General features: G+C 69.1%; 43 protein-coding genes, 1 tRNA gene and 1 pseudogene. 12 read left to right on the plus strand and 33 right to left on the minus strand.

The genetic code is table 11. The features are described 5' to 3' along the window. Positions 1–135 precede the first annotated feature (135 nt). Positions 136–777, minus strand: coding sequence for a nucleotidyltransferase family protein (locus ACIN94_RS19620; protein WP_400707897.1), 642 nt, complete (start codon positions 775–777; stop codon positions 136–138). A gap of 190 nt (positions 778–967) precedes the next feature. Between ACIN94_RS19620 and ACIN94_RS19625 the strand changes: the two genes are divergently transcribed. Beyond that, complete coding sequence (locus tag ACIN94_RS19625) at positions 968–1,117, plus strand: GPGG-motif small membrane protein (protein ID WP_400707898.1); 150 nt, start codon at positions 968–970, stop codon at positions 1,115–1,117. Between the two features lie 56 nt (positions 1,118–1,173). On the opposite strand, the gene ACIN94_RS19630 is transcribed toward ACIN94_RS19625, so the two are convergent. From ACIN94_RS19630 to ACIN94_RS19680, 11 genes are all read right to left on the minus strand, one after another. Continuing rightward, complete coding sequence (locus ACIN94_RS19630) at positions 1,174–1,887, minus strand: metallophosphoesterase (RefSeq protein ID WP_400707899.1); 714 nt, start codon at positions 1,885–1,887, stop codon at positions 1,174–1,176. Continuing rightward, positions 1,884–2,129: a BON domain-containing protein gene (locus ACIN94_RS19635; protein WP_400707901.1), complete on the minus strand. Its 246-nt coding sequence runs from the start codon at positions 2,127–2,129 to the stop codon at positions 1,884–1,886. Before ACIN94_RS19635 ends, ACIN94_RS19630 begins: the two co-directional genes overlap by 4 nt. Positions 2,130–2,239: 110 nt before the next feature. Further along, on the minus strand, positions 2,240–2,845 hold the full coding sequence (locus ACIN94_RS19640; RefSeq protein ID WP_400707903.1) for a DUF305 domain-containing protein: 606 nt from the start codon (positions 2,843–2,845) through the stop codon (positions 2,240–2,242). 59 nt (positions 2,846–2,904) lie between these two features. Further along, a complete protein-coding gene (locus tag ACIN94_RS19645) occupies positions 2,905–3,759 on the minus strand; it encodes a lytic polysaccharide monooxygenase (RefSeq protein ID WP_400707905.1) in 855 nt (284 codons plus the stop codon). Between the two features lie 299 nt (positions 3,760–4,058). After that, positions 4,059–4,424 carry a hypothetical protein gene (locus ACIN94_RS19650; RefSeq protein WP_400707907.1) on the minus strand — a complete coding sequence of 122 codons (366 nt, stop codon included), beginning with the start codon at positions 4,422–4,424 and terminating at the stop codon, positions 4,059–4,061. 168 nt (positions 4,425–4,592) lie between these two features. Next, complete coding sequence (locus tag ACIN94_RS19655) at positions 4,593–5,606, minus strand: cytochrome d ubiquinol oxidase subunit II (protein WP_400707909.1); 1,014 nt, start codon at positions 5,604–5,606, stop codon at positions 4,593–4,595. Positions 5,607–5,610: 4 nt separating this feature from the next. Continuing rightward, a complete protein-coding gene (locus ACIN94_RS19660) occupies positions 5,611–7,017 on the minus strand; it encodes a cytochrome ubiquinol oxidase subunit I (protein WP_400707911.1) in 1,407 nt (468 codons plus the stop codon). Positions 7,018–7,192: 175 nt separating this feature from the next. After that, positions 7,193–7,269: transfer RNA gene (locus ACIN94_RS19665), tRNA-Lys, on the minus strand. Positions 7,270–7,777: 508 nt separating this feature from the next. After that, positions 7,778–8,176, minus strand: a complete 399-nt coding sequence (locus ACIN94_RS19670; RefSeq protein WP_400707913.1) for an OsmC family protein — start codon at positions 8,174–8,176, stop codon at positions 7,778–7,780. Between the two features lie 57 nt (positions 8,177–8,233). Then, positions 8,234–8,518, minus strand: coding sequence for a hypothetical protein (locus tag ACIN94_RS19675; RefSeq protein ID WP_400707915.1), 285 nt, complete (start codon positions 8,516–8,518; stop codon positions 8,234–8,236). 44 nt (positions 8,519–8,562) lie between these two features. Further along, entirely contained in the window at positions 8,563–9,612 is a 1,050-nt protein-coding gene (locus ACIN94_RS19680; protein ID WP_400707917.1) for an NADP-dependent oxidoreductase, read from the minus strand. A gap of 256 nt (positions 9,613–9,868) precedes the next feature. Between ACIN94_RS19680 and ACIN94_RS19685 the strand changes: the two genes are divergently transcribed. Then, complete coding sequence (locus tag ACIN94_RS19685; protein WP_400707919.1) at positions 9,869–10,237, plus strand: phage holin family protein; 369 nt, start codon at positions 9,869–9,871, stop codon at positions 10,235–10,237. A gap of 49 nt (positions 10,238–10,286) precedes the next feature. Here ACIN94_RS19685 and ACIN94_RS19690 read toward each other — a convergent pair whose 3' ends face one another. Then, positions 10,287–11,240, minus strand: coding sequence for a LacI family DNA-binding transcriptional regulator (locus ACIN94_RS19690; protein ID WP_400707921.1), 954 nt, complete (start codon positions 11,238–11,240; stop codon positions 10,287–10,289). Between the two features lie 227 nt (positions 11,241–11,467). Between ACIN94_RS19690 and ACIN94_RS19695 the strand changes: the two genes are divergently transcribed. Continuing rightward, entirely contained in the window at positions 11,468–12,358 is an 891-nt protein-coding gene (locus ACIN94_RS19695) for an amidohydrolase family protein (RefSeq protein WP_400707923.1), read from the plus strand. A gap of 52 nt (positions 12,359–12,410) precedes the next feature. After that, complete coding sequence (locus ACIN94_RS19700) at positions 12,411–12,920, plus strand: cysteine dioxygenase (RefSeq protein WP_400707925.1); 510 nt, start codon at positions 12,411–12,413, stop codon at positions 12,918–12,920. A 160-nt stretch (positions 12,921–13,080) separates the two neighbouring features. On the opposite strand, the gene ACIN94_RS19705 is transcribed toward ACIN94_RS19700, so the two are convergent. Next, a complete protein-coding gene (locus tag ACIN94_RS19705; protein ID WP_400707927.1) occupies positions 13,081–14,292 on the minus strand; it encodes a CynX/NimT family MFS transporter in 1,212 nt (403 codons plus the stop codon). A gap of 140 nt (positions 14,293–14,432) precedes the next feature. On the opposite strand from ACIN94_RS19705, the gene ACIN94_RS19710 reads away from it, so the two are divergent. Together ACIN94_RS19710 and ACIN94_RS19715 are read left to right on the plus strand one after the other, a co-directional pair. After that, the gene (locus ACIN94_RS19710) at positions 14,433–15,434 is read left to right on the plus strand and encodes a LacI family DNA-binding transcriptional regulator (RefSeq protein WP_400707929.1); all 1,002 of its coding nucleotides are present in this window, start codon (positions 14,433–14,435) and stop codon (positions 15,432–15,434) included. Positions 15,435–15,604: 170 nt separating this feature from the next. After that, positions 15,605–16,066 carry a hypothetical protein gene (locus ACIN94_RS19715; protein WP_400707931.1) on the plus strand — a complete coding sequence of 154 codons (462 nt, stop codon included), beginning with the start codon at positions 15,605–15,607 and terminating at the stop codon, positions 16,064–16,066. A 16-nt stretch (positions 16,067–16,082) separates the two neighbouring features. On the opposite strand, the gene ACIN94_RS19720 is transcribed toward ACIN94_RS19715, so the two are convergent. Further along, positions 16,083–16,997, minus strand: a complete 915-nt coding sequence (locus ACIN94_RS19720) for an aminoglycoside phosphotransferase family protein (RefSeq protein WP_400707933.1) — start codon at positions 16,995–16,997, stop codon at positions 16,083–16,085. Between the two features lie 292 nt (positions 16,998–17,289). After that, complete coding sequence (locus tag ACIN94_RS19725; RefSeq protein ID WP_400707935.1) at positions 17,290–17,427, minus strand: hypothetical protein; 138 nt, start codon at positions 17,425–17,427, stop codon at positions 17,290–17,292. On the opposite strand from ACIN94_RS19725, the gene ACIN94_RS19730 reads away from it, so the two are divergent. Next, entirely contained in the window at positions 17,426–17,683 is a 258-nt protein-coding gene (locus tag ACIN94_RS19730) for a GNAT family N-acetyltransferase (protein WP_400707937.1), read from the plus strand. The genes ACIN94_RS19725 and ACIN94_RS19730 overlap by 2 nt on opposite strands. 82 nt (positions 17,684–17,765) lie before the next feature. On the opposite strand, the gene ACIN94_RS19735 is transcribed toward ACIN94_RS19730, so the two are convergent. From ACIN94_RS19735 to ACIN94_RS19770, 8 genes are all read right to left on the minus strand, one after another. Continuing rightward, positions 17,766–18,761 (minus strand): NAD-dependent epimerase/dehydratase family protein, encoded by a 996-nt coding sequence (locus ACIN94_RS19735; RefSeq protein ID WP_400707939.1) that lies wholly within the window; start codon positions 18,759–18,761, stop codon positions 17,766–17,768. 167 nt (positions 18,762–18,928) lie between these two features. Further along, positions 18,929–19,198, minus strand: a complete 270-nt coding sequence (locus ACIN94_RS19740) for a hypothetical protein (RefSeq protein ID WP_400707941.1) — start codon at positions 19,196–19,198, stop codon at positions 18,929–18,931. A 126-nt stretch (positions 19,199–19,324) separates the two neighbouring features. Continuing rightward, positions 19,325–19,471, minus strand: coding sequence for a hypothetical protein (locus ACIN94_RS19745; RefSeq protein WP_400707943.1), 147 nt, complete (start codon positions 19,469–19,471; stop codon positions 19,325–19,327). Between the two features lie 53 nt (positions 19,472–19,524). Next, positions 19,525–20,442: a carbohydrate ABC transporter permease gene (locus tag ACIN94_RS19750; RefSeq protein ID WP_400707945.1), complete on the minus strand. Its 918-nt coding sequence runs from the start codon at positions 20,440–20,442 to the stop codon at positions 19,525–19,527. Next, on the minus strand, positions 20,439–21,326 hold the full coding sequence (locus ACIN94_RS19755) for a carbohydrate ABC transporter permease (protein WP_400708144.1): 888 nt from the start codon (positions 21,324–21,326) through the stop codon (positions 20,439–20,441). Before ACIN94_RS19755 ends, ACIN94_RS19750 begins: the two co-directional genes overlap by 4 nt. A 61-nt stretch (positions 21,327–21,387) precedes the next feature. Beyond that, positions 21,388–22,674: an ABC transporter substrate-binding protein gene (locus tag ACIN94_RS19760; RefSeq protein WP_400707947.1), complete on the minus strand. Its 1,287-nt coding sequence runs from the start codon at positions 22,672–22,674 to the stop codon at positions 21,388–21,390. A 171-nt stretch (positions 22,675–22,845) separates the two neighbouring features. Then, entirely contained in the window at positions 22,846–23,622 is a 777-nt protein-coding gene (locus tag ACIN94_RS19765) for an AMP-binding protein (RefSeq protein WP_400707949.1), read from the minus strand. Positions 23,623–24,032: 410 nt separating this feature from the next. Then, entirely contained in the window at positions 24,033–26,525 is a 2,493-nt protein-coding gene (locus ACIN94_RS19770) for an ATP-binding protein (protein WP_400707951.1), read from the minus strand. A gap of 169 nt (positions 26,526–26,694) precedes the next feature. On the opposite strand from ACIN94_RS19770, the gene ACIN94_RS19775 reads away from it, so the two are divergent. Further along, a complete protein-coding gene (locus tag ACIN94_RS19775) occupies positions 26,695–28,614 on the plus strand; it encodes an ABC transporter ATP-binding protein (RefSeq protein WP_400707953.1) in 1,920 nt (639 codons plus the stop codon). A gap of 50 nt (positions 28,615–28,664) precedes the next feature. Here ACIN94_RS19775 and ACIN94_RS19780 read toward each other — a convergent pair whose 3' ends face one another. From ACIN94_RS19780 to ACIN94_RS19800, 5 genes are all read right to left on the minus strand, one after another. Continuing rightward, a complete protein-coding gene (locus ACIN94_RS19780; RefSeq protein ID WP_400707955.1) occupies positions 28,665–30,131 on the minus strand; it encodes a peptidoglycan D,D-transpeptidase FtsI family protein in 1,467 nt (488 codons plus the stop codon). Between the two features lie 99 nt (positions 30,132–30,230). Next, the gene (locus tag ACIN94_RS19785; RefSeq protein WP_400707957.1) at positions 30,231–30,605 is read right to left on the minus strand and encodes a MerR family transcriptional regulator; all 375 of its coding nucleotides are present in this window, start codon (positions 30,603–30,605) and stop codon (positions 30,231–30,233) included. Between the two features lie 70 nt (positions 30,606–30,675). Next, positions 30,676–31,332, minus strand: coding sequence for a TetR/AcrR family transcriptional regulator (locus tag ACIN94_RS19790; RefSeq protein WP_400707959.1), 657 nt, complete (start codon positions 31,330–31,332; stop codon positions 30,676–30,678). A 127-nt stretch (positions 31,333–31,459) separates the two neighbouring features. Further along, complete coding sequence (locus ACIN94_RS19795; protein ID WP_400707961.1) at positions 31,460–32,272, minus strand: aldo/keto reductase; 813 nt, start codon at positions 32,270–32,272, stop codon at positions 31,460–31,462. Between the two features lie 456 nt (positions 32,273–32,728). Further along, the gene (locus ACIN94_RS19800; RefSeq protein ID WP_037915390.1) at positions 32,729–32,932 is read right to left on the minus strand and encodes a cold-shock protein; all 204 of its coding nucleotides are present in this window, start codon (positions 32,930–32,932) and stop codon (positions 32,729–32,731) included. A gap of 1,030 nt (positions 32,933–33,962) precedes the next feature. On the opposite strand from ACIN94_RS19800, the gene ACIN94_RS19805 reads away from it, so the two are divergent. Then, positions 33,963–34,088 carry a hypothetical protein gene (locus ACIN94_RS19805; protein WP_400707964.1) on the plus strand — a complete coding sequence of 42 codons (126 nt, stop codon included), beginning with the start codon at positions 33,963–33,965 and terminating at the stop codon, positions 34,086–34,088. 48 nt (positions 34,089–34,136) lie between these two features. Here ACIN94_RS19805 and ACIN94_RS19810 read toward each other — a convergent pair whose 3' ends face one another. Both ACIN94_RS19810 and ACIN94_RS19815 read right to left on the minus strand, forming a co-directional pair. Further along, positions 34,137–34,778, minus strand: coding sequence for a response regulator (locus ACIN94_RS19810; RefSeq protein WP_400707966.1), 642 nt, complete (start codon positions 34,776–34,778; stop codon positions 34,137–34,139). Beyond that, positions 34,775–35,953 carry a sensor histidine kinase gene (locus ACIN94_RS19815; RefSeq protein WP_400707968.1) on the minus strand — a complete coding sequence of 393 codons (1,179 nt, stop codon included), beginning with the start codon at positions 35,951–35,953 and terminating at the stop codon, positions 34,775–34,777. The genes ACIN94_RS19810 and ACIN94_RS19815 overlap by 4 nt, the downstream gene beginning before the upstream one ends. A gap of 516 nt (positions 35,954–36,469) precedes the next feature. Here ACIN94_RS19815 and ACIN94_RS19820 point away from each other — a divergent pair. Beyond that, positions 36,470–36,994: pseudogene (locus ACIN94_RS19820) on the plus strand (class I SAM-dependent methyltransferase); the annotation flags it as partial. 128 nt (positions 36,995–37,122) lie between these two features. Here the strand turns inward: ACIN94_RS19820 and ACIN94_RS19825 are convergent. Continuing rightward, positions 37,123–37,326, minus strand: a complete 204-nt coding sequence (locus ACIN94_RS19825; RefSeq protein WP_400707970.1) for a hypothetical protein — start codon at positions 37,324–37,326, stop codon at positions 37,123–37,125. Positions 37,327–37,608: 282 nt separating this feature from the next. Between ACIN94_RS19825 and ACIN94_RS19830 the strand changes: the two genes are divergently transcribed. Then, entirely contained in the window at positions 37,609–38,214 is a 606-nt protein-coding gene (locus ACIN94_RS19830) for a DUF1707 domain-containing protein (RefSeq protein WP_400707972.1), read from the plus strand. 1 nt (position 38,215) lies between these two features. On the opposite strand, the gene ACIN94_RS19835 is transcribed toward ACIN94_RS19830, so the two are convergent. Continuing rightward, the gene (locus tag ACIN94_RS19835) at positions 38,216–39,127 is read right to left on the minus strand and encodes a coiled-coil domain-containing protein (protein WP_400707974.1); all 912 of its coding nucleotides are present in this window, start codon (positions 39,125–39,127) and stop codon (positions 38,216–38,218) included. A 304-nt stretch (positions 39,128–39,431) separates the two neighbouring features. On the opposite strand from ACIN94_RS19835, the gene ACIN94_RS19840 reads away from it, so the two are divergent. Further along, a complete protein-coding gene (locus ACIN94_RS19840) occupies positions 39,432–40,865 on the plus strand; it encodes an aldehyde dehydrogenase (protein WP_400707976.1) in 1,434 nt (477 codons plus the stop codon). Positions 40,866–40,970 lie beyond the last annotated feature (105 nt).

Genomic DNA, 40,970 nt, shown 5'->3' on the forward strand with positions numbered 1-40,970 from the left:
AAGACTACCGGACGCGGGACGGTGGTCCGTCCATGAGGCGACATGTGCAGACAACTCTCCGGTAGGAGGGCCGTGTCCGAGATGTCACCGGCGCACAGCCCGCCCCCTCCGCTGTGCCGGACAGGTCTCGGACGTTCAGGGCCAGGACGGATCACCCCCCGGATCGACGGGGCCGGAGATCACCCCCAGGCGCTCCAGCAGGGTCAGGAAGGTCGACGCGTACGGTGAGTCCCGCACGACCGCGGCGACCCGGTCCCAGTCGACCTGCTCGCGCAGCGCCCGCACCTGGGGCAGCAGCGAACCGTAGTCGCAGCTGTGCTCGGAGAACGGCAGCAGCCACGAGATGACCAGGTCGGTGGCCTCCAGGACAGGCAGGATCACGGCGGACACATTCATGGGCTCGGCCCGGTCCAGCAACGTCGGCGTGACGGGATGGTCACAGATGGAGAAGATCAGGTCCACCAGCCTTCCCTCGTCGTAGGCCTTGACCAGCCAGTCCTCCGGAGGTTTGACCGTCTGGAAGCCCAGTTCGCGCAGCGCCGCGAGAGCGGTCGGCACATCCTCCTGCGGGAGGACGAAGTCCACGTCGTGCAGGGAGGGCGCGGCCCCGCGCGCGTACGCGGCGCAGCCCCCGGCGAGCGCGAACCTGACTCCCGCCTCCTTCAACCCGCTGCTCGCCCGCTTCAGGGTTTCCAGAATCGCGTCGGTTACCTCATGGCTGTGGCTTCCCATGCCCACCGCGTACCCTCCAGATCCCCAGGTAGGCATCAGATCCATGACCTGAGCAAGTGCTCCTGATGATTCACCTTAAACAGGTGCGAGACCCTCCGTATTCGATGGCGCTCGTCGCGGAGATGGCGATCGTCCGGCCGTCTGCCCTGGTCGGAGGCACGGTCACGCCGACCGGCCGTCGATCCGTATTTCAGCAAAGATGTTAAGTCGTGAATTGTGGGGGCAGTTCCTACTCATGGCTACTTTGCTCTGGATTCTCGCAGTCATTCTCGTTATCTCTGGGATCTACGTGATCCTGGCCCGTCGCGATCTCCTCTGGGGGATCGTGCTCATCATCGTCGGCCTTCTCATCGGTCCGGGAGGCATCAGTATCTTCCACGTCTAATGCAGGCCAGACCTTCCCTGCCCTGACGGCCTCGCACCGGCAATGGCCGGCCGGGACTACAGGCAGTACACCCCATATGCCCGCCCCAGCACCGGCAGCGCCACGTTGCGCACCCTGATGCCCCCGGGGGTCACGCCCTTCTCCGTCCCCGCGTGCGCATGACCGTGGATGATCAGGTCGGCCCCCTCCGCGTCCACCGCCTCGGCCAGCAGATAGCTGCCCAGGAAGGGATAGATCTCCAGCGGTTCCCCGTGCAGGGTGTCCTTGACCGGGGAGTAGTGCGACAGCACGACCCTCCGGTCTGCCTGGAGCTCCTTGAGAGCCAACCGCCAGCGATCCGCGATCCGCCTGGTGTGGCTGACGAACGCCTTGATCTCGGGCTCACCGAAGTCGCTGACGCACTTGCCCGCATATCCTCCGCCGAATCCCTTGCCGCCGACCACGCCGAGCCGTACCCCGTCGACGTCGAGCACGGCCGCGTCATCGTGCAGGACCGTGATCCCGACGCCGGACAGCAGGGACGCGATCTCCGCGGGCAGGTTGGAGTGGTAGTCATGGTTGCCGAGCACGGCGACCACGGGGATCGGCAGGCCGCGGAACTCGTCCGCCACCACCCGCGCCTCCTCCCGTGTGCCGTGCCGGGTCAGGTCTCCGGCGAGCAGCAGCACGTCGGCATGCTCCTCGACGCCGTCCAGCCGTTCGCGGTAGCGCCCCCTGAGGCTCTCGTCCAGGTGCACGTCTCCGACCGCCGCGATCCGCAACTCCCTCACAGCTTCTCCTCCTCCCCCGGACCCCTGACATCCATGACGGTGATCTCGTTGCGGACCGTCAGGCCGGGAGCGGCCTCCTCCGCCACGGCGGCGATCAGCGTACGGCGCTCGGCGCCGCTCACCTGGCCGCGCAGGAAGAGCTGTCCTCCCCGGATGTCCACCCGGATGCCGAGTTCGCTGGTCCTCTCGTCCTCGGCCAGCGCGCGCTGCACGCGCGCGGCGACGTACTGCGGAGCCTCCATCGTTGAACTCCTCTCGTTCAAAACGACCGCTTTCCCGAGAGACCCGAGGTCAAACGCGTTTAAAGCATTCCTGGAGAGAAGCGGATCCAAGCGGGTGCCGCCTGAGCCGGTCACTGGCCCAGCAGTGCCAGCATCTGCTTGATCTGTGCCGCGCGTGAGACCTCGATCCGCGCTGCCAGCGCCCTGACCTCGGGGTTCCAGCCGCTGACCGCCTCCATCCTGGCCATCTGGATGGCGTCGTCCTGCTGGGCGATCAGCATGTTGAGAAGCTTGTGCTCGAAGTCGGCGGGGGCCGCGTCGGCGATCGCGGCGATCGCCACCTTGGTCATCTCCGGCGACATGCCTCCGTGTGCGGCGTGCTGGCCGGCCCTCGGGGTGACGGGCTGACCCCAGCCGATCAGCCGGTCGGTCATCGACGCGGCCTCCGCCTCCTGGGTCGTGGCGATCGCCGCGGCCAGGGTCTTGACCTCCTGACGGGCGGCCCGTTCCGGCGCCAGCCCTACCAGCTCCACACCCTGGCGGTTGTGGACCGCCATCATCTGCAGGAACATCACGTCGGGATAGTTGAAGTCCTCGTCCGCACCGGACGCCGGACGCGGAGTGCGCGCGGCACCATAGGCCTCCTGAGCGTCGCCACGGAGTTCCTGGGCGCCGGGGGCGCCACAGCCGGCGAGGAGGAGGACCCCCAGGACGATCGGGACGACGCGCTTCACCATGGGCTCCTCCTGAGGATGACGTGACCGGGATGGCCGTGGCCGCCCCGGTCACGGCCAGGTCAGACCCGCTTCCAGAGCGCGGGGACGTTCGGCGGCTCCCAGCCCGGCAGCGCGGTGTGCGCCTGCAGGCACTGGTAGGTCAGGCCACCGTAGGTCACCCGCGCGCCCACCGCGTAGGCGGTGCCCGCGCTCCAGGTGCCGCCCGGCTGGGTCGAGGTCGGCGTCGGTGTCGGTGTCGGTGTCGAGGTCGGCGTGGGGGTGGGGGTGGGGGTGGGGTTGGAGCCACCGCCGAAGTCCACGTCGGAGCAGGTGTAGAAGGCCTCGGTGCTGCCGACCACGCGCTGCCAGATCGAGTAGATGAGCTGGCGGCCGCTCCGCTGCGGGAGGTTGATCGTCCAGTTGGTGAACGTGGTGGGGTTCTGGTTGTTGAACGTCTTGATGTGCTCCAGGTCCGACCAGCGCAGCGGCTGGGTCGGGTTCCAGCTCTGCTTGGTGATGTAGAACTCGAAGTTGCTGTTCGCATGGGGTGCGGTCGCGTGATAAGTGACCGTCAGCGGCCCCGGGGAGACGCGGGTGGCGGGCCAGTCGGCCCTGGTGAGGTCGAGCCCCCGATACTTGTCACGCCCGGCGCTGCACAGCTGGCCGTCCGGGATGATCGCACGGTGGTTGCCGCCCGCCTCAAGCCGGGAGACCTCGTTCCAGTCGTAGAAGGCCTGGGTGCCGCCGGCCGCGACGGCCGCCTTGCACGCCGCCGAGGTGGGGTTCTCCGGACCTTCCGTCTTGCACACGTAGGCGCGGCTGGGCGGGTTCGACATGGTTCCGTGAGCGGCCGCCGGAGCGGATGGCAGCAGGCCGAGCAGGGAACCGGCGGTGAGCACGGCGGCTCCGGTGGCCACCTTGTGTCGCAGGTGCACGTGGACTCCTCCTACAGGGGGGATGGAGGGGGGACATGTCCAACGGCCGACGGATAGCACGTTATTAACAAGAAACCTTACTAAGAATTAGGCTCCCAATGCCATACGTCGCGACGCATCCGCGGAAGGAATCTCGCATTTCATCCCGTCGCCCGCCCCGGCACCTCGGAACGGCCGGGAGCCGGACATCGAGCGGCTCCCGGCGTACGCGGACAGGAGGCGCGCCACGGCGGCACCGGCCCGGCCCCGCGGTGAGGCCCCGGGTCACCCCCGGGCGGGGTCGGGCCCCCGCGGCGAGATCAGTGGAATGCGTAACACTCGACCTCGGATCGGCGCGGCGACAGCCCCTCCCCCACCGAGTGCTGGACGCACGCGGCCTGTCGCTTGCTGAGCATGAGCTCCCCGCACACCGTAACCCCGGAGTATGTCCGGCAGTCCAGGTTGGGATTCTCCCTCCCGATCCGGTAGGTGTTCCTGACCGCTGCTCGGCACTCGCTGCGCAACCGTGCGGAATCGGCATACCGGCACTGGTTGAGCAGAATCCGGTACTGGTCCCGCCCCACCGGTGTCTTCTCCCCGTTCCACGCCTGCGCCGATGTCCCCGTGGCGACGATTCCCAGAACAGCGACCATGGACAGCGCCGCCGCACACATGAGTCTTCTCACGATGGCTCCCCCCGCCATATGGTCCCTCAGAACGGACTTTACAGGGGAAATGTCACTTTTTGTGGTCGTTCCACCCACTTATCGTGGTCAAACATCGGGGGCCGGAACTCCTTGTCCATGATAGGGGCCTTCCAGGTCACAAAAGATCATCGGAAGAGGCGCGGGCCGTCAGCCGTGCGCGCTCGGGTCGTACGGCGAGCGGTGCTGGAGCAGGAACAGCCAGGCCATGGACGGCAGCACCAGCAGCGCCCCCACGGCGAGCACGAGGAGCGTGGCGCCGAGGACCGCCGGATCCGCGGCGGCCCCGTTGACGGTGAGAGCGGGAGGGAGCATGACCGGATACTGGGCGAGCGGCCATCCCCACACCACCGCGGTGACAGCCAGCGCGGCGGTGCCCCGGACGGGCAGGTAGCGCCGCCACCAGAGCAGGACTAGGGAGAGCAGCCCCAGCACGGCTCCGGCGATGACGAGGGCCAGCCCCCGATGGATGAGGCCGTCGAACAGCCGGGGAGCGTCCCCGTGGATCACGACGATGCCGCAGAGCGCGACGGCGCCCACCACGAGACCCGTGATCAGTGCCCGGCGCCGGAATCCCTCTGCCAGACCGGGCGACCCCGCCCGCACCGCGTCGTCGCACAGGTAGACCGCGGCGAGGTAGGCGCACACGGCGACCGCGAGGACCCCGCCGAGCAGCGAGGTCGGGTTGAGCCAGCTCGTCAGGAGGTCTCCGGTCGCCAGCCCCGGAGGGACGCGTCCCGAGGCGACCGCCCCCGCCACCGCGCCCAGGAAGAAAGGCGTCAGGACGGAGGATGTCGCGAAGGCGGCGCCGAACAGGCGCTGCTGCCACAGCTCCGTGCTGGCCTTGCGGAAGGCGAAGGCAGCACCCCGGGCGATGATGCCGAGCGCCGCCAGCGTCAGCGGGATGTAAAGCGTGGACATCACCGCGGCGAACACCGGCGGGAAACCGGTCCACAGCACGACGATAACGAAGATCAGCCAGACGTGGTTGGCCTCCCACACCGGCCCGATGGAGTGCTCGATGAGACGCCGCTGGGGCATACCGGCGCGGCTGCGCCCCGCCAGCAGGTCCCAGATGCCGCCGCCGAAGTCGGCTCCGGCCAGCAGCGCGTACAGCGTCACGCCCACCCACATCACGACCAGCAGGGCCTGCGCCGTGTCCATGGGATCACTCCGGTTCCTGGGGAGCGTACGCCGCCGCCCGGGGAGCGGGCTCCTGCTCCCGGGGAGCGCCCGTCATGCGCCGCAGGACGTAGACGGTGGCGACGGTCAGGAACACGTAGACCAGCGCGACAATGACGGCCCCGGCCCACAGGCCGGGCGCCGGATTGACCGCGTCCAGCGTGCGCAGCCTGCCGTACACCACCCATGGCTGCCGGCCGACCTCCGTCACGACCCAGCCGGTCTCCAGCGCGACGACCGCGGCCACCCCGGAGAGGGCCGCGAACCTCAGAAACCACCGGGAGCGGGGCAGGTCGCGTCGGCGCCACCACGCGAACGCGTACCAGGCCGCCAGCAGGAACAGGAGGGAGCCCATCCCCGCCATCGTGTCGAAGGCCAGATGGACGGGGGTGACCGGTGGACGGCCGGCCACCGGCACCCGGTCGAGTCCCTGGACCACGGTGCTCGGGCTATGGCCCACCAGCAGGGACAGGCCGCTCGGGATCTCAACCGCGTAGTGCAGCCGGCCGTCGGCCACGAATCCGCCCAGGCTGAGCGGCGCGTTCGGGCCGGTACGGAAGAGCCCCTCCGCCGCGGCGAGTTTGGTCGGCTGGCGCTCCGCCAGGAACTTGGCCGCGTAGTCGCCCAGGAATATCTGGATCGGGGCGAAGACGGCCGCCATCGTGAAAGGGATCATGAACCCCAGACGGTGGTAGCGGTCCCGCCGCCCGCGCAGCATCGCCACGGCGTACACCGAGGCGGTGCCGAACCCGGCGACCATGAACGCCGCCACGATCATGTGCAGCGTCTGCGGCGGCGTGGCCGGGTTGAACATCGCCCGCCACGGGGCCACGTCCCTCACCCGGCCGTTCTCCACCACGAAACCGACCGGCTGGTTCATCCACGCGTTGGCGGTCACCACGAAGAACGCCGAGGCCACCCCCGCGACCAGCACGGGCACCCCGCTCAGCAGGTGGGCCCGGGGTGACAGCCGGCCCCAGGCGTAGAGGTAGACGCCGATGAAGATGGCCTCGACGAAGAAGGCGATCCCCTCCAGCGCGAAGGGCAGGCCGATCACCTCGCCGTAGGTCCCCATGAGCCCCGGCCAGAGCAGGCCCATCTCGAAGCTGAGAATCGTCCCCGAGACCGCCCCCACCGCGAACAGCACACCCGCCACCTTGGCCCACTGCCGGGCCAGTCGCAGGAGGGCGTCGTCGCCGGTACGGATCGCCCGCCACTCGGCGGACAGCAGAAGGGCCGGCATCCCCACGCCGAAACAGGCCAGCACGATGTGCCAGCCCAGCGAGAGGGCCATCTGCATACGCGCCGCGTCCAGATCCGCCGGGCTCGCCGGACCGGCCAGTGAGACAAGCACCCTCGCCAGGCCGGTGTCGAGACCGCCCGCGATACCCATGAATGGCCCCTGCCCCGGTGCGATAAACGACAAACAAGGCATATAGCCCATAAATCTATTTATCGGACAGGCAGCCGCCGGATACGGCGGACAGGAAGAAGACCGGCCCACAGTGGGAGGCCGACCAGGAACAGACAAGGCCGGATCGGTGGTCACCGATCCGGCCTTGTCTATGTGGTGCGCCGCCAGGGACTCGAACCCCGGACCCGCTGATTAAGAGTCAGCTGCTCTAACCAACTGAGCTAGCGGCGCCTGCAACGGAGGTAACTCTAGCAGCAGCCCCGGCGGTGACGCACATCAGATGTCCGCGCGGTGATCTCGCGGAGCGGATCGGGGCCACCTCCCGGACAGCTCTTCACGGAAGCGGCCTCCCGGCCCTCCCGGGACAGGGAAACGGGGCCGGCGGTTCTTCAACCGTCCGGCCCCGTCCCCTGGACAGGACACGGGGCCGGGCAGTCCCCCAACTACCCGGCCCCGGCCTCCTCGCGGGCCGTTCCTTCGTCTCCCCCAAGACTCCGGCGGCTCCGCTCAGGGACGCGATCCCCCTCGCGTCCTGTATCCGGTGAAAGTCTCTGCAATGCTCCCCCCGGGCCTCGCAGAACCCCTTGACCTGCTTCAACATTACAGAACCCCACGTAACGAGCACGCCATCCACGGGTTGATTTTGGCCCTACACACGGAGTTGACCCGCTATTGCCTGACCAAAGGTATGGAACGGTCAGGCAAGGCGGGCCGGCCGATGACCGCCGCGGCCGAGCCGTCACCCGGGCAGTTCGAGCCGGACCTCGCTCTCCTCCCGCAGCGCCCGGCTCACCGTGCAGTATTTGTCCTCCACCCGGTGGGCCACCGCGCGGAAGACCTCGTCCGCCTCCTCGTCGCCCTCCGGCAGCTCCACGTCATAGGTGATGGTGATGGGTCCGAGCCGCGAGGGTTCGGCCTTCTCGGCCTGGACGGTCATCGCCAGGCGGACCAGCCGGTGACCACGCTGGGCGGTGAGCGGCTCCACGGTGACGATGTTGCAGCCGCCGAGCGCCGCGAGCAGCAGCTCGACAGGGGTGAACACCCCCTGCTCGTCGACGCCGCCCATCGCGACCTCGGCCCCGCGGTCGTTGCGGGCCACGAACCCGTCCTCGATCCGCTCGACTCTCACCTGTGCCATGACACTCCTTCGTTGACCTGCCGATCAGACTACCGAGACAGTCTGAGCGGCAGACACCTAGGCTTCGGGGTGCCTGGAGAGATAGTCGATGTAGAACGGGCGCAGCGCCTCGCCGAGCCGGCCCTCCCCGGACGCCATGGCGTCACTGAGCAGAGCGGAGACCCGGCTGAGGTCGTTCGCCGTCTCGTCCTCGTTCCCCGCGGACGCCTCGGCCGCCGGGATCATTTTGAGCAGTTCCCACAGGAAGGCCAAGTCCCCGTGGTGCACGGCGTAGCGGACCGCGCGATCATGTAGTTCATGGGCCGACAGTGCCTCAAGATCATCTATTGCCAACCAACCCACCCCCCTTCGCCCCTTCTGCCCCATATCATGACGATCATGCATCGTCAGTGAGTCAACCGGACGATCATCTTGCCGGTGTTGGCCCCGCGGAGCATGTCGATGAAGGCCCTCGGGGCGTTCTCCAGGCCGTCGACGACGGTCTCCTCGAAGGTGACACTGCCGTCGCTGATCCAGGCACCCACCTCGGCGATCATGTCCGGCATGCGGTCGCCGTGGTCGCCCACGATGAACCCGCGGAGGGTGAGCCTCTTACCGATGGCCAGGAAGAGGTTGCTCGGGCCGGGAGCCGGCTCGGCGTCGTTGTAGGCGGAGATCGCTCCGCACATCGCGACCCGGCCGTACCGCCTGAGCGCGTCGAGGGCCGCCTCCAGCTGGTCGCCGCCGACGTTGTCGAAGTAGACGTCGATCCCGTCGGGCGCCACCTGGGCGAGCTGCTTGCGGGCCGGGGCCGTCCGGTAGTTGAAGGCGGCGTCGAAGCCGAGCTTCCCGGTCAGATAGGCGATCTTCTCCTGCGAGCCGGCGCTGCCCACGACCCGCGAGGCGCCCTTCAACCGGGCGATCTGCCCGACCAGACTGCCCACCGCGCCGGCCGCGCCGGAGACGAACACCGCATCGCCCTCCTTGAACCCGGCGATGTCGAGCAGGCCCACGTAGGCGGTGAGTCCGGTCATGCCCAGCACGCCGAGGTAGGCCGACAGGGGAATGCCGGGGATCTTCTCGACCTTCCGGGCCCGGCCCGCGTCCATGACGGCGTACTCCCGCCAGCCGTACCCGTGCAGGACGAGATCACCGGCGGCGAGGCCGGACGCGCGGGACTCGACGACCTCGCCGACCGCCCCGCCGTCGAGAGGTCTGCCGATCTCGAAGGGCGGCACGTAGGACCTGCCCTCGTTCATCCGTCCCCGCATGTACGGATCGACGCTCATGTAGAGGTTGCGGACAAGGACCTGGCCCTCACCGGGGGCGGGCAGCTCCACCTCGGCCGGCTCGAAGTTCTCCTCCGTCGGCCATCCGGAGGGCCGCGAGGCGAGCCGGATCTCCCGCGACGCCGTACGGCGGGCGGATCCGGAGTGGTTGGACGTGGCGTCGGACATGGTGAGGCCTCCCAGGCAGCGCGCTCTCCCCGGAAGCCATTCCCATCCGCCAGGGAAGTGACGGACCGCGCACGAAAGCTTTAACCTCTGTGACTACACGGAGTCACCAGCGGAGGCCCGTCACGTTCCCCTCACCCGGCTCGCCGCCGTCCTGGCGATCGCCGTGGCCGCAGAGCGCTTAGTGTCCTTATATATCCGCTCCTACACCCGACGCGGATCTGTCGCTCGTCCGATCCCCCATACGAGGATGCCCAACGTGAAAATCATCATCAAGGTCCTGGCGGTGGCAGCCGCCCTGTGGGCGGCCACCCAGCTGGTGGCGGGAATCACGGTGACCGCGGAGACCACCTCCAAGCAGATCGGCACGCTCCTCGCGGTCGCCTTACTGTTCGGTGTCATCAACACGGTCCTCAAGCCGATCATCAAGGTCTTCGGCTGCGCCTTCTACGTGCTCACCCTCGGCCTGTTCGCCCTGGTCGTGAACGCCGGACTGCTGCTGCTCACGAGCTGGATCGCCGCCCAGGTCCACCTGCCCTTCCACGTGGCCGGCTTCTGGGCCGCGTTCTGGGGTGCGATCGTCGTCGGCCTGGTGAGCTGGCTGCTCGACCTGGTGTTCGGCGACTGACCCGGCAGGGCGACCGGCCCGGTAACGGCCGTCCTCGGCGGCTCCCCGCTCAGCCCACCGAGCCGCGTTCGCGGAGCTGGGGAGCCTGGACGATCCGGCGGCGGCGGGTGTTGCCGTCGGCGGCGGCCACCACCGCGCGGACGGCCGCGCGGACGATGCCGTCGATGTCCCAGTCGACCGTGGTCAGCCCCGGGGTGAGCAGCCCCGACATCGGGTGGTCGTCGTAGCCCATCACGGACACGTCGGCGGGGATCCGCAGACCCCGTTCGGCCGAGGCCGCGTACACCCCGTAGGCGATCGAGTCGGCGAAGCAGAAGAACGCCCGGTGGCCGCCGGCCAGCATCCGCCGGGCGACGTCCGTGGCGGCCGTGAGCGCCTGGGGTGCGGTGACCACCTCGATGTCCAGCCCCAGCCGTCCCGCCTCGGCCAGAACGTGCACGTCGGCGGGGCGGTCGGGGGTGCTGGCCCGGGTAGGGGTGAGGACGGCGACGCGCCGGTGACCCCGGTCGCGCATGTGCTCCAGCGCCAGTGTCACCCCGGCGCGGTTGTCGAACACGACCTCTCCCGCCGTGCGTGCCCCGGCCAGCGAGTCGCCGATCGAGACCACCGGCAGGCTCTCGCACAGCTCGGCCCAGAGCGGTGCCGCCGGATCCACCGGCTGCACGATCAGGGCGTCCACCCGCTGGTCACGGAGCTGCCGGGCCAGTGTGCGCTCCCTGCCCGGGTCTCCGGCGGCGTCCAGGATCAGCGCGTAGCGGTCGTTGTCCTTCAGCGCCCGTCCGATGCCGACGGCCAGGGCCTGCTGCCAGAGGTCCTCAAGGGAGCCGCAGAGCAGGCCGATCATCCCGGTACGGCCGCTGGCCAGCGCGCGGGCGATGGGATCGGCCTCGTAGCCGAGCTCGGCGGCGACCCTGCGCACCCGCTCGATGGTCTCCTCGGACACCTGCATGCCCCGCAGGGCGTACGAGACGGAGGCCGGGGAGAGACCGGTGGCCTTCGCCACCTCACGTATCGTCGCTCGTTTCCGGGGCTGGGGCATCCGGCCAGCCTATGTCCCCGGCTCCGCCCAGGGGTGTTCTCCACCGCATTACGGAGATTTGCAGCATTGACAGGTGAAAGGTGAAGCGGTTCACTGAAACGGTTCACTAAAGCGCGTCGCCAAGGAGATGGGATAGGGTCAGGCCTGTTACCTATATTATAGGTAGGGAATATCTCGAAGGGAGGAGGGCGATGACCGTCGACGTGCACCAGCACCTGTGGACGCCCGCGTTCGTGGACGCGCTCCGGCGTCGCACGGTCGCGCCGCGCCTCGACGGCTGGACCCTTCACCTGGACGGCGAGCCCTCCTACGAGGTCGATCCCGGCGACCACGACCTCACCGCGCGTCTGGCACTGAACGCCGGGCTCGACCTGGCCCTGGTGTCGCTGTCCAGCCCGCTCGGCATCGAGTCGCTGCCGCCCGAGGACGCCTGGCCGATCATCGACGCCTACCACGAGGACGCCCTCGCGCTGCCCGCCCCGTTCGGGGCCTGGGCCGCGACCTGCCTCGGCGATCTCGACCCCTCCCGGCTCGCCAAGGCCCTCGACCAGGGGATGGCCGGGCTGCAGCTGCCCGCGACGGCCGTACGGAACGGGGACGACCTCGCGAGGCTCGCCCCGCTGCTCGACGTGCTCACCGACCGCGGCCTGCCGCTCTTCGTCCATCCCGGACCGGCGGCCGAGCCCCGGGGGCCCGGCTGGTGGCCCGCCGTCGTCCCCTACGTACAGCAGATGCACGCCTCCTGGTACGCCTTCGCGACCTTCGGCCGTCCCCGCCACCCCGGGCTGCGGGTCTGCTTCGCGCTGCTGGCCGGGCTGGCCCCGCTCCACTCCGAGCGGCTGATCAACCGGAGCGGCGAGGGCCGGGGCCTGGTGGACCCCGGCATGTTCCTGGAGACCTCCTCCTACGGCCCGCGCGCCATCGACGCGATCGTCCGCGAGCTCGGCATCGACGTCGTGGTCAACGGCTCCGACGAGCCCTACGCCAGGGCCCCCGACCCCGCGCTCGGCGCCGCCGCGTGGCACGCCGTCGCGGTCACCAATCCCCACCGCCTGCTGAACCGGAAGGAGTCGCGCAAGTGAACGTGAACCAGTCCCAGGGCCGTGAGCGCTGCGCGCTCCAAGGAGGCCGGCGATGAGCTACGGATCCCTGCCCGCCCGCGTCCTCGACCGTCGCGAGCTCCGCGACCTGGTCGACGAGCTGGCCGCGGACCCCTCCCGGTGGGAGGACCAGGTGGACTTTCCCGAGGAGGGGGGCCGCCACTACGCCTCCCTCTACCGGGACTCCTACGTCGACATCTGGCTGCTGTGCTGGCGGCCGGAGGACGACACCGGCTGGCACGACCACGACATCTCCTCCGGCGCGGTCCGGGTGGTGGCCGGGACGCTGCGGGAGTGCAACCCGCGCATCGGTGGCGAGCATCTGGAAGCCTCGATCTCCGCGGGCGAGTCCTTCTCCTTCGGTCCCGACCACATCCACCGGCTGACCGGCGTGGTGGACGGCAGCGTCTCCATCCACGCCTACTCACCACCGCTCTGGCGGCTGGGCCAGTACTCCATCAGCGACAGCGGTGTGATGCGCCGCGTGTCGGTCAGCTACGCCGACGAGCTGCGTCCCCTGGAAGAGGAGGCCGCCCTCGCCTAGCGGGACGGCCGCCCGCTCCAAACCGGCGACTGGTCCATGGTCAAGACCGGCGATGCCCCCCGGACCTGTGCGGTGCGGCGACCGGGTCCCGGACCTGCCGCTGTTCGGCCACGCCGGGCAGGTGTACGTCGCGGCGAGGTGACCGGTAGGGGGTCCCGGCCTACTTCCGGGCGGCGGCCGGATGCGTCTCCGGGCTGTCGGCGATCAACACCGGGCGCCCCGCCAGGAACCCGGCGACCAGCTGGAGCGCGCACGCGCCGAGCCCCGCCAGCAGCGGCAGCGTCCAGCCGCCCGAGCTCTGGTAGAGCAGGCCGATCAGGAACGGCCCGAGCGCCGCGAGCGCGTATCCGGCGGACTGGGCGACGGCCGACAGCGCCGTGACCGAGGCGGGGTCGGGCGCGCGCAGCGCGATGATCAGCAGCGCGAGCGCGATCGAGGCGCCCTGCCCCAGCCCGAGAATGATCATCCACAGCCAGGGGGCGGCGGCGGGAGCCATCAGCAGTCCGGCGTATCCCACGATGGTGAGCACGGTCGCGACCGTCACATGCGGCACCTGCGACCGGGCCCGGCCCGCGAGGACCGGGATCGTGAGCGTGGCGGCCATCTGCGCCAGGTGGGTCAGGCTGAGCAGGTAGCCCGCCTGGTCGTTGGGGAGCCCCGCGTCGCTGAAGATCATGGGTACCCAGGCGAGCATGATGTAGAAGGTCAGCGACTGAAGGCCCATGTACGCGGTGACGGCCCAGGTCACCCGGCTGCGCAGCAGCGCGCGGAACGGCCGGGGTGCGGCCCCGGCCCGTGCCGGGGGCCGCAACGCCTGGGGCAGCCAGAGCAGGGCCGCCGCCACGGCCGGGATCGCGGCCAGCGCGGTCACCTCACGCCAGCCGTACCCGGTGGCACGCTCCAGCGGCACCGTCAGCCCGGACATGGCGGCGGCGCCCAGCACGAGAGCGGAGACGTACACCGAGGTGAACAGGCCGACCTGGGTGGGGAAGTGCTGCTTGACGACGCCCGGCATCGCCACGTTCATGATGGCGATCGCCGTACCCGCGACGGCCGCGCCCGCGTAGAGCGCCGGGACGCCGCCCGCGCTGCGCAGCACCACCCCCGCGGCCAGGATCAGCAGCCCGGCCATGAGAGTGCGGTCCAGACCGAACCGGCGGGCCAGCAGCGGGGCGAGCGGACCCAGCACGCCCAGGCAGACCACCATCACCGTGGTGATCGCCCCGGCGCCGGCCGCGCTCAGCCCGAGGTCGTCCATGATCTCGCCGAGCACCGGGGAGATCCCGGCCAGCGCGGGTCTGAGGTTGAGTGAGGCAAGCACGGCGCCCGCGATCAGCAGGGCCCGCGAGAGCCTGAGTCCCCGATCAGTCATCGCCCTACTGTCCCACAGATCACACACTCATGATCAGAAGGGATATTTCGCCATGCCTCCGAGGTCGCCGGACTCTCCCGCTGACGCGCCGGGTTGATGACAACGTTGTCAAGCGGGTGGTCTTGAGCGATGATCGGGCCGTGACGGACAGTGTGCGGGGACGCCCCACCATGAAGGATGTCGCGGCGGCGGCCGGGGTGGCGCTCAAGACCGTCTCCCGGGTCGTCAACGAGGAGCCGGGGGTCAACCCCGCCACGGCCGAACGGGTCCTGTCCGCCATCGAACGGCTCGGCTACCGGCGCAACGAGAGCGCCCGGGTGCTCCGCCGGGGCCGGACCGCGACCATCGGCCTGGTGATCGAGGACGTGGCCGACCCGTTCTACTCAGGGATCAGCCGCGCGGTCGAGGACGTGGCGCTCCGGTACGGCTCGCTGGTGCTCAGCGGCTCCTCCGGGGAGGATCCGCTCCGCGAACGGGAGCTCGTCCTCACCTTCTGCTCCCGCAGGGTGGACGGCCTGATCATCGTCCCGGCCGGGACCGACCACGGATACCTGCGACCCGAGCTCGACGCGGGCATCGCCGCCGTCTTCGCCGACCGGCCGGGCGGGCTGGACGTGGACACCGTGACCTGTGACAACCGGGGCGGGACACACACCGGGGTCACCCACCTGATCCGGCACGGCCACCGCCGCGTCGCCTTCCTCGGCGACAGCCCGTCCATCTTCACCGCCGCCGAACGCCTGCGCGGCTACCGCCGCGCCCTCGGGGACGCCGGCCTGGCGGTCGACGAGTCACTGATCACGATGGGGCCGCCGGAGCAGGCCGGCCCCGCGCTGGCCCGGATGCTGTCCGGCGACGACCCGCCCACGGCGGTGTTCACCGGCAACAGCCGGATCACCGTGGCCACGCTACGCGCCGGGCACCGGCTCGCCCTGGTCGGCTTCGACGACTTCGAACTCGCCGACCTGCTGGTCCCCGGGGTGACCGTGGTGGCCCAGGACCCGGTGAGGCTCGGCCGGACCGCGGCCGAACTGCTCTTCCAGCGCATCGCGGGCGAGCCCGGCCCCGCCCGCCGGATCGAGCTACCGACCCGCCTCATCCCCCGAGGATCAGGCGAGCTCGGCCCGCAGACCGGTTCATAGGAACTGCGCTGTAGATCCTCAGAGTTGGAAGCTGAGGAACCTGACCGGCCTCTCCGGCTCAGGAATTGGAGTTGACCCGGTTCAGTAGACACGTCAGGGTCTGCGGCTACGCGACCGCACAGCCGCCCTCGTGGGTGGCTGTGAGTGCCTGCCGACGATCGGGGATTGCGATGAAGAGAGTCCGGCTGCTACTCCTGCTCCCTCTCCTGCTCAGTCCCACCTGGTTGGCGACCGGTTGTGGAGCGTGCGGGGAGGGGGTCGAGGTGCGTCACGTGGCGCCGCCGCCCAAGGACGCCTCACCGGCCGAGATCGTTCGGACCTACATGCGAGCGGTGGCGGGTCATGACAAGAAGACCGGCCGGTCGATGTGGGATCGCCGCAGCCCGCAGTACGAAGCCGAGTTCCTGGACCCGGGAAGCAACTTCACCAACTGGACCAGCCTGACCGACGTGAAGGTCGGCGAGCCCGAGGCGGAGACCTGCGGTGACATCCGACGGTGCGTACGGGTGCCGGTGAGCTACACCTTCGAGCAGTGCGAGTTCTACACCGGCGACGACGGCTCCTACAGCGAGAGGTTCTTCCTGAACCGGATCGGCGGTCGCTGGCTGATCACCGGGCACGGCCAAGGTTAACCGGATTCTTCACGGATCAAGCCCAGGCCGTGCGTTCACGGAGCCACTCCAGCGCCGCTTGACCCTGGGCGCCCTGGAAAGCACGGACCGTAGGCAGTCCCGGCGGGGCGGGCCGGCGGGACTGCCGAACGAAATACCCGGTCAGTGCCGCCAAGACCGAGGTCACCGCAGTCGGGTCAGCGGCCCGCCCGACCGGATGAGCGACGAAGACCTCCTCCGACGGCGGACCACCCTGCATCCGCACGCTGGGCAGCATCCCCAGCAGGTCGAACCAGGGCGCCCCGACGAACGCCGACGGCCAGTCAACGACTATCACCTCATCGGGAGTAAGCAGCAGATTGTCCCCCCGCATATCGCCATGCACCAAGCTGTTCCCCTTGACCGCTGTTGACCAGCCCGCCTCCAGGTCGGCCAGCGCGTCCAGATGACGCACAGCCCACGGATCCAGCCCAGCCAAGTCGTCCTCGCCCGCGTCCCGGGCCGCGACCAGCCGCCGCCAGCTCTGGAACGGCTTACCAAACCGCCGCTCCGCCGACGGAGCGGCAACCGGGGAGGGAGTCAGCGCGCTAGCCAACCGGCCCAGAGCGGCCAGCACTCGATCGAGCTCATCCGCACGCCACGGGTCGGCAGGCGGCCGACCGTCCACATCCTCAAACAGCAGCGCCACCCAACCATCGGAGTCGAACCACGCCAACAGCTTCGGGGCAGGCACGTCCGCGGGAAGCGCGGCTGCAATCTGAGCTTCGGCCCGGTAAATGTCCGCGGTGAGCGGGTTCGGCTCGGGCCCGACGGCCTTGGCAAACGCACGCCGCCCGTCCGCCAGCCTCAGCCGTACGGCAGCGCCCGGCGAAAACCCGCCGCTCTGCGTCACCGCCTCGATCACTGACGCACCCAGGTGAGTCTCGATGGCCCGACGGATCTTGTCGGGCACAGCAGGCCAGGGCAGGCGTACGCCGGTCGCAGGAACACTCACCGCTTCAGCTTGTCGAAGATCCCACTCCAGCGCTAGTCACTTTTAATTCAAACCAGCACGTCGATGGGCACATCCAACTCCCCGCCCAGCGCCTCGGCGTAGGCGACCAGAGTCAAGATCTCGATGTTCGATAGCTGGGTCCGTTGATCGCCAGAACTTCACAGTGGCACAGGAGACCTGTCCGGCCGTGGTGGGAAGGCAACCGGAAAGGGAGTCAACGCGCCGTCGCGCCCCGCTTGCGAGGCGGGCACTACCGGATCGGCGGCCTGTCCTGGGCGAGCCGGAACCAGACCGCCCCGCCCGCCTCGTGGTCCTGATGGGTTCCCCATGCGGTTGCCAGGAGATCCACCCAGCTCAGACCCCGGCCGCTGAGAGGGACCTTGGGCATGCTCTTCGTCGAACCGGACGCCATCGGCCAGGGCGTCGGCCGACGCCTGTTCGAGCATGCCACCGCTACCGCGGCAAACCTCGGCTTCGCGCGTCTCACCATCGACGCAGATCCGAACGCCGAGCCGTTCTACCTGGCCATGGGCGCCACACAGATCGGCGCAACCCCATCAGGCTCCATCCCCGGGCGGATGCTACCTCTGCTCGCGATCACCATTACCGAATGCAACGCCAAGGGCGAGGCTCCCCCTCGGTGAGCAGCCGGCCCCGACGGCGAAGATCCGCCCAACACTGGACGTGAACCCGATTTTCGGGCCAGGGTTACGGTCCGAAATCCGGTCAGGTGAGCCGGTCCAGTACCCGCCTCTCCTTGGCGGGGTCGAGCCCGACGTGAGGCCTGTCGGATCGGAGTCGCGGATCGCCCTCGGTCTGGAGCCAGGCCCAGGTGTCCGCGACCGTCGCCTGGACCGGACGGCAGGTGAGCCCCGCGTTGTGGGCGGCGGAGACGTCTCCGCTGTGCAGGCCGCCGTACTCGGCGTCGTCCGGCAACCAGATCGGCAGCTCGACCCACGGGCTGATGCCCGCTTCCTCGATCACTTCGGGAGCCGTCCAGACCAGCTCGGCGTCTGAGCCGATCACCTTCACCGCCGTTTCGAGCAGTTCGCCCATGGTGGTGTGCCCGGGGTGGCTGACGGTGTTGAAAGCGCCGCCGATCCCGCGCTCGGCGGCGGTGAGCATCCACGCCGCCAGGTCCCTGGCATCGATGTACTGGAGCGGACGGGCCGGGTCCCCGGGCGCCAGGACCCGCCCGCCGCGCTGGATACGGCGCAGCCACCAGGGCAGCCGTCCCACGTTCTCGTAGGGGCCGATGACGAGTCCGGCGCGGGCGAGCAGGGTTCGATCACCGAACGCCTGGATGGCGGCGAGCTCACCGCCGCGCTTGGCTGCGGCGTAGTCCTCTGCGTGGTCCTCGTCCGGATCGCCCTCGACCAGTGGGGCGTCCTCGTCGGCACCGATCGGTATCGGCCATCGGTAGAGCGATCGGCTGGACACGTATCCGTAGTGGCCGGCCCGATCGGCGAGCAGCCCGCACGAGTCACGGATCACCCGCGGCGCCCCGCTCCAGGTGTCGATGACCGCGTCCCACTCCTGGTTGCCGAGAGCCCGGCGCAGTGCCTCGGGATCGGTCCGGTCCGCGATGATCGGCTCCACCCCCGCCGCAGCGGGCCCGCCCGTCCCCCGGTTGAGCGTGGTGACCTCGTCTCCCCGTATCAGTGCCGTCTCGACGACGGCCCGTCCCACGAAATGCGTTCCACCCAGCACAAGAAGCTTCATACCGGACAAGCCTGGCCTCAGCGGAGCCATCGGCCCATCGGATTCACTGGAGGCGTAACCGCGTTCACCGACGGCGAAGATCCGCACACCACGCCGCTGAACATGACCGGCCGACGTTGATCCGGGGCTGCGTCGATCGACGGAAGGTCGGAGCCCTGCCCCCTGGGCTACGCCGCTTCGGCCGCTTGCCCGACTTCCCGAAGGAAGCGGGCGTGATGCTGCTCGGCCAGGAAGTGACCTACCCCGACGACGAGCGCGACGGGCCATTCAATGATCTCCAAGGCGCTCAGCACGCCCAGCGCGGCATAGAAGACGAGGAGATCCGATGGCGGCAGGGTCAGCTCGCCGATCACCGGCACGCTGATATGCGGTCGCTGTCTCTCGCCTGCCCGGTTACCCGCTCTGCCGTCCGAGGCGGTGGCGGTTTTCTGGGCCATGGCATCCTCCACGAATCACGACGTACCGCCAGCCGTCCCCGCCCCGCGTGACCTGTAACGCCGTTTAACGAGAACTTTGCCTCCCCCGCAGGGGATGCCGCCGGGAAACGCGTCAACGGACCTCGATCAGGGCAGTCGCCCACTGTTCTCGTAACGGGGCACGTCGCTGGAGACCTCGGGCCTGAGGTACCGGTGCAGGGCGAGGGAGCAGAGGATGGCCGCGACCCCGCCCAGGGCGACTCCCTGGTGAGCTCCGGCGCCCCGGCCGCTCATCCGGCGCCGCGACCGTGAACGGTCGGGCCCTCCGGAGGACCGGCCGTGAACGCTCAGCCCTTCAGCGCACCGGCCATGAGGCCGCGCATGAAGAACCGGCCCAGCAGGACGTAGACGAGCATCGTGGGGACCGAGGCGAGCAGGGCCGCGGCCATCTGCTGGCTGTAGGGGACGGTCTGGGCACCGGCGATGTTGTTGAGCATGACCGTCGTGGGCCAGCTCTGCGGGCCGGTGAGGAAGACGGCGAACAGGAAGTCGTTCCACATTGAGGTGAACTGCCAGATGATCACTACCGCGAAGGCGGGCCCGGAGACCGGCAGCACCACCGACCAGTAGGTCCGCAGCATCCCCGCGCCGTCCACCCGGGCGGCCTCGATGAGCTCGTCCGGGATGGTGACGTAGTAGTTGCGGAAGATCAGCGTGCAGATCGGGATGCCGTAGACCACGTGCGCCAGGAGCAGCCCCGGGATCGCACCGTAGAAGACACCGGACACCCCGGTGACGGACTGGGTGATCTCGTTGAGCTTCACCAGGAGCTGGACCAGCGGGATCATGACCCCCTGGTAGGGGATGAACATGCCGAACAGGAACAGCGTGAACAGCACGTCGGCGCCGGGGAAGCGCCACTTCGACAGCACGTAGCCGTTCATGGAGCCCAGGACGGCGGAGATCAGCGCACCGGGTACGGCCAGCAGCACGCTGTTCCAGATGCCGGGTGCGAGCTTCTCCCAGGCCACCCGCCACGGCTGTGCCGTCCACACCTCGGGCAGCGCCCAGGCCCGGCCGGGGTCGGCCTCGGTCAGCGGCTTGAAGCTGGTGACCAGCAGCACGTAGATCGGGATCAGGAAGATCACTACGAAGGCGACCAGCAGCGTCAGCCGGACCCCGCGCGTCCAGCCCGCCCGCCGCCTGGCCCGCTCACCCGGGTCCTGTACCCGGGAGGGAGGGGCCTGAGTCTCGGTGACCGTCATGAACGCCTCTCCTTGCGAAGGGTCCAGACCAGGTAGGGGATGACGAACACGCTCACCGCGAGCACGATGTAGGACGCGATGGTGGCGCCCTTGGCCGGATCGTGGGAGTCGAAGACCGCGACCCACATGAACACCGCGGGGACGTCGGTGATGATCTGCTTGCCGGAGACCGCGACGATCAGATCGAAGACCTTGAGCGAGATGTGCCCAAGGATGATCAGCGCGGACAGGGTCACCGGACGGAGCAGCGGCAGCACGATATGCCGGTAGACCTGCCACTCGGTGCAGCCGTCCACCCGGGCGGCCTCCCGGAGGTCCTCGGAGACGCCCCGGAAACCCGCCAGGAACAGCGCCATGACATATCCAGACATTTGCCAGATTGCCGGGATGGCCATGGCCGCCATCCCCCAGTCCGGGTCCCGGAACCACCCCCACTGCAGGAAGTCCAGGCCCAGGCTGTCGAACAGCCGGTTCAACCCCACCGCCCGCTCGTCCTGGCCGGAGTTCATCAGCCAGCGCCAGACCACTCCGGTCGCCACGAACGAGATCGCCATCGGGAACAGGTAGATCGCCCGGAAGGTCCCCTCTCCCCTGATCCCCTTCTCCATGAGGAACGCCAGTAGCCAGCCCAGCGCCAGCGCCCCGAACACGAACACGACGGTGAAGACGATCGCGTGGTTGACCGAGATGCCCCACCGCTTCTGATCCCAGAGCGTGACGAAGTTCTCCAGGCCGACGAAGCTCCCCTCGGAGATCTCGTCGTGTCTGTCGGTCATGGCCAGACTGAAGTTCCAGCCCAGCATGCCGTACACGAAGACCGCGATGGCGATGATCGACGGCGTGACCAGCAGCAACCCCGGCAGCCACCTGCGCACCCGTGTCACTGACACCCTTTCTCCGGGTTGGGCGAGGTACGGCCCGCGTCACCGCGGGCCGTACCGGATATCACTGGCCCGAGTTCTTCGCGGCCTCGGCCAGCGAGGCCTGGAGCGCCGCCACGTCCTTGTCCGCGTGGAACAGGCCGACCGCCTCGTTGATCGACACCCGCCAGGCGTCGTTGACGACGACGCCGTGCTGGATGGACCCGGCGAGCTTGTTGCCGCCCCAGTCCTTCAACGCGTCGGCGAGGTAGTCGGTGTAGAGGGAGGTGTCGGCGTCCTTACGGGCCGGGATGGAGCCCTTCTTGGGGTTGAAGGCGTCCTGGCCCTCCTTGCTCGCGGCGACCTTCAGCCAGGCCAGCGCCCCGTCGTGGTTCGGCGCGCCCTTGGGCAGCGTGAAGCTGTCCGACAGCCACATGAAGGTGCCGCCGGTGCCGGGCGAGGGCGCCCAGTCGAAGTCGGTCTTGGACGTCTTGCCCAGGCCGCCGTCCGGCGGGTTGTGGAAGTAGCCATAGGCCCAGTCACCCATGATGGTGAACCCGGCCTCACCGTCGGCCACCTGCTTGGCCGCGGGCTGCCAGTCGTCGGCCGGGTCTCCGGCGTAGGACAGGACCGTCTTGAAGTCGTTCAACGCCTTGGTCATCGCCGGGCCGGACCAGTCGGAGTTCGCGGTCCACAGCTGGTTGTAGGCGTCGGTGCCGAGCGAGCCGAGCAGCACGCTCTCCAGCAGGTGCACCATCGTCCACTCCGAGCCGACCGAGAGCGGGACCTTGCCCGTCTTCTTGATCTTCTCCAGGGCCGCGACGAACTCCTCGATCGTCGTGGGCACCTCGGAGACGCCCGCCTCCTTCAGCACGGCGGGGTTGAACCACATCACGTTGGAGCGGTGGATGTTCACCGGGACCGAGTAGATCTTCCCGTCCACGCTGATCTGGTCGATCAGCTGCTGCGGGAAGACCTCCTTCAGCTTGAGCTCGTCGTAGAGGGAGTTGACCGGCTCCAACTGCCCGGCCTTGATGTAGCCCTGCAGCTCGGCGCCCGCGTGCCCCTGGAAGGTGTCCGGCGGGGTGCCGGCCTGCAACTTGGTGGCCAGCAGGGCGCGCGCCTTGTCGCCGGAGCCGCCCGCCACGGCCGCGTCGAAGAACTCCAGGCCGCCGTTCTGCTTCTCGAAGATCTCCTTCATGGCCTTCAGACCGTCGGCCTCCCCGGGCCCGGTCCACCAGGAGAAGACCTCGACCTTCTTCTTGGTGTCAGCCTGAGGGCTCTGCGCGGCACCGTCGCCGTCACCACAGGCGGTCAGGGTGAGCAGGCCTGCCACGGTGACCGCGACAGCCGCCATCCACCGTCGTCGCATATCTTCCCGTCCCTTCGGGGTCGAGGTTTCACAAGGTCCCCCGAGCAAGTGACAACGTTGTCAGCAAAGCAATCAACCCACTTGGCACCGAGCGACGTCAAGGTGTGCGCGAATAACGTCTCCGCATCCCGGCGCCGCCCCCTGGATCCTCCGCCTCCGGCGGGACGGGGCCTAAACGCGCTGAACCGCTCCGTCGAGCAGGGCCATGACGGTGACGCCGAAATCGTGGATGGTCTCCGACAGTTCGAGGGGAGAGAGCCCGGGAGCCACCACGACCAGGGCACCGCGCATCAGCCCCAGCCCGACCAGGGTCGTCATGGCCAGGGTGCTGCCCGTCAGGGGCCAGGTCACCAGCAGGACGTCCGACTTCTCCAGCACGGCGAGCTTGTCCAGCTCGTGCATGCGCACGACCAGGTCCTGATGGGTGAGCAGGCCCTCCTCCTCGGTCAGTAGGGCGGGCTGGACGGCCGGATCGAACAGCGGCAGCGGGCCGGGTTCGAGCAGCAGCAGGTCGGCGAAGTCGACGGTGTCGCGCGCCTGGCCGAAGGCGATCACCTGCCGGACCCTGGAGTCCTCCGCGGCCTGCAGCGACACCTCCGCCAGCTCCGGGGTCGTGATGAGCAGCCGGGCATCCCATCGGCCCAGCAGCCTGGCCATCTCACCACTTCCGAACACGACCGGGGCCGCCACCCCGCCGGCCGCGATGACGGTATGCACCGCCAGGGTCTGCGCGGCGGCGTTGTCGACGTGGATCCCCGCCACCTGGCGCCGCCGGGCACCCCGCCTGACCAGCCCCGAGGCTCCCCTCGTCACCTCATTGACCAGACGGCGGTAGCCGTACACCACTCCCGCGTCGAGATCGATCAGCGCGGGCCGGTCACCCCGCTCGTAGGCGCAGCCGAACACCGCGTCGGTGACGGTGCCTTTGATGGACGAGGAGGGTCTCATTCGGCCGACGGTACGGCCGGCCTCTCCGTCCGAGCATCGACAGATATATGTAGATGGGTGTGTATTCGAACATCCATCCCTCCGCGGAAGGCGGGCTCGAGCCCTGCGCGACTCGAGCCCGCTGCCGCGTGACCCGTGGCCTTCAGTCCCCACCCCTCCGAGGAGACTTCAACCGTAGGGAAGGACACGCGACGTCCCCGGTGTGCTCGACCGAGACGCCGGGGATGGTGTGGGCCTGCCCGTACCGGGCCGTCACTACGGCGAGCGCGGTGCGGAAGGCTGGGCGTCGTCGGTCGAACACCAGGGAAACGTACGGCGGGCGGCAGCCCCGGCACATGCTCCGGAGTGCGTATCCCGAGATGTATCTATGCGGCCCCTGATGTGTAGACACGATGTGTAGCAGGGGCGTCTCAGCTGCGGTTCTGCTCGATGACCCAGGTGGCCACCTGGGTGCGTGAGGAGAAGCCGAGCTTGGCCAGGATGTTGGCCACGTGCCGGGCCGCGGTCGCGGGGCTGATCACCAGCTCGTCGGCGATGGCCTTGTTGCTCAACCCCCTGGCGATCAGCTCGGCGATCTCCCACTCCCTGCCGGTGAGCGTGGTGAGCGGGGCGGCGACCGGGTGCCTGCCCGCCGTCGGGGGCGCGTCGGACTGCTCGTCACCCTGCAACGCGTAGCTGACCGCCTGTTCCTGGGACATCTCCTGCCCGTGCGCCCAGAGCTGGGCGACCAGCGCCTCACCGAGCCGCATCCGGGCGGGCTGGAGCAGCTCCTCCATCCGCGCGCCGAAGCCGGACGGCAGAACGGAACCGCTCATCGCGCTCCGGATCGCGGCGGAGGCCCCCGCCAGGCGCACCGCCCGACGGTCGTCCTCCTCGGCCAGCGCGAGCTGCGCGAGCGTCTCGATCCGCCGGGCCACGCCGAGCCGCTGGCCTGTCCCCTGGCACAGCCGCAGGCTCTCGATCAGCCTGACGCGCGCGGTGGCGAGGTCGCCCTGGGCCAGGGCGATACGGCCCAGGCCCGACAGGCAGGTGATGGTCTGCCAGTGGGCGGGGATGTCCTGGAGCAGGTCGAGGGCCTGCTCGTAGTAGGCACGGGCCTCCGCCAGATCACCTCGCAGCCAGGCGACCTGCGCCAGGCCGATGAGCGCGACCGGGGCGGCCCAGTGGTTGTCGAGCTCGTGCGCGATGGCCAGGGCGGCCTCGAAGGAGCGCCGCGACTCCTTGGCCCGTCCCTCGGACAGCGCGAACGTCCCCTCCATGGAGCGGATCACCATCTCGTGCCACGGGTCGTCGACCCTGTGCACGGCCTCCAGCGCCTCGTCCAGGAAGGATCTGGCTCTCTCCGGCCGGCGCTGGTAGATGGCCACCCAGGCGAGGATGGCGAGCGCCCCGCTCAGCGGTCCGTGCAGGCCCGTCTTCCGGCACAGCTCGGCGGCAGCCGCGCAGGCGACCTGCGCGGTGCCGGGGTCCCCCTGCCCGAAGGCCACCTGCCCGCGCAGCACGAGAGCGTTCGCGCGCACGCTCGGCGTCAGGTCCGCCGACTTCTCCGCCAGGAGTCGGTCCAGCCACTCGTCGGCGGGGGTGAACCTGCCCCCGGCGATGATCGGCCAGCGGAGCAGGACCAGCAGGCTCAGTGCGCTCTCCGGATCGTCCGCCTCGGCCGACCAGCGCACCGCCGCCCACACGTTGGCCTGCAGCTCGTCCAGCAGGACGAGCATCGGGCAGATCTCCGCCCAGGTCGGACGGGGACGCCGGACGATGGTCTGGTGGATGCGACCGGCGATCTCGATCATGTGATCCCGGTGTCGCCGCCTCAGCGCGGCCTCCTCGCCGGAGGTGTCGAGCTGCTCGGCCGCGTACTGGCGGATCGTCTCCAGCATCCGGTAGCGCGTCTCACCGGCGACTTCCGCGTCGGCCAGCACCAGGGACTTGTCGACCAGGTCGCAGAGCACGCTCAGGACGTCGTCGGCCCACAGGCCGTCGCCCGCGCAGACCTGCTCGGCCATGTCCAGCGTCCATCCCCCGGTGAACACCGCCAGCCGGCGCAGGAGGGTCCGCTCGGGCTCCTTGAGCTGCTGGTAGCTCCAGTCGACGGTCGCGCGGAGCGTCTGGTGCCTGGCCGGGGCCATCCTGTCGCCGGTGGACAGGAGGCGGAACCGGTCCCTGAGCCGGGCGTGGATCTGCTCCACCGTCAGCACCCTGCACAGCGCGGCGGCCAGCTCGATGGCGAGAGGCATCCCGTCGAGCGCCTCGCACAGGCTGGCGATGTCGCCGGTGTTCTGGTCGGTGACGGTGAAGCCGCGCGAGGCGGCGGCGGCACGGTCGACGAAGAGCCGCATGGCCTCGCTGCCGGCGAGGTCGTGGACGCCGGCCCGGGGCAGCGTGAGCGGCGGCACCCGCCACACGGTCTCCCCCGCCACCCGCAGTGGCTCCCGGCTGGTGGTGAGCACCCGCACACCCGGGCAGACGGTGAGCACCGCCCGGCAGAACCGGGCCGACTCGTCGATGAGCGACTCGCAGTTGTCGATGATCAGCAGCAGGTTCCGGTCACCGAGCGCGTCGATCAGCGTGTCGGCCAGCGGGCGCGACGGCTCGGCCTTCACCCCGAGCACGGCGGCGACCCTGGGCGCGATCAGGTCGCCGCGCACCGCCTCCGCCAGCTCCACCAGCCAGACGCCCCCGGGGAACTCCTCCGCCACCTGGGCGGCCACCCGGATCGCCAGCCTGCTCTTGCCGATGCCACCCGCCCCGCACAGGGTCACCAGCCTGGCGACGCCCAGCAACTCGACGAGCTCTTCCACATCACCCTCGCGGCCGACGAAGGCGTTGGGTTCGAGAGGAAGATTGCCACCGGTAAGGGCGGTACCACCGGGAAGGGGCACGTGCGCGGTGTCCTGTGTCATCGGCTCTTGGGGGAGGTCGCGGGCTGGCCGTCACCGAAAGTGTGGCACCAATTACCGCTCCGTGCCCAGGCTTAGCCCTATTTCGCACGCTCGGATTACCCGGCCGCGCCCGTGACCGTCCGCGGCCATCCGATAGCGGAATGTCGGTGCGACGTCTCACACTGCACCCATGGCGGACACTCCCCCGGAACCTGCTTCCCCCACCGCGACCGCGGAGGGCACCTCCCCCGAACCCGCTCCCGATCTCGGCGAGCTCAGCCTCTCCGACTGGCATGCCCACGTCGGCACGTTGACCGGCATCGGTTTCCTGACCATCGCGCGCCGGCTGCCCGCGCTGGTGTCGCAGGCCGTACGGCTGGCATGGCTGGCCGGCCCCCGTGACACCGTCATCGCGATCACTCTGAGCCTGCTCGCCGGCGTGTTCACCGCGTTCGGGCTGCTGGCCACCACCGGCGTCCTGTCGGCCCTGTTCGAGGCGGGGCCGACTCCGGAGCGGGTCGTGGCCGCCCTGCCCAGCCTGCTCCTGGTGGGCGCGGCGGGCACGCTGCGCACGCTGATGCAGGCGGGCGCGGGGTGGGCGCAGTCCCGGCTGGATCCCCAGGTCAGCCGGATCGCCGAGGAGCGGCTGTACGGGCTGACCAGCCAGGTCGGCCTGGCCGCGTTCGACGATCCGGACTTCCACGACGCGCTCCAGCGCGCCAGGTCACGCGGGGTGGCCATGGCGGATGTGGTGGTCGGCACGACCATCAACGTGCTGACGGCGATCATCGGGATCATCGCGGCGGCGGGCGTGCTCGGGGTGCTCCACCCCGTGCTCGTGCCGCTGCTGGTGCTGGCGGTGCTGCCGGACGCCTGGGCCGCGATCCGCTCGGCCCGGATGCGCTACACCACGATGTACGCCCTGATCCCCGCCAGCCGCCGCAAATGGATCATCGGGGAGCTGCTGGCGGAACGTGGAGCGGCCGCGGAGGTGCGCTCGTTCACCATGCGGGGCTTCCTGATGCGGATGTACGACGCCGTCGCCACCGCCGAACAGTCCATCCTGCTGAACCTGGCGCGGCGGCAGACGTTCACGAAGGTCGTGGGTGAGGCGCTCGGCGGGATCGGGACGGCCCTCGTCTACGTCACCCTCGGCGTGCTGCTCGCCCTGGGGGCGGTGCCTCTGGCGGTGGCGGGCACAGCCGTGCTGGCAATCCGGTCAGGCCAGATGTATCTGGCCAACCTCATGTTCGCCACCAACCGCCTCTACGAGGAGGGCCTCTACTTCACCGACTTCCTCGACTTCTGTGCCGACGCGGAGGGCCGGGTGCGGTCGGGGCATTCCGGGCAGGCCCCCGAGACGTTCGAGCGGATCACCGCCGAGGACGTCGTCTTCACCTACCCCGGCTCCAGTACCCCCGCGCTCCAGGGAGTCTCGATCCGCATCGACCGGGGCGAGGTGATCGCCCTCGTCGGGGAGAACGGCTCGGGCAAGACGACGCTGGCCAAGATCCTGTCAGGTCTCTACATGCCGGACAGCGGGCACGTCCGGTGGGACGACACCGATCTGGCCGACGTCGACCCCGACCAGCTCCGGCAACACATCGCGGTCATCGCCCAGGACCACACGCGCTGGCCGCTCACCGCCAGGCACAACATCAGCATGGGCACCGACAAGGGAGAGGCCGCGCTGATCTCGGCGGCCGAGGTGGCGGGCGCCGACCAGGTCGTCGCCGAGCTCCCCCACGGTTACGGCACGCTGCTCGACCGGCGGTTCAAGGACGGCCAGGAGCTGTCCGGCGGTCAGTGGCAGCGGATCGCGATCGCCCGCGGCTTCCACCGGGACGCTCCGCTGCTGATCTGCGACGAGCCCACCGCCGCCCTCGACGCCCGCGCCGAGCACGCTCTCTTCGAGCGCATCCGGCGGCATGCCGACGGCCGCACCGTCCTGCTGATCACCCACCGGCTGGCCAGCGTCCGTTACGCCGACCGGATCTACGTGCTGGACCACGGCAAGGTCGCCGAGGAGGGCACCCACAGCCGGCTCATGGAGATCGACGGCCTGTATGCCGACCTCTACGGCCTGCAGGCCCGCGCCTACTCGGCCTGAGCACCGGACCGGCCGAGGCCGTGCCGTACCACGAGCCCGTACGGCTCCCGTCAGCCGGAGTCTTCCAGCAGGGCACGCATGACGGCCTTCGCGATGGGGGCCGCCACCTGGCCGCCGGCCCCGCCGCCCTCCACGAGGACCCCCACGGCCACCCGGGGCTTGGCCGCCGGGGCGAAGCCGGTGAAGACCGCGTGATCCCGCCCGACGGCGGTGTTCTCGGCGGTGCCGGTCTTGGCCGCGACATCGATGCCCGGGAGAACGGCGGCCTCGCCGGTGCCGCCGGGCCGGGTGACCGTGACCATCATCGCGGTGAGCCGGTTGGCCTCGTCCTTGTCGAGCGCACGGCGATACCGCGCCGGCTCGGCGTCGCGGATCACCGTACCGTCGGCGAGACGTGCCTCCGCCACGAGATAGGGACGCATCAGCACGCCGTCGTTGGCGACCGCCGCCGAGATCATCGCGATCATGATCGGGGTGACCCGGTCGTCGAACTGTCCCAGCGCCGACATCGCGGTCTGCGCCCGGTTCATCCCCTGCGGGTAGACGCTCCTGGCCACGGGCAGGGGAACGGTGAGGTCGTCGGCGTTGAACCCGAATGCCTCGGCCTGCTTGCGCAGCGCGCCCTGGCCGAGTTCGAGGCCGATCTTCGCGAACGGGGTGTTGCACGAGACCTTGAAGGCGTAGGCCAGTGGCGGATCACCGTCGCCGCAGGTCGATCCGCCGGAGTTGCGCAGATAGGTGTCGGTGCCGGGGAGACGGAGCTCGACGGGCGCGTCGACCTTGGCGGCCGGGCTGTACTTTCCCGAACTGAGCGCGGCGGCACTCGTGACGACCTTGAAAGCGGAACCCGGCGGGTAGCTCTGCTGGAGCGCCCTGTTCAGCAGCGGGTTGCCGGGATCGCCCCGCAGCCGCGTGTCCACGCTGTCGAGCTGGGCGCTGTCGAAGGTCGTGTAGACGTTCGGGTCGTAGGAGGGGAAGGAGGCCAGCGCCAGGATCGCACCGGTGTTGGGATTGATCGCGACGACGGCCCCGGGCCGCCCGGTGGCGCGCAGCGCCTCATAGGCGGCGAGCTGCGCCCGCCCGTCGATGGTGAGTTCGAGCGTGGCCCCCCTGTCGATGCCGTTCACCAGTGAACGCACCCTCACATAGGGATCCCTTCCGGACAGCACGGCGTCCTCGGCCTTTTCGAGGCCGGATTCGCCGTAGAGCGAGATGTGTCCGGTCACCGGCGCGTAGAGCGGGCCCTGGGGATAGACCCTCCGATATCTGAACAGGCCGGCCCCGTTGTCGCGGCTGGCCGCGATGACGGTGCCGTCGCGGAGCATGATCTCGCCGCGCGGGCCGTCGAACCGAGCGATCATCATCCGGTGGTTGCGCGGATCCTCGCCGAGCCGGACGGAGGAGAACGCCTGGATGTAGGTCACCTTCGCGAGGAGGACGAACAGCATGGCCCCGCATACCAGAGTGACGCGCCGGAGGGGGATGTTGATCCGGCGCGCCCGTGGTGCGGCGGCCATGAGCCCCTCCCCCGATCCCGCTGCCGGTCGCTGGTCTACCGGTCTAACAGCCGGACCGAAAAGGGCGGACCCCCCGGGGGCAAAGCGGCCGTACGGCTTCTACTCAGCCACCGCGCGGTAATAGTCGATCTTGTTCTGGATCGCCGTCTGCTTCTCGCGCAGATTGGCCACCTGGGTCCGCACCCGCCGGTCGTGGGCTTCGAGCAGGGCGATCCGGTCACGGATCGTGTGGTCGCCGGCCCGGACCAGCTCCGCGAAACGGAGCATCTCCGCGATCGGCATCCCGGTGTCCCGCAGGCAACGGATCATGCCGAGCCAGCCGACGTCGTCCTGGGTGAACCTGCGCTGCCCTGCCGCGTTGCGGCCGATCGGCTCCAACAACCCGATCCGCTCGTAATAACGCAGGGTGTCGAGGCTGAAACCGGTCTCCTCCACCACCTGTCCCGGCGTGTACACACTCACGATGGGAAGCATCCCATCTGGAGTCCGCTCCGGGTCAAGTGGAGATCTACGTTCTGACACGGAGTTACCAGGAGAAGGCCCCTCACCCCTGGGGCAGGTGGTCGGAGAGGTAGCGGCGGACCAGGCGCTTGCACTCGGCGATCAGCTCGGGATCCCCGCCGGGACAGGAACGGAAGGCGAGCTTGAGCACGGCGTCGGCGGCCTCGACCGCGACGACCAGGGCCCGGTCCAGGGCGGGTCCGATCGGGGCGCCGAGCAGCTCGACGGCGATCGCGCGGAGCCGGTCGGCCACGATGACGTTGTTCTCCAGCGCGGCGTCGAGCATCCGCTCGGTCCCCTTGAGTGCAGGGCCGCCCGGCGAGGACAGCACCTCGCCGAAGTCGACGACGGCGAACCCCGGGGTGGACCGCTTCATCGCGACGAACTCGTCGATCGCCAGGTCCGCCATCTCGGTCCAGTCCGAGAGCCGTACGGCCGAGAGCCGGGCGGTGACCCGGGTGAGGAAGGCCTCCAGGTTGCGCAGCGCCAGCGCCCGCACCAGCCCCTGCTTGTCCGGGAAGAACTGGTAGAAGGTGCCGATCGGCACCTCCGCGCGCCGCGCGACCTCCTTGGTGGTCAGCGCCTCGTATCCCGCCTCGTCCAGCAGCCGCGCGCACTCGTCCAGCATGCGTCCGACCCGTTCCAGGCTGCGCCGCTGGGCGGGGCGGCGACGTAACGTCCCCCCGGAAACATCCGTCATCACTCCATCATCTCCTACACGGGCGCGCCGAAGATTAACATGAGTGACACTCATGCCATCGGGAGGTCAGGGTGTCCCTGTGGGGTACGGCCACCGCGCCCTACCAGATAGAGGGCGCCGTCGCCGCTCAGCCGTTGAAGGTGTCGGGGTCCGGACCGGTGCGGGCACCGCGGTCCAGCCGGGCGATCGCCTCCATGTCCTCGTCGGTGAGGACGAAGTCGAAGACGTCGATGTTCTCCTTGATCCGTGCCGGGGTGACCGACTTGGGAATCACGACGTTTCCCAGCTGGATATGCCAGCGCAGCACGACCTGGGCCGGGGACCTGCCGTGCCGTCCGGCGATCTCGGTGATCACCGGGTCCCTGAGCACGCCGCCCTGGGCCAGCGGGCTCCACGCCTCGGTGACGATGCCGTGCCGGGCGTGGAAGTCGCGCAGCTCGGCCTGCTGCAGTGCCGGATGGAGCTCGATCTGGTTGACCGCAGGGACCACGCCGCCGGCCTCGATGAGACGCATCAGGTGGGCGGGCTGGAAGTTGGACACACCGATGGCGCGGACGCGGCCGTCGGCCAGAAGCTTCTCCATCGCCTTCCAGGTCTCGCCGTACAGGTTCATGGCAGGGGTGGGCCAGTGGATGAGATACAGGTCGAGCTGGTCCAGCCCCAGCTTGGCGAGGCTCGTGTCGAAGGCGGCGAGGGTGGGGTCGTAGCCCTGGTCGCTGTTCCACACCTTGGTGGTGACGAACAGCTCCTCACGGGGCAGGCCGGAGGCGGCCAGCGCCTGGCCCACACCCTGCTCGTTGCCGTAGGCCGCGGCGGTGTCGATGCTCCGGTAACCGGCTTCGAGGGCGGTGGTCACGGTCCGGGCGGTCTCCTCCTCGGGCACCTGGAACACGCCGAAGCCGAGCCGCGGCATGGAGACGCCGTTGTTCAGAGTGATCATCTGCAGTCCCTCCCCCTGAGCTGCGCCCGGCCGATGGAAGCGGAGGCAATGGCGGTGTCCGCTCGCATCCGAGCGCACGACACAGAGAGTGCCCAGAGGGGGAGACATGGTATCGCGTGGCATGGCACATGAAGCATCAAATGTAAGGAAATTCCACCCTGAACCCCCGGCCTGACCTACTCCACTCCGCGGCCCCGGACACCGGCCGGACAGCGCACGCTAGACGACGTCGCCGTCCCAGGCGAAGTCCCGCAACGGGTGGTCTGCTCAAAGAGGGCGTTGGCCGTCAGAAATCCCTTGAGCAGCTGCGGGGAGGCGGCCATCCGTCCGACAGGCTCGGGGACGTAGCCGAACTCCCCGCCGGAAGGGCCGCCCGCCGTACGGCCTACGAAAACAGGCCGGGGCCCGCACCTTTTCAGGTGCGGGCCCCGGCCGGCCGCGTGGCGTGAGCCTGTGTCAGGCGGGAACGATGTTCTCGGCCTGCGGGCCCTTCTGGCCCTGCGTGACGTCGAACGACACCTTCTGGCCTTCCTGCAGCTCGCGGAAGCCCTGGGTGGCGATGTTGGAGTAGTGGGCGAAGACGTCAGCGCCGCCGCCGTCCTGCTCGATGAAGCCGAAGCCCTTTTCTGCGTTGAACCACTTCACGGTGCCAGTCGCCATGTCGATCTCCTTCGATAGGTGGCAAAACCGTAATCCGCACTGCACGGATTACGCGTCGCCGCAATGAGCCCATCCGGAGATGACCGGCAAACAAAAATGCACCTGAGGGTTACATCCCGTCAGGCGCACACAGAGTTTCATGGGTACCACAACTGCAACTGAGTCCAGAGTAGCACCTCCCCCGACCGTCCGAGCCCGTCGGCCAGTGGAGGCGACGACGGCATCGTGGATCATCGGATCGGATAACGCACCGGCCGCGCTCACCCCGCAACGCCGAAAACACGGCCAGGAGGGCATCACCCCACCCAACGCGACCTATCGCGCCTGCTCCGGCGGGGCCACCGTACTCCCCGCGACCCTGCCCTGCGTGTGGTTGCCGTTCGCGATCGTCGGCAGGACGCTATGCGTCTCCGTCAATGATAAGTAAACTTATTATAAGTTAGCTCATCATTGCTTTGGCGGTGGAGAGGCCGAGGAGTCGCGACCCTTCCGCACAATGTCCATGGGCCTCCACCGGTTGGGCAAAGCCGTCTGAAGCTGGCGAACCTCCTTCACCGACCCCAGAGGGCCGGTGCTGGCAGCTCCTGTCCATGGCCCTGTTCCCCAACCCGCCGTTGCGATCCTCACCGGCCCCGGAGGGCCGGTGCTGGGGTCACGTACAGTACGCCGCTGTCCAGCCGGGCGGTGTTGCGATCCTCACCGAACCCGGAGGACCGGCGCTGGTGCGAGACGGCCCTCCAACAGGGCCATGCGTTGCTTCTCGAACCGGTCACGCAAGCATAGAAAATCAGCGTCAGGTCGCACAGCAGGATGGATGGTGTCCGCGAAATGGGCAGCAGTATCCAGAAAGTCTGCGTCACACAGCGCGCTGGAAGTCAGCCGTAGCGCCATCTCCCGCACCAGCGGCTGCCTCCATGCCTGCCATGCAGTAGTCCGAGAGGGCGGGGGAGGCACAGACCACAACGGTCAGCCGGTAGGAGCCTCCGATGAGGGTGCATCGAGGCGGACCGCGCAAAGGCCTTCTACGCTCGTGAAGCGGGGAGTGGCGGTCAGCGAGGTTGCGGAGCTCAGCGCGAGCGGGAAGCCGACTGTCTCCTATCCGGCCTTCGAGGATCCGGACGGCAACAGCTGGAGCCGGCAGAAGCTGCCGTACTAAAAGGGCTACTTGCCCTGCCGGCCCCGCCTCTCCGCATCGGAAGTCCGTTCAAGCGTAGGGGACGACGAGGCCCGACTCGTAGGCGTAGACGATGGCCTGGGCCCGGTCACGCAGGCCGAGTTTGGCCAGCAGCCGGGCGACGTGCGTCTTGACGGTGTGCTCGGTGACGACCAGCTCTCCGGCGATCTCGGCGTTGGACAGACCTTTCGCGATCAGCCGCAGCACCTCGAGCTCGCGAGGGGTGAGGTCGACAGGAGGGTGCGAGCGGGGCCGCTGCCTGGCGAACTCGGCGATCAGCCGCCTGGTCACCTGAGGGGCGAGCAACGCGTCACCCCGAGCGATCACCCGGACCGACTCCACCAGATCCTTCGCCCTGACGTCCTTGAGCAGGAACCCGCTCGCCCCCGCGGAGAGCGCGTCGTACACGTAGTCGTCCAGGTCGAAAGTGGTGATCATGAGGGCACGGGTAGGCAGCTCGGCGACGATCTGGCGGACCGCCTCGATGCCGTTCAGCTCCGGCATCCTGATGTCCATCAGCGCCACGTCGGGCCGGGACTCCCTCGCCAGCCGTACCGCCTCGGCCCCGTCGGCGGCGGTGCCCACGACGGTGATGTCCGGCTGGGCGTTCAGCACTGCGGCGAAGCCGTGCCTGACGCTCTTCTGGTCGTCGGCGACCAGAACACTGATCACGCCGCCGCCTCCGCCTGCAGGAGCGGAAGGCCCGCCTCGATGAGGAAACCGCCCTCGGGCGCCGCACCGGTGTTGAGCCAGCCGCCCAGCATGACCACCCGCTCCCGCATCCCGATCAGGCCGTGACCACCCGTGCTCGGGGAAGGGCCGGGGCCGTCGTCGCTCACCCTGATGGCCAGCGTGTCCTGCAGGTAGGCGAGCTCGATGCGCACATTCGCGTCCGGCGCGTGGGAGCGGACGTTGGTCAGCGCCTCCTGCAGGATGCGGTACGCCGACAGGTCGACGGCCGCGGGCAGCGGGATGGCATTGCCGATGATGTCGAGATCAACCGTCCCCCCTGCCCTGCGGTGCTCTTCCAGCAGCTCGGGTATGCGTGCCAGGCCCGGCTGCGGCGAGGTGCCGCCGCCCACCCCACTGTCGGTGCGCAGCACGCCGAGCAGCCGCCGCATCTCCACCAGCGTCTCGCGGGCAGTGGTCGCGATCTGTTCGAAGCCTTCGCGTGCGGGATCGCTGAGATCCTTGATCGTGTATGGGGCGGTCTCGGCCTCCACCGCGATCCTGGAGATGGAGTGCGCCACGATGTCGTGCATCTCCCGCGCGATCCTGGCCCTCTCGGCCATGGCGGCCTGCTCGCACTGCGCGGCGATCATCTGGTCCACGCTCTCCTGCCGGACCTCCTTGACCTCGCCCCGGGCGCGGGCGAGGTCGGCCGCGAGCGCGACACCGCCGATACAGAGGGCGACCTGGGCCCCATGAACCATCACAACGGGGCCGAAAAAGCTCCCGATCCTCCACATCAGGAACATGCCCAGACCGAACAGCCCGGCCATGGCCAGCACGGTTACCGCCCAGGCCTGCCCCCGCTGAAGAAGCCTGAGCAGCGTGTAGAAAGCGACGGCAGCGGATATGGCGACCGCGAGATTGGACGTGGGAGTGGGATAGGTCCCGTTGAAGAACAGCCCGACGCCGCCGACGAATGTCGCGGCCAGCGCCGCGGGCGGGTTCACCCGGCGGAAGACCAGGGGCAGGGTCGCCAGCAGCAGGAGAGGAACCGTCACCCCGTCATGGCTCCAGGACAGCCCGATGGCCCAGACCGCCAGCCCGATCCCGACGGCCAGATCAAGGGCGGGGACCGGGCCGATCTTTCTTTCCTGTAGGACGCTGCTCTGAGTCATGCACAGAATTGTGCGGGCAGGCGAGGAGTGTCCGCGTCACTCAAAGGAGTGATGTTCACCCAGGGCCGCGGGTGCCACCCCCGGCGCGCACCGAATACTGCAGCCGGGAGAATCCGCCGTCATCTCGACGCCCACGGCTCTGCCCGGGCAGGCCTCTTCGCTCGGCGAGGTCGACATCTGACGATTACCCCGTCCGGATTCTGCGGTCTCGCCCTCTCATTTAATTCCGGGAGGGCATCGCTAGTATTCGCGTAGCGAAATTCCGGCTCCGGAGAGGATAACCGTGACCACCGCAAACGACCCTTACGCATTTCTTGGCAATGGATATGTGCACCAGCGGCGCCCCGACCCTCGGATTGCGAAGATCATCGATGCTGCTCTTGGTTCTGCGCGTTCGGTCGTCAACGTGGGCGCGGGTACCGGTTCCTACGAGCCGGCAGACCGTGAGGTGCTTGCGGTTGAACCGTCCCGCACGATGATCCAGCAGCGTCCGCCCGGCTCGGCTCCTCTGTCGTACAGGGGTTCGCCGAGAAGCTCCCCCTTCCGGACAGGTCGTTCGACGTCGGCTTGGCCATCCTCACGGTTCACCACTGGACCGACCTGCAGGCCGGGCTTGCGGAACTACGCAGAGTCTCCTACCGCCAGGCCATTCTTACCTGGGACCCGTCCATCACTTCGCGATTTTGGCTGGTCGAAGAATATCTGCCGGAAATAGCCATGCGCGAGCGTGGCCTCGCGACGCTGGCCGAAACCCGACGTGGGCTGGAGCAACTGGGGGCCACGACCGATGTGATCCCGGTACCCATCCCCGCCGACTGCACCGACGGCTTCACGGGCGCCTATTGGCAACGCCCCGAGGCATATGTGAATCCGGACGTTCGAGCAGCGATGTCCGCTGTGATGGTGCTTGACCAGTCGTATGTCGGCGCCGCCATACGGCGGCTCTCCGATGACCTCGCCACCGGCCTGTGGCACCGCCGCCATGCTGATCTACTCGACCGCGGCGACCTCGATCTGGGGTATCGACTGGTCATGGCATAGGTCTTGTCCGACGGTTACGACGTGTCCTGGGCGTGGCCGGATGATCTATACCGCCGACGTCAGCCGTCGGACAACCACCACCAAGAAGTTCTGATCACGGAATCACCACAGGTCAGCGGCCTGACGGCTCAGAACATCGAGATGTGATCCGTCATGGCGACTGACCTGCGGTGATCTCCCAGCAGGCGTTCCGAGCCGGGCTTTTGGCGTTCACTGGTTCTTATCATTTCGCGCTGCTTCTCGCGCCCATGTGCCCTGAGTGTGCCCTGCCCTCGTAGATCTGGGTGATCTCCGATGCCGCAACGGGTCGCCTGGGAAAACAGCTCGATCATGGGGATGAGCAGGGATTACGCCCGTGGGCGCAACCCGACGAGACCCCCGCCTGCGGGTGCGGCGCGCTTTTGGAGGAGGGGCAGTCCCTGTGCCGCAAGTGCCGGGCGCGGGACCGTTGGATGCGGTGTCAGGGGGCCAAGCGCAGGACGACCAAGCGGCGCGAGGAGACCCGGCGTCCGGCTGGCCGGCCGCGCGGCATCGCCGAGGCGGGGGTGAGCTGGACGTGACCGAACCCCTTGGCAAGCTCTCCGTCAGGATGAATGAGAACTATCGTGACCAGTATGGAAAATCCCCCTCAGCGTAGGGACTCCCAGATGTCGCACCTGCGCGCCTCGGACAGCAATAGGGAGCAGGTCAGCACCCTGCTCGGTGAAGCCCTGAGCACCGGTCAGCTGAGCCACGAGGAGTACTCCGAGCGCCTGGACAGCCTCTACCAGGCCAAGACCGTGGGGGAGCTCGAGGTCCTCACCCGCGACCTACAGGTCGATCGGCACCGTCCGGCCGCGGACCCGGTGTCCCACCTGCCGGGTACGAGCTCCAAGCCCGAGAACATCGTCGCCATCTTCGGCGGTGCCGAGCGCAAGGGCCGCTGGCTAGTGCGGCGGCGGACCAAAGCGCTGGCCGTCTTCGGCGGCCTGCGGTTTGACCTGACCGGCGCCGAGTTCGAGGCGAAAGAGGTCGAGATCACGATCAACGCGATCTTCGGTGGGGCCGAGATCATCGTGCCCGAGGGGATGGAGGTGCGCTGCCGCGGCGTCGGCATCTTCGGCGGCTTCGACGTGCACAGCAGCCCAGACGTCGACCCGTCGGCGCCAGTGGTTGTGGTGAGGGGCCTGGCGCTGTTCGGCGGAGTGGGCGGTAAGGTCCGGCGCCGGCGCGAGCGCTGAGTCAGAACATCGAGATGTGGACGTGGTCGATGTGGTTGGCGGTGTTGCCTCCTCGGTTGGACATCATCTTCCAGCCGGCGCCGGTCCGGACGTCGTAGTACCTCTGCTGCCAGATGATGTACATGACCCCGAGCCGGGGGCCGTTGGTGATGGCCCACTGGGCCAGGCGGTCGCCGCGCGCCTTGGCGTCGGCGGTCGGGAACTGGCCGCCGGTGCTCATCATGAAGTCGCAGGCCCGGCCGCTGCCGTGGTCGCCGGGGTCGCCGGGGCGCAGGCAGCCGTAGCCGTAGGGCATCGGGAAGGACTGCAGCACGAGGTTGCGCATGGCGACCGTGCGGGGGGTCAGGCCGCCGCTGCCGGAGGGGGTCTGGAAACCGTACTTGGCCAGGAGTCCCTCGATCCGGACCCGGTCCTTCTTCAGGTCGGCGATGTCCTTCTGGAGGCGGACGATCTTCTCCTCGGCGGACTTCTCGGCGACCTTGGCTTTCTTGATCAGTGACTGGATCCGGTTGAGCTGGGCGGCGCGCTGGCTGGCCAGGTAGGACATGGTCGCGGCCTGGCTGAGCACGTTGTCGGCGTCGCCGTCGAAGCTCAGCAGGTTGGTGTCGTCGAGGGCGCCGCCCATGTAGGCGGTCTGGGCGAAGCGGACGATGTCCATCTTGGCGGCGGCCAGCGCCGCCCTGAGGCTCTTGGCGTTGGCGGTGGCCTTGCCGGCCTGGACCCGGGTCTCCTCCAGGCTCTGCACCTGGCCGCGGTAGTCCTTGTTGAGCTGGCTCGCCTCTTGGGTGAGCCTGCGGAGCTCGGCCTCGGGGTCGGGCTTGGCGGCGCGCTGGACAGCGGCTCCGGCCATGGTCGGGATCAGCAGCAGCAGGGAGAGCACGACGCCCAGCGTGGTCGAACGAGTCGATCTCACGCTCCGCTCACCTCCGGTGCCCCCTCATGGACGGAGCGAAACTATAGAAGGCGATCTTGATGACCGCCACCGGAACGGGGGAACCCACGCACCATTGACGAACTATCTACCAGTCTGCGACGCCTTAAACAAATGCCGCAGCGACGATCTCGCCGTACGGCGCGCCCCTTGCCATTGCCAGCAGAACATGATTCGGTCTCATCAATGGGGACCTTGTGAGCCCCGCCCCCCCGAGGAGAAGACTGTCCAAGCAAGCACTAGCTCAAATGCTGACTCCGGTCCGCCCACCAGGAGGCAACACATCATGCGCCGGCACGACACGCTGTTCATCGGGGGCGACTGGGTGGCCCCCTCGGGCACCGGGACGATCGACGTCGTCTCCCCCCACACCGAGGAGGTCATCGGCCGCGTCCCCGACGGGACCCCCGCCGACATGGACCGCGCGGTGGCCGCCGCCCGCCAGGCGTTCGACCACGGCCCCTGGCCCCGGATGACGATGGCCGAGCGCGCCGCCGTCGTCGGCAGGCTCGCCGAGATCTACGCGGCCCGCCAGTCCGAGATGGCCGAGATCATCACACTGGAGATGGGCTCCCCGATCACCTTCTCCCAGATGGCCCAGGCGCCGCAGCCGCTCGGCATGCTGCAGTACTACGCCGAGCTCGGCAGGACGTTCCCCGTCGAGGAGGAGCGGCCGGGCACCTTCGGCTCGGTGACCGTCCGCCGCGAGCCGGTCGGCGTGGTCGCCGCCGTGGTCCCGTGGAACGTCCCCCAGTTCGTCATCATGATCAAGCTGGCCCCGGCCCTCGTCGCGGGCTGCACGATCGTGGTGAAGCCCGCACCCGAGACCCCCCTCGACTCCTACCTCCTGGCCGAGATGGTCAAGGAGGCGGGCATCCCCGACGGCGTCGTCAACATCGTCGCTGCGGGACGCGAGACCGGCGAGCACCTGGTCTCCCATCCCGGCGTGGACAAGGTCGCCTTCACCGGCTCCACCGCGGCCGGCCGGCGCATCGCCGCGATCTGCGGCGAGCAGCTCAAGCGGTGCACCCTGGAGCTCGGCGGCAAGTCGGCGGCGATCATCCTGGACGACTGCGACCTGCCCTCGGCGATGGGCTTCCTGTCGATCGCCTCGCTGATGAACAACGGCCAGGCGTGTGTCGCCCAGACCCGCATCCTGGCCTCGCGCAACCGCTACGACGAGGTCGTGGACGCGGTCGCCGGGATGGTCAGGGGCATGCGGGTCGGCGACCCCGCCGATCCGGCGACCGGCATCGGCCCCCTCGTCGCCAAGCGGCAGCAGGACCGGGTCGAGGACTACATCAGGATCGGCATCGACGAGGGCGCCAAGCCGGTCGTCGGCGGCCTGGACCGCCCCCACGACCGGGGCTGGTACGTCGCACCGACCGTCTTCGCGGGGGCCACCAACGAGATGCGCATCGCGCGCGAGGAGATCTTCGGCCCGGTCCTGGCAGTGATCCCCTACGAGGACGAGGCCGACGCGATCCGGATCGCCAACGACAGCGACTACGGCCTGGCCGGGACGGTGTGGACCGCCGACACCGAGCACGGTATGGACATCGCCCGCCGGGTGCGCACCGGTTCCTACGGCGTCAACCTCTTCATGATCGAGACCAGCTCCCCGTTCGGCGGCTTCAAGAACAGCGGCCTCGGCCGCGAGCTCGGCCCCGAGGGCCTGTCGGCCTACCTGGAGTACAAGTCGATCGCCCGGCTGGGCTGACCCCCCGTCGGGGGGGGGGGGGGGGGGGCCGCCCCCCCCCCCCCCGCCCCCCCCCCCCCCGCCCCCCCCCCCCCCCCCCCCCCGCCCGCCCCCCCCCCCCCCCAC

The organism is Streptosporangium sp. NPDC087985, from assembly GCF_044741965.1.
GTDB lineage: Bacteria > Actinomycetota > Actinomycetes > Streptosporangiales > Streptosporangiaceae > Streptosporangium.

Excerpts from the sequence above, each read along its gene's own strand:
- ACIN94_RS19620 (WP_400707897.1), bottom strand. The coding sequence starts at position 777 with ATGGATCTGATGCCTACCTGGGGATCTGGAGGGTACGCGGTGGGCATG.
- ACIN94_RS19625 (WP_400707898.1), top strand. The coding sequence starts at position 968 with ATGGCTACTTTGCTCTGGATTCTCGCAGTCATTCTCGTTATCTCTGGG.
- ACIN94_RS19635 (WP_400707901.1), bottom strand. The coding sequence starts at position 2,129 with ATGGAGGCTCCGCAGTACGTCGCCGCGCGCGTGCAGCGCGCGCTGGCC.
- ACIN94_RS19640 (WP_400707903.1), bottom strand. The coding sequence starts at position 2,845 with ATGGTGAAGCGCGTCGTCCCGATCGTCCTGGGGGTCCTCCTCCTCGCC.
- ACIN94_RS19655 (WP_400707909.1), bottom strand. The coding sequence starts at position 5,606 with ATGGACACGGCGCAGGCCCTGCTGGTCGTGATGTGGGTGGGCGTGACG.
- ACIN94_RS19660 (WP_400707911.1), bottom strand. The coding sequence starts at position 7,017 with ATGGGTATCGCGGGCGGTCTCGACACCGGCCTGGCGAGGGTGCTTGTC.
- ACIN94_RS19670 (WP_400707913.1), bottom strand. The coding sequence starts at position 8,176 with ATGGCACAGGTGAGAGTCGAGCGGATCGAGGACGGGTTCGTGGCCCGC.
- ACIN94_RS19680 (WP_400707917.1), bottom strand. The coding sequence starts at position 9,612 with ATGTCCGACGCCACGTCCAACCACTCCGGATCCGCCCGCCGTACGGCG.
- ACIN94_RS19695 (WP_400707923.1), top strand. The coding sequence starts at position 11,468 with ATGACCGTCGACGTGCACCAGCACCTGTGGACGCCCGCGTTCGTGGAC.
- ACIN94_RS19700 (WP_400707925.1), top strand. The coding sequence starts at position 12,411 with ATGAGCTACGGATCCCTGCCCGCCCGCGTCCTCGACCGTCGCGAGCTC.
- ACIN94_RS19705 (WP_400707927.1), bottom strand. The coding sequence starts at position 14,292 with ATGACTGATCGGGGACTCAGGCTCTCGCGGGCCCTGCTGATCGCGGGC.
- ACIN94_RS19715 (WP_400707931.1), top strand. The coding sequence starts at position 15,605 with ATGAAGAGAGTCCGGCTGCTACTCCTGCTCCCTCTCCTGCTCAGTCCC.
- ACIN94_RS19730 (WP_400707937.1), top strand. The coding sequence starts at position 17,426 with ATGCTCTTCGTCGAACCGGACGCCATCGGCCAGGGCGTCGGCCGACGC.
- ACIN94_RS19725 (WP_400707935.1), bottom strand. The coding sequence starts at position 17,427 with ATGCCCAAGGTCCCTCTCAGCGGCCGGGGTCTGAGCTGGGTGGATCTC.
- ACIN94_RS19735 (WP_400707939.1), bottom strand. The coding sequence starts at position 18,761 with ATGAAGCTTCTTGTGCTGGGTGGAACGCATTTCGTGGGACGGGCCGTC.
- ACIN94_RS19740 (WP_400707941.1), bottom strand. The coding sequence starts at position 19,198 with ATGGCCCAGAAAACCGCCACCGCCTCGGACGGCAGAGCGGGTAACCGG.
- ACIN94_RS19745 (WP_400707943.1), bottom strand. The coding sequence starts at position 19,471 with ATGAGCGGCCGGGGCGCCGGAGCTCACCAGGGAGTCGCCCTGGGCGGG.
- ACIN94_RS19750 (WP_400707945.1), bottom strand. The coding sequence starts at position 20,442 with ATGACGGTCACCGAGACTCAGGCCCCTCCCTCCCGGGTACAGGACCCG.
- ACIN94_RS19760 (WP_400707947.1), bottom strand. The coding sequence starts at position 22,674 with ATGCGACGACGGTGGATGGCGGCTGTCGCGGTCACCGTGGCAGGCCTG.
- ACIN94_RS19765 (WP_400707949.1), bottom strand. The coding sequence starts at position 23,622 with ATGAGACCCTCCTCGTCCATCAAAGGCACCGTCACCGACGCGGTGTTC.
- ACIN94_RS19770 (WP_400707951.1), bottom strand. The coding sequence starts at position 26,525 with ATGACACAGGACACCGCGCACGTGCCCCTTCCCGGTGGTACCGCCCTT.
- ACIN94_RS19775 (WP_400707953.1), top strand. The coding sequence starts at position 26,695 with ATGGCGGACACTCCCCCGGAACCTGCTTCCCCCACCGCGACCGCGGAG.
- ACIN94_RS19780 (WP_400707955.1), bottom strand. The coding sequence starts at position 30,131 with ATGGCCGCCGCACCACGGGCGCGCCGGATCAACATCCCCCTCCGGCGC.
- ACIN94_RS19785 (WP_400707957.1), bottom strand. The coding sequence starts at position 30,605 with ATGCTTCCCATCGTGAGTGTGTACACGCCGGGACAGGTGGTGGAGGAG.
- ACIN94_RS19790 (WP_400707959.1), bottom strand. The coding sequence starts at position 31,332 with ATGACGGATGTTTCCGGGGGGACGTTACGTCGCCGCCCCGCCCAGCGG.
- ACIN94_RS19795 (WP_400707961.1), bottom strand. The coding sequence starts at position 32,272 with ATGATCACTCTGAACAACGGCGTCTCCATGCCGCGGCTCGGCTTCGGC.
- ACIN94_RS19800 (WP_037915390.1), bottom strand. The coding sequence starts at position 32,932 with ATGGCGACTGGCACCGTGAAGTGGTTCAACGCAGAAAAGGGCTTCGGC.
- ACIN94_RS19815 (WP_400707968.1), bottom strand. The coding sequence starts at position 35,953 with ATGACTCAGAGCAGCGTCCTACAGGAAAGAAAGATCGGCCCGGTCCCC.
- ACIN94_RS19825 (WP_400707970.1), bottom strand. The coding sequence starts at position 37,326 with ATGATCGAGCTGTTTTCCCAGGCGACCCGTTGCGGCATCGGAGATCAC.
- ACIN94_RS19830 (WP_400707972.1), top strand. The coding sequence starts at position 37,609 with ATGGAAAATCCCCCTCAGCGTAGGGACTCCCAGATGTCGCACCTGCGC.
- ACIN94_RS19840 (WP_400707976.1), top strand. The coding sequence starts at position 39,432 with ATGCGCCGGCACGACACGCTGTTCATCGGGGGCGACTGGGTGGCCCCC.